The organism is Tardiphaga sp. GW821-FHT12E02 (genome assembly GCF_058807155.1).
The window spans coordinates 5,757,897-5,815,567 of the sequence record NZ_JBXAQK010000001.1; the positions used below are offsets into that span (position 1 = coordinate 5,757,897).

The following is a 57,671-nucleotide window of genomic DNA, read 5'->3' on the forward strand; positions in this document are numbered from 1 at the left end:
CGTGCCGTCCGCAGCGCACGGCGCGTCACCCGCATCGAAGAAGGTGACCGCATATTTAATCACCTTCGGCATCGCGAGAAGGATCGGCGCGTGAATGTCGCGCCGGTGTCGCCTGAAATCGGCCACCGGCATTCCATCCTTTCGCGCGAGAAAGCTTATCCGCTTGATCAGCGTTGCCTCTCACGACGACGCGCACGGGGCAAAGATGTTCTTGCCCTCGACATGCTTGACGACACCGGGACGCCCGATCGAATCCGACACTTCGAGCGCTGCGAACACCGCCGGATCGACGGGCGTATTGGCGACGAAGCGCCGGTTGTCGTTCGCCTGCCGGCCGATAACGATGCCGGCTTCGGCGCCGTTCTTGCCATGCACGACCGTGTAGGTTTCGATGGTCGCCTCGCCGCCGGCTTCGGCGACCAGCGGCACCAGCGGCAAAGCATCGATGGCGCGCTGGGTGGCCCGCGAATCCGACGTGGTCCACGGGGCTTTCGGCTGCGCTGTCGAATAGAGGCCCGCCGCATGTTTAGTCAGCAGACCGCCGTTGGCGGTGATCAGTCCGTAGCTTCCCGGAGCACGCCGCAGCCGCCCCACCATTTCGGCGATCGCATGGGTGACATAATTGTTGCCGGGGCCGCCGAAGAACGGAAGTCCGCCGGTGACCGTGAGCCCGCGCGGATCGGTGGCGCTGATCTTCATCTCGTCGGCAGCGACCTGGATCGCCGAGCCGAAGCAGCTATAGACATCGAAGAAGGCGACGTCCTGCAGGGAGACGTCCGTCGTACGGAAAGCATCCGCCACGACGCCGCGGATCGCCGGCGACGTGCTGAGCGACGCGCGCTCGGAGACGAACCACTGATCATGCGCTTCGCCCGATCCGTGTAGATAGACGCGGCCGACTTCGGGAACGCCGAGCTCATCGGCCTTGGCGGCCGAACAGACAATGAGCGCGGCGGCCTGATCGACATAGACATTGGCCGTCATCAGTTTCGTATAGGGGAAACCGATGACCGGATTCGCCGCCGTCACGGCCGTGATCTGCTCTGCGCTGTAGCCCTCGCGGCGGGTAGCGAACGGGTTCTTCGCCGCCACATCGGCGAACGGCGCGAACAGGTTGCCGAGCGCCGTCCAACGCTGCGCGGCGGTCTGCTTCTTGGCCCCGCGCAATGCCTGCTCGAACAGCGCGTACATCGCGATCGCCGACCGCATGCCGTGCTTCACCTCCTGCTCGGAATAGAGTTCGGACGGGCCACCCAATTCGTTCGGCAATTCCGGCGCGGCTTCGCTCCAGTCGAGCTGCAGGCCTTCGCGGCGCGCCGCGAGCTGGGTGCGCAGCGCTTCGGAACCGACGATCAGCGCAAGCCGGCTGCGTCCCTCGGCGATCTGCTCGCATGCGCGCGCGGTCAATGTCTGGGGCGTATCGCCGCCCTGCGGGGCGTAGATGAATTCCGATGGCGTCGCGGCAATCCGCTTGGCGACCGACCATGGCGCATTTTCGAGCCGCCCGAACGGCGACCGGAACGCCGGCACGGTGTCCGAGAACGACCTGACCACCACCACCGAATCGACATCGCTCAGGAAGCTGCACTTCGCCGCAGCGTTCACTTCGGCCGCACGCGCGGCATCGACCATCAGTTGCAGCGGCGAACGCGCGATGCTCGCCGCCGTGGTGGTGTCCGTGATCTGGCTGACCCCGATGATGACCGGCAGCCGCGATTTATCCAGCATGACCATTGCTTCGCCTCTCCGAAATTCTATGCGTCACGGCTGAACATTGACCGTCGGCTTGACGGCTTGGCCGGTGGCGACATCGGGCGGCCACACGGTAACCAGCGACGAGCCCTGCCACTGCGTCAGCAGCGCCCGGCGGCCTTTGTTGAGGCTGCCCTCGAATTCGACATAGGCGCTCGAGGTAAGGACGCGGTCGCCCGGAATCTTGATGGAGCGAAACGCATCCGCCACCGTATCCGGCTGCGTGCTCTTCGCACGCTCCAGCACTTCGGCGATGATGCGGACGGTCTGATAGCCCTGCATCGCATTGGTGGACATCGGCGACGCGAACTTCTTCTGATAGGCCGCCGTGGTGTCCTTCACCTTGACTAGATCGACCGCGAAGCTGGTGGAGTTGAAGAAGCCGTCGGCGCTCTTGCCGGCCTGGGCGCCAAATTTCGGATCGGCGGTGCCGCCACCGAGCGTCACCACCACCGGGTGGTAGTCATATTGATCGAAGGCGCGGGTCAAACCGAGCGCCTCGCGGAACGCCGCATTGACGACGATCATCTGCGCGCCGGTGCCCTTGATCTTCAGAACGGTCGGCCCGAAGTCCTGCGCACGGGCGCTGTATTCGATGTCGCCGACGACATCGAGATCCTTTTCCGCCTTGATCAGCTCGCGAAACGCGCGCGCGGCCGCCTGTCCGGTTTCGTTGTCGCCATAGACCATGGCGACACGCTTCAAGCCGGGATTCTGGCTATGGGCGATCTTCAGCGCCTCGATGCAGGTGCTGACAAAATCCTTGTCCTGGACGCCCTGCGACCACAGCCATTTGAAGCCGCGATTGGTGACATCCTCCGACTGACCGTTGATGACCAGCATGGGCACGCCCTTGCGTTCGGAAACCACGGTCAAGGGGATCGTCTCCGCCGAGGTGCTGGTGCCGGCGATGACCGAAACGCCGGACTGCGAGATCAGCCGGTCGCCTTCGCTGGCTGCGCTCGCCGGATTGCTGTGGGAATCGGCGAACACCAATTGCAGCGGCGCGCCGCCGAGGCCCTTCAGTCCGCCCGCCTCGTTGATCGCATCGGCGGCCAGCGTCGCGCCGTTCTTGATGTCATTGCCGCCCACGGCGAAAGCGCCGGTGAGCGCGACGACGATCCCGACCTTGACTGGCTCCGCCGCCATGGCCATCTGGCCGAACATCACGAGCGAGCCGAGCGCAGCCGCGGCACACGAACCGAACAGGTTTCTCATTGGTCCCTCCTTTTATAGGCCGAGATAGGCCGCTCTTATTCCTTCGTCGCCGGCCACTGCAGCGGCCGCGCCCTGAAGCGCAACGGCGCCGTGTTCAAGCACATAGGCATAGCTCGCCACTTCCAGCGCCAGGCCGGTGTTCTGCTCCACCACCAGCACCGTGATGCCGCGGTCCTTCAATTCGCCGATGCTCTGGAAAATGCCCTCGACCACCACCGGCGCGAGGCCCAGACTGGTTTCGTCCATCAGCAGCATCTTGGGCGCCGTCATCAACGCCCGCCCGATTGCCACCATCTGCTGCTCGCCACCTGACAAGGTGCCGGCCATCTGCGCCTGGCGCTCGCGCAGCTTCGGAAACAGGTGATAGACGAAATCGAGACTGTCCTTGCTGCGCTGCCGCGCCGCGCGGCTGGTCCCGCCGACCAGCAGGTTTTCGTGGATCGACATACGCGGGAACAGCCGCCGCCCTTCCGGCACATGTGCCAGCCCGCGCTCGACGATGTTCTCGGCGGGCAGCCGATCGATCCGCTCGCCGGCGTAATGAACCTCTCCCGCGCTCGGCTTGATCAGGCCCGAGACCGTGCGCATGAGGGTCGTCTTGCCAGCGCCATTGGCGCCGACCAGGGCGGTCACGCCGCCTTCCTCGACCGCGAGCGAGAGATCGTGCAGCACCGCGCCGTCGCCATAGCCGGCGCTCACATGGCGTATCTCAAGCAACGGCATGGTGGCGGCTTCCCAGATAGGACGAAATGACATTTTCGTTCCGGACTACATCCGCCGGCTCGCCCTCGGCGATCTTGACGCCGTTTGCGAGCACCACGATCCGGTCCGACAGCGACATGATCGCGCGCATCACATGCTCGACGATCAGGATCGTGCTGCCTTCCTTCCGAATGTCGTGCAGCACCGGGATCATCGCTTCGACTTCGGTCGGCGTGAGACCCGCCATCACCTCGTCGAGCAGCAGCAGCTTCGGGCGCGGCGCGAAGGCCCGCGCGAGTTCGAGCCGCTTCTTTTCCGGCAATGTTAGCGTGCCGGCGGGCTTCGATGCGCGGCTGCCGAGGCCGAGATAATCGAGAACCTCGACGGCGACCTTGCGCGCTGCCGATACGCTATGGCCATGCGCCACCAGACCAACCACCACATTGTCGCGCGTCGACAGATGAACGAAAGGCTGCACGATCTGAAAGGTGCGGCCGATGCCCATCAAGGCCCGCTCATGAGGTGGCGCACCGCTGATATCGACGCCGTCGAAGGCCAGCGTCCCCGCAGTCGGCGCGATGAGGCCCGATATCATACCGAAGGCGGTCGTTTTGCCGGCGCCGTTCGGGCCGATGAGGCCGAGAATCTCGCCCTCGTTCACGCCGAAGGACACGTCGTTCACGGCCATCAGACCGCCAAACCGGCGCGACAGCCCATTGATATCGAGGAGCACGCTCATGACACCCCCGTGCCGGCACGATCTTCGCGCGAGCGGAAGACCCTTTCGATCAGCCCCATCGCGCCCAGCGGCGCGAAGCGCATGACCAGAATGATCAGCACGCCATAGATGATCAGATGGAGACCGGCGATCTTGCCGCCCAGCGCGCCAAGAAGCGCATCGAATGTCGGCACCAGCAGCACCGCGCCGATCAGCGGGCCGACGGCCGTGCCGACACCGCCGATAAAGGCATAAACCACCGCATCGATGGTGAAGGAAATTCCGAGCACCGAGTCGGGATCGATGAACAGCACATATTGCGCGTAAAACGTGCCGACCGCCGATGCCAGGCCTGCCGCCAGCGCAGTGGCCGCGACTTTCGACCTTAGAACATTGACGCCCATGGCCGCCGCGGCCTGCTCATTCTCGCGGATGGCGGCCAGCTTGTAGCCGAAGCGCGACCGGCTGATGGCGACCGATATCAGCAGCGTCACCGCCAGCATCCCGATGGCCACATAATAGTAGCGGAACTTGTCGATGAACTGGAATGCCGCGAGGCCCGAGGTGGGAGGAATGATGAGGCCGTTCGCGCCGCCGATCGCCTGCCAGTTCAGCGCGATGAAAAGCCCCATTTCGCCGAGCGCCAAAGTCACCAGCGCGAAATACACGCCGACAAGCCGGCGCTTGAAGATGACGAATCCAGTGACGCCGCCGATCGTGGCCGACAGCAGCATCCCTACCAAGAGGCCGAGCCACGGGCTCAGCCCCGTCCAGAGATAGAGCGCCGTCGATGTATAGGCGCCGATGCCGACGAACAGCGACAGCCCCAGCATCATCTGGCCGCACATGCCGCCGATGATATTCCATGCCAGCGCCAACGTGCCGTACATCGCGGTCATGATCGCCACATGCAGCATCTGGTCGGAGCCGACGCTGCCGAAGCCGATCAGGATCGCAGCGGCCAGCACAAGGCCCAGCCCCTTGAGCATCACTCCGGTCATAGCTGAGCCTTTCCAAAAAGGCCTTGCGGCTTGACCAGCAGGATCAGGACGAACAGACCGAAGGTGAGCGCGAACGGCATCGAGCCGCTGGTGAGATAGCCGCCGATAGATTCGACCAGCCCAATGATCATGCCGCCGACGATCGCACCCTTGAAATTGCCGAGCGTCCCGAGAACGACGATTACGAAGGCGGTCAATGTATAGGAGTGCCCGGTGAGCGGAGAGATATACAGCGTCGGCGCGAGCATCACGGCGACGACGCAGAGCGCAAGAAGGCCGGCACAGAACGCCACGAGATAAACCGAATTGACGTGGACGCCGCACAGCGCAGCCGCATCCTTGTCCTGCGACGTCGCCCTGACCTGCCTGCCGAATGTCGTATAATGCAGGCACCAGCCGAGGAAGCCGCAGAGCAGCAGGCAGACCACCGCACTCAAGGCCACGGGAATGCGCACGAAGATAGGGCCCAGGCGCCATGTCGCACTGGCGATCTCGGACGGAACGGTCTGCATATCGGCGGTGAAAAGCATCAGCGCCGCATTCTGCAGGATCAGGCCGAAAGCCAGGGTGGTGACGATTTGATTGTGCTCGTTCGCTTCCAGCACCGGCTTGATCAGCAGGTAGTAAGTCACCACCGCGAAGACCAGCATGGCGGGGAGCACCACGACGGCCGACTGATAACTCCGATATTCAAGCCAGTGACGGCGAAGAACACGCCGTAGAGGCCGACCATGAGGAATTCGCCGTGGCAGAATGTCACGATGCGCATGACGCCGAAGATCAGCGTGAGCGTCACGCCGATCGCGGCGTAGACAGCGCCCTGGAGCAGGCCGTCGAACAGCGATTGCAGGAATGCTGTAGTCAACATCGATCCCTCGGGCCGCCACAGGTGATGGCGATATGTTTCCTCGTTGCGCTTCTGATTGCGCTTTGTCAGTCACCTTCATTTCCGATGTATGTTGTCTTGTCAACATACTCTGTTGCGATTGGCGCTTTGGTTTTCGAGGCATGCGCGCTTGTTGCCATCACAACACAAGGCGAGATGACGCTCCGGTAAAACGCAATCGCCGCTCAAAACATGGTAACAGCGGGCGAATTGCCTTGCTTAGCGCCGCCACCGTGACCGATATTACAGCTGCGACACTTGACCGGAATGGATTTTCCCCGATGCCTGCCAAAGCTTCCGGCGCAGCGAAGAGCACTGCGCTTCATCTCGAACGATATGTTCCTGGGCTGCTCGCCTGGCTGTCGAACAAGCTTGCAAGGAGCGCATCGCATATCTATCGCAAGCAATACGGCCTCGGCATCGTCGAATGGCGCATCCTCTCCTATCTCGCAGTCTACGATATCGGCACCGGCGCGGAGATCAGTCAGTTCATCGGCATCGACAAGGCGGCATTGAGTCGGGCGGCCGTTTTTCTCGACGAGAAAAAGTACATCAAGATCCAGCAGGGCACCGGGCGGCGCGTGGAATTCCTACTCACCGCAAAAGGCCGCGCCATGCATGATCGCATCATTCATCTTGCCCTGGCGCGCGAGAAGGCGCTTCTGACCGGGCTGACCAAGCAGGAGGTGGATACGCTGATCGGATATCTGCACGTCCTCCTCAAAAACCTTCCCGCCGTCGACGATGTCGACTTTACCAAGTTCTGATCGCAGATCCTCGCCGCTGCATCGATATCAGATCGCGGCCGCGTCGCCGGCATCGCCGAACGCGACCCAGCCGCCATCCACCGACAAGATAGCTCCCGTCACATAGCTGGCGCGAGCCGAGCCGAGATAGAAGATCGCATCCGCAATTTCCTCGGGCCTGGCCAGACGCCCCATGGGAATGCGCCGTGATAGCCTTTTGCCGTCGACGAAACCGTCGGCTTCGAGTTTTTTGACCAGCGTCGTTGCCGTGAATCCAGGCGCCACTGCATTGACACGGATGCCGCTCCCTGCCCATTCGCAGGCGAGCGACCGGGTCATCGCGGCGATGCCGGCCTTGGCGGCGCCATAGGCGTTGCGCTTCGGCAGCCCCGCAAGGCCCGCAATGGAGCTCACATTCACGATCGCGCCGCCTCCGGCATTGGCCATCACGGCATAGGCTTCGCGGCAGAACAGGAACGTTCCCTTCAGGTGAACGTCCAAGATCCGGCCAAAATCGCTGATCTTCTGCTCGATGGTCGGCAGATGGGGGCTGCCGATGCCGGCATTGTTCACCAGGACATCGAGGCGCCCGAAGCTGCTGCCGACCGCCTCACAAACCTTGCGGACATCCGCCTCGCTGGAGACGTCACAGCCGAGGCCCTGATGTCCCTCGCCCAGTTCGGACGCACGCAGCTTGGCACCGGCCTCGTCGAGATCGACCACCGCAACGTTGTAGCCTTCTTCCGCGAAACGCTGGGCCGTCGCCCAACCGATGCCGTCTGCCGCACCGGTGATCACCGCAATCGGTTTCTTGCTGCTCATGCTTCCTCTGGCGCCCTCGGCGGGTCGCGTCCGGCGTCTTTGCAAAGAGGGTAACGGCCGTATTGTTGTGATGTCAACAATGCTTCATTGTGCGATGCGCAAATCGGTATCATTGACCAAGCGGCAAACTCCACTATGTTGCGATCACAACATTTGGAGGAACCCTTGCGTACACAGGTTGTCATTATCGGCGCCGGCCCGGCCGGCCTCATGCTCGGGCACTTGCTCCACCGACACGGCATCGACAACGTCATCCTCGAGCGCAAGAGCGGCGACTATGTGCTGTCCCGCATCCGCGCCGGTGTGCTCGAACAGGGAACGGTCGATCTGCTGCACGAGCTCGGCGTCGCGGATCGCTTGCAGGCAGACGGGCTTCCGCATGCCGGCATCGAGATCTGTTTCGGCGGCAAGCGACATCGCCTCGATATGACCGCCGCGACCGGCAAACACGTCACCATCTATGGGCAGACCGAGGTGACGCGGGATCTGATGGATGCGCGCGCCCGCGCCGGGCTGCAGACCATCTATGATGCCAGCGATGTGAGCCCGGAGCATGTCGACAGCACGGCGCCGTCGGTGACCTTCGTCAAGGAAGGCGTGACGCAGCGGATCAATTGCGACTTCGTCGCCGGCTGTGACGGCTATCACGGCGTCGCCCGCCAATCCATTCCCGCCGCCTCGCTGCGCGAATTCCAGCGCGTCTATCCGTTCGGCTGGCTCGGCCTGCTGTCCGACACGCCTCCCGTCTCCGACGAACTCATCTACACCAATCACGACAAGGGCTTTGCGTTGTGCTCCATGCGCTCGGCGACCCGCAGCCGCTATTACGTGCAATGCAGCCTCGACGACACCGTGGATGCCTGGAGCGACGATCGTTTCTGGGACGAATTGCGCTCGCGCCTCGACGAGGAGGCCGCCGCCACGATCGTGACAGGCCCATCGCTGGAAAAGAGCATCGCTCCGCTGCGCTCCTATGTGGCCGAGCCGATGCAATATGGACGATTGTTCCTGGCGGGCGACGCCGCCCATATCGTGCCGCCCACCGGTGCCAAGGGGCTAAATCTGGCAGTCAGTGACGTTTTCTATCTCTCGCAGGCACTGGCCGAATATTATGGCGAGCGATCCAGCGCAGGGCTGGATGGATATTCGCAGCGCGCGTTGGCCCGGGTCTGGAAGGCGGAGCGGTTCTCCTGGTGGATGACGTCGCAGCTGCACCGCTTCCCGGATATGGATGCCTTCTCGGCGCGCATCCAGCGCACCGAGCTCGACTATCTCATCTCGTCGCGTGCTGCCACGCAGTCCCTGTCCGAGAACTATACCGGCCTGCCGTTCTGACGGCGCGCGTCGTTAAAGCGAAATGCCGCCATCGATGCTGATCTCGGCGCCGGTCATGTACCGGGTCTCGTCAGACAACAGAAAGAGGACGACGTGCGCGACGTCCTCGCAGGTTCCCAGACGTCCGAGAGGGATGGTCTCGGCCCGGCGCAACAGATCCTCGCGCGGCCGGCTGTCGAGCATGGGCGTGTCGATCAATCCGGGATGGACCGAATTCACGCGGATGCGCTGTGGTGCCAGCTCGATCGCCGCAGCCTTGGTCATGCCGCGGACCGCCCATTTGGTACCCACATAAGCAAGCGCATTGGGAATGCCCTGCAGGCCGGCCGTCGATGAAATATTGACGATGACGCCGCCGCCGCGCTGGGCCAGCAGCGGCGACGCGTATTTGATTCCCAGCGCGACACCGAGCTGATTGACTTCGAAATGCCGGCGCAGCGAGGCTTCATCGGTATTCGGGATGTCGCGCGGCCTGTAGATGCCGGCATTGTTGACCAGCCCGTCCAACCCACCACGCCGCCGGCAGGCATCGAGCGCACTCACCCAATTGTCCGGATTCGACACATCCAGATGGACATAGTCGGCGCGTGCGCCGAGCGAGGCGACCAGCGCCGCGCCCTGCTCGTCGGCGACATCGGCCGCGATCACCGTTGCCCCTTCGGCATGCAGGCGCCGCACTTCTTCCGCGCCCTGCCCCTGCGCGCCGCCGGTCACGAGAATGATCTTGTTGTCGAAACGCTGCATATCGCCTTCCAAAGTGTTCGCCGGACCAGGCCGGAGCGCCGCGGCTGCGACGCTCCGTCGGTGGAGGATCAGAGGCTTTCCATGGTGCAGCCGATTTCGTCCTTAGTGCCGAACAGCGCATCGAGCATCTTGGCGTCGGACGAGGGCTTCGACGTCACCTTCAGCGTGTCCCAGTTGTCCTTGGGATTGGCCTGCGCGGTGGCGACGACGGGATGACGGATCAGCTGATGGTCCCAATCCCGGAAGGCGACCTGCTGCGCGCCATCCTTGAAACGCAACGTTTCGAGCGCTTCGACCAGCTTCGCCGCCTCGACCGATTTTGCATTATCGATCGCCGCGAGCAGATATCTCGTCATGAACCATCCGGCCCACACGCGATCGGTCGGCGGCTTGCCGTTGTCCTTGAGATAGGCGGCGGTGAATTCCTTGTCTTCGCTCGAATTGGCCGGATCATTGTAGTACCACATCTTGCCGTAGATCCCGGACAGCGCCTCGCGCGGCACGCTCCACAAATCGGTGTCACTCACCGCGGGGCCGCCGACGGTGATTTTGCCGGTCATTCCGAATTCGTGGAGTTGCTTCAGGATCGGCCCGACATTCGCGAGCCCGCTGATCAGCACGTCGGGTTTTGCCTGCCGCACTTTTAGGATGTAGGAGCTGAGATCCGTCGTCTCGACCGGCACGCGATCGACGCCAGCCACGGTGCCCCCCGCGGCCTTGAGGAAATCGCCGAACGTCGCCAGCACATCGTCACCCATGGCGAAGGAGGCGACCAGGAAGTACCACTTCTTGCCGGCAGCCAGCAGATCAGGCCCCATCGCCCGGGTGTAGACAGGGATCGAGGGCGGCGAGCGGAGCATGAAGCGGTTGCACTGCTTGCCCGTGATCTCGCGCGCTACGCCGTTCAGCGAAATGAACGGCACCCGCGTGCGCTTGGCGACGGCGCCCATGGCGAGCGAGTTGGCGCTCGACGTGCCGCCCAGCACGGCGGCTACCTTCTGCTCCTGAACCAGCTTGGTGATCGACTGAGTCGCGCTCTGCGGATCGGATTCGTCGAGCCATGTAACCTCGATCTTGCGACCCGCAACGGCGTTGTTCGCCTGCTTCAGCGCCATCTGCACGCCGGCCGCAAGGTCCGCGCCTTGCTGCGCGAAGGGCCCTTGCTTGGCCAGCACCATGCCAAGCTTCACCGGCTCGTCGGCCATCGCGCGCCCGATAAAAGGCGAGGCGATCGATGTCATCCCGCCCATGGCGATCGCAGCGCCCGTCGCTTTGAGCAGGTTGCGGCGCGACACATTGTTCGAACTGCCGACGAGCGGCCGCCGGATGTCTTGATCATGCATGAATGCTTCTCCCTCTGTTGTTATGTTATTCAGATCCGGCTGACGGCGAGGCTGTTGTCCGCCTCGACATCGCCGGCATGCGCGATGCCGAGATAGCGCGCCTGGAGATCCGGCCGCCGCGCCAATTCCTCCGCGGCGCCCTCGAAGGCCACCGCGCCATTGACGAGAATGTAGGCACGGTCGGCGATTGACAGGATCGCCTCCGCATCATGCTCCACAATGATCAGGCTCGACCGCGCGCGCAGGCGGACGATGGCATCCATGATGTCATTGACCACCGCGGGCGCGAGCCCCTCGAACGGCTCGTCGAGCAGGATGACGCGGCACGGCGCCATCAGAGCCCGCGCGATCGCCACCATCTGGCGCTCGCCGCCGGACAGATTTTGCGCTTTTGCGTGACGCAGCAGGCCGAGCTTCGGAATCAGCTCATAGGCCTCGGCCAAAGAGGAACCGCCGTCGCGAACGGCGACCCGCAGATTTTCCTCGACCGTGAGATTGGAGAACAGCCGCCGGCCCTGCGGGACGATCGCAACTCCCTTGCGATTGACCTGATGCCCGGCCATGGCCGTGATCGGCGCGCCGTCCAGATAGATCGCTCCCTGGTCGATGGAACAGGCGCCGAGAATGGCGCGCAACGCAGTGGTCTTGCCGACACCGTTGCGGCCGAGCAGCGCGACCACCTCGCCTTCCCTGACCGTCATCGACAACCCGTCGAGCACCCGGCTGCCGTCATAGCCGCCGGTCACCGCGTCGAGCTGCAGGATCGTGCGGGACGTCTCGGAGGGCGCGGCGCTGCGCCGCGTCAAGCGTTGCACGCCGGCCTCTTCGCGCGACTTGCCGAGATAGGCCGAGATGACGTCGGGATCATTCGCAATCGCAGCCGGCGGCCCATCGGCAATCAGCCTGCCCTGGTGCAGAACCGAGATCCGGTCGGACACGGCCAGCACCCGATCGATGTCGTGTTCGACAAGGAAGACCGAATGATCGCGCGACAACCTGACCAGCAGATCGGTAACGACCCGTCGATCCTGCTCGGCCAGGCCGGCCAGCGGCTCGTCGAACAGCAGGACCTTTGCATCGCCGGCGAGTGTCACGGCAATTTCGAGAAGCCGCTGCTCGCCATGAGAGAGATTGATGCACAGGGTTTCGGCGCGGTCCAGCAGCCCGACAGCCGCGAGCAGGCTCCAGGCCCGCGCATTTATGTCAGCCAGACCATAGGCATCGGTGAAAAAGAAATACCGGGCCGGGTGCGATGCCTGGACAGCGATGCGGACATTCTCGAACGCGCAAAGCTTCGGAAACACACGAACGATCTGAAACGAGCGGGCGAGGCCAAGCCGCGCGCGCCGATGCACCGACAGGCCGGTGATCTCCCGTCCGTCGAGAATGATCTGCCCGGCCGATGGTGGCAACACGCCGGACAGCATGTTGAAGAAGGTCGTCTTGCCGGCGCCATTGGGGCCGATCAGGCTGTGCAGTCCGCGGGAGGCGATCTGGAGATCGATATTTTTCGCCGTGATCAATGCCCCGAAATTGCGCGACAGGCCGCGAATCTCTAGAATGGTCCGGCTTGGTCCGCTGCTCGCACTCTCCGGCCGATAGGGCGCGATCGACTGGGGTCGCGGCGGAATGCCCGCGCGGACCAGCGTATCGGCCGGGCGCAACAACAGCCTTTGTACCAGGCCGTGCAGGCCCTGCGGAGAGAATATCGCGAGCACGATCACCAGCGGCGCGAAAACGAGCCACCAGTTCTCGATCGCTCCGCTGAGATAGTCTTGCAGCAGGATGAATGTGACCGCGCCCCAGAGCGGGCCGAGGAAATGATGCACGCCGCCAAGGACATTGGCCAGCACGGCATCGCCCGCATGCTGCCAGTTCAGATTATTGGCATAGGCGCCCTGCACCAGAAATGCCAACAGCCCGCCGGCGGCGCCGATCACCGCTCCTGAGATAGTGAACGACGCCAGCTTCAGCCGATACACGTCATAGCCGAGACTGGCGGCGCGCGCCTCGTTTTCGCGGATCGCCTGAAACGAACGTCCGAGCGGCGAATGGGCGAGACGCCACAGCAGCCAGGCGGCGACCAGCGCGGCCACAATGCAGATCGCATGGAACGCCTCCGCACCGGGAAACAACGCACGCGGCACGTTCTGCAGGCCGTTCTCGCCGCCGGTCACATCGGTCCATTTGAAGGCGATCTCAAACGCGATTTGCGAACATGCCAGCGTGAGCAGCGAGAAATACAGGCCACGGCGAAGCAGCACGATCGCGCCGAGCGCGACACCCAGCAGGCCGGAGAAGACCACCGCCGCCACCAGGGCACCGAGCTCGTTGTCGATCCAGCTGCGGGCGACGATCGCCGCCGCATATGTCCCTGCGCCGAAGAAAACTGATGCGCCGAACGGCACCAGCCCCGTATAGCCCAGCATAAGATTAACGCCGAGGCCATAGAGCGTGTAGATCGCGATCTCGGTTACGGTCGTGATATTGATCCACCCCGCCACGGCGCAGACCGACAATACGGCGAGAACGAGCACGATGGTCAGCACCGGATGCAAACTGATCTTGATCGTATTCATTCAAAGCGCTCCCAGGCTTCGCCAAACAGGCCGCGGGGGCGCAGCAACAGCACGATCGCCATCAGCACATACATGGCAATGCCGGACGCTTCGGGCATGAATTGAACCGTGAGGGCCGTGACCAATCCCACCATCAGCCCAGAGATGATGGCGCCCTTGTAGGAGCCCAAGCCGCCGATGGTGACGATCACGAATGCCGGCATGCTCGCCGCCGAAATCATGCCAGGCGAGACAGTCCAGAGCGGCCCGGCCAGCGCGCCTGCTATACCCGCCAGCAGACAGCCGAGCGCGAACGCGCCCGTCATGACCTTCGGGAAATCGACGCCCAGCCAGCCCAGCATTTCGGCATCACGACTGCCGGCCCTGAGGATGCGGCCATATGGCGTGAGGGCAAAGAACAGCCAGAGCAACACAAGCACGACGATCGTCGTAACCAGGATTGCCAGCCGATAGGTGGTCAGCAGGATCGGGCCGATTTCGATAAGACCGGACAGAGCCGGCGGCACGCTCATGGGGATACCGGCCGCACCCCAGATCGAACGGATGATCGCTTCGAGGAACAATGCGAGCGCGAAGGTGACCACCAGGCTGAGCAGCGCGCCTTCGCTATAGAGCCGCCGAATGAGCACGAGTTCGGCCACGATGCCGACCAGCGCCACGCCGATCGGCGCGAGCACGATACCGGGCCATCCGAGCAGGCCGACCAGGCTCACAGCGAAATAGGCGCCCAGCGCAACGAATGCGCCATGGGCGAAATTCACGATGCCCAATAGGCCAAAGATAATCGAGAGACCCACGGCGATCAGCACGTACAAGAATCCGAGCGCCAGGCCATTGGCGATCTGAGGAAGAATCGCGTCCATCATAACGTCTGGTCGCCCGCTCCGGCCGCCAGCGTTCGCCCCCACGCGCAAGCGTCGGCCCACCCTGATCGCTCGATCATCGTTCCTCCGTCACGGCCCGCCGCATCTTCGTCGGCTGCTTGCTGGAAGCATGTCTGAATGGTGTTGTGAACGCAACATAATTTTTGTCGCTCGGCGATACGGCGGCGCAACATGATATTTATGTTGACTTCACAACAAAGGATCGCCTGATGCAGACAAGCAAACAAAGGGAGAAGCATATGTCGACGTCCATCTGCGAACGGTTGGGGGCTGAAATCCCCGTCTTTGCATTTTCGCACTGCCGCGACGTTGTCGTGGAGGTCACCAGAGCTGGCGGTTTCGGCGTGCTAGGCGCGGTGACATTTTCAGCCGAGCAGCTGGAGCATGAGCTGAACTGGATCGACCGCCATGTGGATGGCCGGGCCTACGGCGTCGATGTCCTTATCCCGGTGAAATACGAAACCCAGGCCGACGATTCCGCATCCAGCATTCAGCAGATGATCCCTGCCGAGCATCGCCGGTTCGTCGACGAATTGCTGTCGCAGGAAGGCGTCCCGGAACTTGCACCGGACGAAAAGATCAAAGCCGATGAAGAGCTTGCGGCGCGCGAGCGCAACACGACGCCCGCCGGCGCTCGGCGCCTCATCGATGTCGCGCTGCGCCACCCGCAAGTTCGGTTGATCGTCAGCGCGCTGGGGCCGCCGCCGCGCGAGATGGTGGATGAATTCCATCAGCGCGGCCTGCTGGTCGGATCGCTATGCGGAAAGCCCGAACATGCCGTCCACCACAAGCGCGCGGGCGTTGACCTTGTCGTCGCGCAAGGCACCGAGGCCGGTGGCCATACCGGAAGCGTATCCACCATGGTGCTCGTTCCCCAGGTGGTCGATATATGCGGCCCGGATATCGCGGTGCTGGCAGCCGGCGGCATCAGCCGTGGCCGCCAGGTCGCGGCCGCACTCGCGCTCGGGGCGCAGGGCGTCTGGTGCGGCACGCTCTGGCTTGGAACCAGGGAGAGCGAACTGGTCCCGATCGAGAAAGAGCTGCTGTTCGGCGCAAAGACCGAGGACGCGGTGCAACGCAAGTGGATGACCGGCAAGTCGGTCCGCATGATCCGGAGCAAGATGTCGGAAGCCTGGGAGCGCCCGGGCGCTCCGAAGCACCTGATGCCGCCGCTGCAGAACGTGCTCTATTATCTGGCCAAAGCGCGGATCGTGCGCGCCAAGCGCGCCGACCTTCTGTCGATACCGGCAGGCCAGGTCGTCGGCACCATGAAGGAAGAAACCAGCGTGCGCTCGGTCATTCAGGATCTGATCAGCGATTATGCAGAGGCGATGGATCGCCTCCGCCCCTTGATAGCGGATTGATGCAGAGTTCGGACTGGTGTCACGCCAGTCCGAACCCCTCATAACCATTGCGGGCCACGCTCTCGATCTTGTCGCGATAGCCCGCAGCGCCGCCGAGGTAGGGCATGAAGATACGCGGCTTGCCCGGAACATTGGCGCCGACATACCAGGAATTGGCCAGCGGCATCATCGTCTTGCCTGCAACTTCATTGACATGCGCGACCCAGCCCTCCTGAGCCTGATTGGACGCCTCGATCTCTGAAGCGCCCTTGCGCTTCATGTAGTCCAAGCAGTTCGCGATCCAGTCGATATGCTGCTCGACCGAGGTCACCATATTGGTGAAGACCGACGGACTTCCCGGACCGGTCACGATGAAGAGATTCGGGAAGCCGGCGATCGCCATGCCGATATAGGTCTTCGGACCGTCCTGCCATTTGTCGCGCAGCTTCACACCGGAACGCCCGGTGATATCGACGCGCAGCAATGCGCCGGTCATCGCGTCGAAGCCGATCGCGAGAATGATGGCATCGAGGTCATACGATTTTTTGCCGGTCTTAATGCCGGATGCCGTGAATGTCTCGATCGGATCTTCCTTGACATCCACCAGCGAGACATTGCCGCGGTTGAAGGTCTGGAAATAATCGGTATCGACGCAGATCCGCTTGCCGCCAATGCCGTAATCCTTAGGGGCGAGCTTGTCTGCGACCTCGGGATCCTTGACGACTTCGGCGATCTTGCGGCGAACAAAATCCGAGGCGTGGGCGTTGACCTCCGGATTGCTGGTCATATCGGTATAGGCATACATGAAGCTGATGCCGCCCAGAACAGACCAGCGGCGCTCGAATTCGCGCTCGCGCTCGTCATAGCTGACCGTCAGCCCGGATACGTTGCCGGCATCGTTCAGCGTGTTGTTCCGCGTCTCTTTGGCGAGCAGGCGCCGCGCGCTATAGTCTCCTTTCCAGCCCGACTCATATTGCGAGTCCATATTGCGGTTGAGGGCTGGGATCGAATAGTTCGGCGTGCGCTGGAACACATAGAGATGATCGGCGCGCTTGGCGAGCAGCGGCGTGGCCTGTATGCCGGACGATCCGGTTCCCACCAGGCCGACGCGCTTGCCGGAGAGATCGACGCCGTCATGCGGCCAGTCCGAGGTGCGGTAGATCGGCCCCTTGAAATCCGCCATTCCGGGAAAGCTCGGCACGATGGGAACGGACAGACAGCCCGTCGCCATCACGCAATAATCGGCAATGAAGGTCTGGCCGCCCTCGGTCTCGATCCGCCACGACTTTGTCGCTTCATCGAAGGTGGCGGCGGATACGCGGGTGTTGAGCTGTATGCCGTCCCGGAGCTTGAGCTTGTCGGCCACGAAATTGATGTAGCGCAGGATTTCCGGCTGCGGCGCATAGACCTCCGACCACTGCCATTCCTGCTGGATCTCTTCCGAAAACGAATACGAATACTGCATGCTCTCCACGTCGCATCGCGCGCCGGGATATCGATTCCAGTACCATGTGCCGCCGATCGAATCCGCGGCTTCCAGAACGCGGACGGAATAGCCCGCCTTCCTGAAGCGATGCAGGGCATAGACCCCCGCAAAGCCGGCGCCCACGACGATGACGTCAAACTTCGAACTAGGCTGATCCACCAAGTGACCGTCTCCTCACGACTGTTATCGAGCGCGCTCGCGCCGCTTCTATAGTCCTAGGCTATACAGACGCTATGTTGACATCACAACATTAAAGTTGGTCGCGCGCCGCGCCGCCGCATGTTGACATCACAACAGTCAAGGCTGACAGTCGGCGGTGCCGTGTCGTAACGCGCCGGCGTCGCAAGAGCGGACTTGTCCGCCGTAGACGGGAGAAGCCATGGGGAGCGAGATCGCCGCGGTCACCGGTATTGGAGAAACCGCGTTCACGCGGGGCGGAGTTCCGCCTCTAACCGCGCTCGACCTGCAACTGGAAGCCTCGCTGCTGGCCGTGCGGGATGCCGGCCTCGATCCCGGCGACATCGACGGCGTCATTGTCCCCATCGGCGTCAGCCCTGTGGTGGCGGAGGACTTCATCGCCAATTTCGGCATCCGGGATCTGAAACTGTCGGCGGTATCGCCCATGGGCGGCGCCAGTTGCGTCGCTGCATTGCAACTTGCTGTCGGCGCCATTGCGATCGGCGCATGCCAGCACATTCTCATCCCGATCGGGCGAACCGGCTTCTCCGGCAGCAGGATCGGCAAGCGGCTTTACGAGCTGCCACAATTTCGCACCGTCGGCGAGTTCGAGCTTCCGCTCGGTGCCGTCGCACCGGCGACCTTGTATGCGCCGATGGCGCGGCGGCACATGGAGACATACGGCACGACCAGCCGACATTTTGCCGAGATCGCCATGACCATGCGCAGGCACGCCGCGCTGAACGACAGGGCGATCATGCGGGCGCCGATGACACTGGACGACCATCAGGCCTCGCGCATGATTTCCGATCCGTTCAGGCTGCTGGATTGCAGCCTCGAGAGCGACGGCGGCGCCGCCATCATCGTCAGTTCGGCGGACGCTGCCGAGTCGATGGCGCAGCCGCGCGTACTGATCGCCGGCGTCGAGGAAGGACACCCGGACAGTCCGAGCACGATCACCCAGCGCGACGACATGCTGACCTTGGGCGTGGCTAAGGCGGCGGCGCGGCTGTTTGCAAAGAGCGGCCTTTCTCCGGCCGATATCGACGTCGCCGAGCTCTATGACTGCTTCACCTATGTGGTGTTGCGGCAGATCGAGGATCTCGGCTTCTGCCATAAGGGCGACGGCGGCGAGTTCGTCTCGGACGGCAATATCGGTCTCGGCGGCAGACTGCCGGTGAACACACATGGCGGCCTGCTGTCGCAGGCGCATCTCGCCGGCATGGGACATGTGACCGAGCTGGTCAAGCAATTGCGAGGAACGGCGGGACGCGCGCAGGTTCGGGACGCCGAGATCGGCCTCGTCACCGGCTATGGCGATCTTGGCGACGGCGCGGTCGCCATCATGCGAAGAGGTTGACATGAGCGAAACGATGGCCCCGCGCCCCCTCCCTATTCCATCGCTGCACTCCGCCCCGTTCTGGGAAGGCCTCAAGCGCGGAGAATTTCTGGTTCAGCACTGCGACGATTGCGGCAAGCCCCGCGCCTACGCCCGGCCGATGTGCGCCCAATGCCATTCCGTGGAGTCGTCATGGCGCCCGGCATCGGGGAGTGCCGCAGTTCATAGCTGGACCGTTGTGTATCACGCCTATCATCCGGCCTTTGCGCCGGACCTGCCCTATGCGCTTGTCACCGTCGATCTGCCCGAAGGCATTCGCGCACTCGCGCCGCTGATCGATGCGGCATCCGTCGCATTGAAGATCGGCCTTCCGCTGCGCATCGACTTTCACCGTATCGACGAGACGACAACGCTGCCGGTGCTACGCGCCGTCACGTCAATCGCTGCTCCAGCTCGTGCCGGATGATCTTGCCGGTGGTGCTGCGGGGCAGATCAGCTTCGGCGATGAAGTGCACCTCCTTCGGTAGCTTGTATTTTGCGATCTGCCCACGGCACATATCGACAACAGCCTCCGCGTCGAGCGTTGCATCGGCGCGCGCAACAAAGGCGACCGGGATTTCGCCCCAACGCGAATCGGGCTTCCGCACCACCACGGCATCCGCCATGCGCGGCGACGCCAGCAGGCAGCGCTCGATCTCTGCGGGATAGATGTTTTCGCCGCCCGACTTGATCAGGTATTTCACGCGATCGACGAAATCTAATGTGCGATCCGGGTTGCGGACGAACATATCGCCCATATGGAACCAGCCACCGCGGAAATCCCGCGCCGTCGCCTCGGGATTATTCCAATAGCCGCTGAAGAGCGTCGCCGAGCGCAGCGTCATTTCCCCGGGCGTGCCGTCCGGTACCTCGTTGTCATCGGGATCGACCAGCCGCACATCGCAAAACGAACTCTGCTGTTTCGACATCCGATCGGGCACGCGGCCGATCGGGATCAATCCCCGGCACGGCACCGGCCCGGTCTCGGTCGCGCCGAACGTATTGCGATAACGCGCCTGCAGCAGCGTCGTGACCTCAATAAGCTGCTGATGCGGCACGAGATCCGCCATGCAGCCCACGACCTTGATCGCTTTCGGCACTCGCCCGTCGGCTCGGACTGCCTGCATGAACTTATCGATGGTGGCCGGCATCAGCATCAGATTGCCGATCTCCTCGGTCATGATGATCTCGACGATCCGGTCGAGATCGAAACCATCGACGATATTGATCCGGCCGCCGCTGATCAGCATTCCGATTGCCGGATCCGAGGCCGCCATATGGAATAGCGGCGTCCAGATGATGGTCGCGCCCTCCGGGAATAGCCCGCCGTCGAGCCGCGATGTCATCGTCCGCGCGATCACAGCGCGATGGCTGAGCAAGGCGCCTTTCGGCAAACCCGTGGTGCCGCTCGTATACAGGATCAGCAGGCCGTCCTCGGGCATCGATACATCGGCCGGCTCGCTTGTGCCGGCGGCGGCGCAAAATGCCTCATAGTCCGCCCCGAAGGCGACGACCGACCGACCGGCGACGACACGCGCGGCAACATCGGCATAGCGCTCGGACGCGAAGATCAACACCGGCCCGCTCAGTTCGACGCAATGCCGGAGTTCGGCATCGGACTGCCTCCAGTTCTGATTGGCAACGATCACGCCGAGCTTTGCCGCAGCCAGAATAACCTCGATATATTCGAACCTGTTCTCTGACAGGATGGCCACGCGATCGCCATGCCGGACGCCCCGGCTGGCCATCGCATTAGCGGCACGGTTCACCCGCTGAAGGAGTTCGGCAAAGGTCAGCGCCGTACTGCCTTGCCTGATGGCGATTTCGGATCCCCTCGCCGCAGCCTGACTGTTGAAGAGGCGCCCGACGGTCGGTCCTTGGCCGGCGCGCTCGGATTCCGCGCCTGTGACTGTTGTGGCCTGTTCCATCCCTACCGCCCTTTGACTGACGGACCGTTTGTGCCGATCCAATCGCCTTGTTGAGGCGGGACAGCCGGCGCAACCCGACCTTCTTTGGCATCGACAGTAGACCGAGATGTTGTGATGTCAACATTGTTGTCTATACCTCGCGACCGGCGCCGGCGCATTGATTTGACATTTTCGGAGGCCACTTCCGTGCTTTGGCGCGAGGCGTTGGTGATGGAGCAAAGGTGAGACTTAATTAGACTCGCGATGCCGAATGGTGCCAATCCGCGAGAGCTTTGCGCCGTTTGGGCATCCTCCCTCGACGGCCTATAAATGGATCGCGCGTGATCAGAGTGGCGGACAATTAGCCGAGCTGTCGCGCTCCCCGCATGAGCCAGCGGCGAACCTAGGCGGACTTGGATCAGCGCATCATCACGTCCTGCGACGCCCATCCCGCCTGGAGCGCCCGCAAAATAGCGACCCGTCTCATCCGTACCGGTGAACAGCCGCCGGTGCCGTCGACGATCCATACTGTTCTGTAGCAGTCCGGGCGCTTCACGCCTGCCGTGGGCGACGCACCCGCCAGCGATCGCTTCGAGATGGCGGCGCCGAATCTGCTCTGGCAGATGGACTTCAAAGGCTGTGTCCGGGTCGGCAACGATGTTCGCTGCCTTCGGCTGACCATTCCGGACGATCACTCACCTATGATCCGTGCCTGTAGGCTTGCGTCGATCAGCGTGGTGAGATGGTGCCGGACAGGCTCGAAACCACGGTCTGCCACTATGGGTTACCAATGCGGTGTTAGTCGATAGCGGCTCGCCATGGTGGCCGAACGGGCAACAGAGACGATCTCAAGGCTAAGGGTTTCCAGCACATTTAACGGCCTTCCAAGCCGATCGATTGGAAGGAGATGTTTGCAATCTGCAGTGCTAACTCATTGAATTTATTAATGGGGTATTGGGGAGTTAATGTGTACGTACTGCCAGTAATGTTCACATCAACTCCCCAATCGTCGTTGTCGTCCGAAATGAAAAGAGAAAGCCCGGTGCTATCCGGCGCGCTTGCAATTGCGCCGCCATGTTCTCCGCCAGCGCCTCACGCGCGTGGCTTTGCAAGCCTTGCCACAGCGGCGCGGGCGCCCAACGACGCTTTGTGATAGTGGGCTTTGGCTCCCGTCGCCTTCATCAAATTTCGCCTTCATCATTTGAGATCATAAAAGTGGATTTTTATGATCTCATTTTGATGAACGCGATTTTGATGACGGCTTCTGCTCCTGGCCTTCACCGAGCTCGCGACTATCAAGATTTAGCGGCAACCCTTTAAGGTCTGGCCGCGCTGGCGCGGATTTTAAATCGAAAGTGTGGGCCTGGTATTGAAGCAAGCCTACTCCACTTCTGCTCACGCGGTTCAGTTCATTTAATCTGCTGACCATTTCAGCCGTCGAGAACGGCATCACAAGATAGAATTTATCAAAAAATCTGCTTGAAAACGATGCATCAATGAACGCTTGCTCGAAGCCAATAATGCTCGTGGCGGCCGATGCAAAATATCCCGCCGCTCCCTCGCCGGCCCCTACATAGACCCAGTGAGCTCTGAGGAACGATGGTCCGGAAATTTTACCGAATTTACCGCCGGGCTGCAGGGATCGAAGGTAGGTTCCAAGATCCTTTTCGATGGTGTTCAGCTCCTTCATACGGGACGAAATAGCCTGCCCTCGCCTCGAAGTGATCGATGCAGGATTTTTCGATCGCTCATCTTCGAGCGCGTCTTCTAAGTCCCGGGTAGTCACCTTTCCGCTTCGGAGCAAATTCAAGAGCTTTTCAGCCTCTGAAGGATTCATTTTTTCGACGCGGGAGATCTTTTCCAGACCGCTAAAGTTCGAGCGAACGAATGCAAGTTCGTCTTCCGCAGGCTTAGTGCTATCGCTTAAGATCTTCCTATCCACAAACTCCAAGAGAGCTAAATAGCGGCGCAGGGTATTGACGCCCGCGCCTGTAATCGCTGCAGCCTCGGGGATGACTGCGCCGACGTAGGTGACGCCGTAGCGCTCGGCAATCGTACGCGAAGTGATCTGCAGATCTCGCGCACAATCATACCACGGCGCTCGCTCTACCGTTTTGACGAGTCTCTTGACGTCTTGCAGAGCCCGCTCATCGCGGTCAAAGCGATTGTCTTTATCGATCATTAACCATCTCTCCTCTTTGCGGAGTTTAGCGCTCCTGAATTAACGACTTCTCAGCACCGAGTGCGGTAATAGACTTCGCATGAAGAGCCGCGAACTCACAGCCTTGATCCTTCCTCTTTCGGGTGACTCGATCCCGAAGAACCTTCACGGTTGCCCGTTCATCGCTAGATCGGGCGATGAATACGATCTCGCCAACGCCTGCTTAGAAGACGTCTTCCTCGGCGCCTTCTCGCTGCCGTTGCTTCAGACTTCTCTCGCGACACTACTGTCCGATTCTGAGCATTGCGCAGAACAACCTGCGACCAGCTCCGTGTTTCAGTACGCATATGCTTGCGCAGATATCATCGCCTGGGGGGCGTCATTTGGTTACCAACTCTGCAACAGCATCCTGAATTACGACGAAGATACTCTCATCGAATATGAACGAATGATGAGTAGTGGTGAGTGGTCAACGGATGGGAAACCGCTCAGCCGATCGATGATCGAAACTCGTCTGACGATGGCGATATCCATGGCCGAATGGGCCCACCTAAACGGACTTCGTACCTCGCCGAACTTCACTCGTACTGCAAAAGGTGACGGGGAATATCGCTATTCGCTACTGAAGCCGCAGCGAGCGTTTCGCGTTCGCGAACTTCCCTCATCGACAAATATGAACAAGCTGCTCAGAGCTGCGGCGAGTGATCGCACATATTGCCTAAGCGCGTCGACAATTTCACTCACCGGTTTGCGTATTTCCGAGCTTTGTTCTCTGGATGTCGGCGACATTCCGATCGACCGTCTGGTGGATCTTGATTGGAAGGTGGTTGCCGTCGAGATTCTCGGCAAGGGAAATGTATTGCGCGACGTGACGTTTGATCGTCGTCTCGTGCGTCATATCGCGAGCTATGTCGAGCAAAGCCGCCCGGCCTTGCTTGAAAAGTGCGCACGCAACTTCGGAACGGCAAGCAAAATCTACAAGGATGCCGAAAAGGCGCTCCTGCTCAACCAGCAAGGACGGCGACTTGCTTCTCGGTCGACCTGGGCTGCATTCAAACGATTCGGTCGTCTGGCGGGACTGGACGGCATTCACCCTCATTTGCTTCGCCACTGGTACGCCGCAAGCAGACTGCGTCAAGCACATGAGAAACTGCTCAAAAAGAAGTCTGACATCTCAGACTATGGGCTTCGCAGAGATCTGGAGCTTGTTATCGGGAAGATTCAACGTGAACTGGGGCACGCCAGCGCCGACACAACAATGATCTACCTCCATTCCTATTTCGATGAACTGGCACAGGCAGATAAGGAAGAGCTTTCAGACAAGCTCTGGGAAGCGATGGCAGCATGAACTCCTTGAACGATGAGCTCGTCTTCAACGTCAAGCCGCGCATCGATAGCAGTTCGCACGGTGCTGTGAACTATACCGTCAATCTTACGACGCTCCGCGACGGACATAAAGGCAGAGCCAACGTGATTGGATTCGAGGGATCCAGCACCTTTGGACTTCGTCTTGGCTTGGCCATCAAGAAGAGGCTGCAGGAACGCCGCTTGAGCGAGTCCGATGCCAGAGAACATAAAAGCGCCGCGAATGAGTTTATGCGTTTTTTTGATCGAGAAGCGCTAAGTCAGGACATCACAATCGATAATAAGCTTCTGTCGAGGTATGCCGACAGCCTTCAGAGCTATTACGGCGAATCGATTCCAGGCGGTATTCCGCGGATTTATCGATGCATATGCGCTGTTTGCCGGGTTATGAACCCGGCGATCCGAGTGCAGCGAACTCGCTTCATCACAGAGGCCGTCAAGTCCACCAAGGCAGAGCGCTTGGGATCGACGAACTATGTTGCGGCTTTTACGGCGCTGACAGACTTTAAGCGCGTCGATGAGCGTATCGCATTGGGAAGGGCGGAATCCCGGAGCTCAGGAGAGAGCCTCATCGAGCTTGTTGAACGAGACGAGAATGTGAACGCAAAAGACTGCACTCGCTCACATACCCTACGACTACTAAACAAGCAGCTCGGTCTTCGCCCAATCACTGCAGCTCAATTCCACGAGCGGTTTGGTCTTCGCGCCGACCAATGGTTAACCGTGCCCGCACCAGGTCGACCGGCCACGCCAGGCGCGTCCTCAATGAAAACGGGACTGGCTGCTGCATTCCGTTATGTTCTTCCGACAGCGACGGACCTGATGGGACCGTTCGTTCTTATGCTTGAATGCACCGGCTGGAACCAAGCAACGATCCTGAATATGAAGTCTTCGATGATCACGAATGCTGTTGCAACGGCGGTGAATGGTAAGTCGAAGATCGAGAGCTGGAAGGGACGGGCGAAGCGCCCTGAAACAGCACCAGTCAGAACGGACAAGGGATTGCTACTCGACATCTTACAATCGGTCCAAGAATGGACGTCTCCGCTCAGACATTCCCTAGTCGATCAAGTCGCGGGGCTGGATCGCGCGGTTTTGCTCGAATCCGACCCGGCGGTTCGCTTTGACCTCATACGGCGGCGTGACGAGCTGAAGAACATGGAGGATCGGTTGTGGCTGTGTATGACTACGGCCACAGTCGGCATCAGTCGTCTAGGGCCGAATGACGTTTCTGCGGCATGCTTTCGCGCTATGTTCGTCGACAACGAGGCTGATCTCGACGCCATCGGCGACTACAACTGCCATGAAGCACGCTTGAATTACATGGCCCGCATCGATCGCGGTCACGGGCTCGATATCGAGCTCCTACGCGCGCACGCGCGCCACGCTCAAACGACGACAACTTCGCAACACTACGCCGAGAAGCTTCCTGTCGCTATCCGGCGAGATCGGTCCATCGCCAAATTCAACGCCACCTTGTTCTCTGCTAAGACTTCGGCGAGTTCGTGATGAAGAGAATGCGATCAAAAGCGACTGTTGCTGTGGTGAAGCCGTTTGCGGAGTGGGCCAGCAAGCTAGAACCAGAGGCTGCCGCCGAGCCAGACTTTCTGACATCGGTCATCTCTCCGCTTGGCAGCAAGGCAGGCGATTCAGCTTGGCATTTTCCGAACGAATGGCTGAGCCGCGGATCCAATGCCAGTACCACCCTGCCATTCGACCTCATCGACGGTATCGGAGCTGCATCCGAGACTACTTTGATGGCGCGTCAGTATCCCGTGATGCTCGCTGTGTATAACCACAGCATCGGAAGTATCGCGACGCTTCGCAACCGGGTGATGCTCAACAATCGCCTCATCCAGGCGTGCGTTAGTGTTGTGGGGGACGGAGTTCGTATGTCGTCATTGACAAACAACGACCTCGCGAAGGCTTGTGACCTGCTAAAGCTGGATTGGACAGCAAACAATTCCGATGGATCGCTTCTTCGAAAAATTCTCGAAGAAGTTTCGGATTTCAAGGCCCGCGGCTTGTTAGCCGATGGCTATACCGGTGGCGGTCTCACGCTTCGTTTGCGTGATCTCGCACCGACCACGCTCAACGCGACGTTAGACGCGCTGCGTACGGGCCGGCGCAAGCTTCCGCGAAAAGATGAAGCCTCACCGAGTACGCTTCCTCTCGAACGTCGTTACGTGAATGCCGTGATGGAGATATCACGGTTCTATGTCACCGAGCTCTCGGAGGGTATCATTAAGCACTTTGAAACTCTGCATATGTTGTGCAATGAGATTTCAGAGGCAAAGAAGAATTGCGTACCGAAGGTAGTAGGGCGGGCGATTGCCCGAGCATATGCGGAATTTGCCGGAAGCGAGGCGAAAACCGGCGCATGGCAAAGAAACGATGAATCAGCATTTGGGCGCCTTCCCTTCGAAACCGCTCCCTCTCACGTTTTTCCGCCTCGACGAATTCACGATCTGCTCGCGCTCGTCGCGTCGCTGCAGATGGCTTGCTTTCACATCATCGCGCTTGCCTCCGCTGCTCGTCCTGCAGAACTACATACCGTTAATTCGGACGGAATCTCGACCATTGACGGCGATGAGCCTATCTATCTGTTGAACGGGCTGATCTTTAAGGGCGGCGGTGACATTGGCTATAAGCATCACAGCTGGGTTATTACCCGCGATGCCGTTGAGGCAATCAATGTGCAAGAACGGCTCTTCAAGCGTTGGAAGTCTGGTGCTCCCCATCTCTGGTGCCAGACCAAGCTTGGCTCGATCGGAAAGCAGATGCGGAGCTCCGAAGGTATGCACCTGGGTGCATTTGCTCAGCGCCACAGGCTCGCGGATCTCGCAAAAGGAAATGTTTCTGCGCGCCGCTTCAGAAAGACTTGGGCGGAGCTTGCGATGATATCCCATCTGCACGTGGAGCTGATCCGTCAACAGCTTGGCCACGCGCTGTCGGATTCTGGCACTTCCGAGCAAACGTACGGCTACATGTTTGCTGGCAAAGCCGCCGCAACCCGACTGGAAGCCTCTGATCTTGAGACTTTTGGAGCGCCTGAAGATATTCTGAGCACTATGGAGAAGGTATTTTCCAATGAATGACAATCAGCGTCGCATCACTGGGCGTGCGGCAAAGCAAGCGTTCGTCAATGACGTTAACGCCGTTCTCGACCGGATTGAGGCTGAGATCGATGCGCAAGGCAGAGCTGAATTGCCAGTTCGTGTGAAGGTTACGTTAGGTCTTGTAGCTGAAGCCGCGGGTCATCATCGCACCACTTTCAAGAATCACGAAACCTTGGTGACACGCATCAAAGATCTTAAGAAGCGCGCCAGCGATCCTAAGAGGGCTCACATTCCCACTGCAATGGCGGCAGAAGCAAACGACCGATCTTCGGCTAAGGTCGTTCGGTTCTCGCCTCGCAACAGGTTGATCGAGGATGAGAACATCAGATTGAAGACACGTCTTCGGGAGGTAGAGCGTGAGTTGTTTTTGTTGAAGTACCCTTCGGTTGGTACTTCCAAGCGCTGAAGTTCGACGACGCTGTCGTCGCAATTGAATGTTTATCAACGAAACCTGGCTGCTCTTCGCATCAGCCTTGCATCGGTCGACGACATAGCAGTTGCTTCTGATCTGACCGCGTTTGATGCGTGTTGACTGAGTCTGGCTCGGTCAACGGAAGACACTTGACCACATACGCTTGTTCGCCAAGATCGCAGATAAACATACTTTTGCGCGTCGGCCCGGCATCGATGTTATGATACGTCTTGGCCCGGTAACACCGGTTATTGTCTAAGCCAGGTCCGTCTGAACGACCAATCGTTGGGTCTAAGACTTAGTACCGGTCTATTCACGCTGCACTTTATTTCCGTAAACTTCTAGCGATCTCCTCAAGTGCCTCTAAGCCGTATTTTCTCTCTTAGCTCGACTTCTTCCAATCGATGCGGTAGTAGACTCCGCAGCAGCACGGCAACTACGCAAGTGCAAATGGAGCTCTAGACGATGACTACGTTTACGCAGACGTTAGCGATGCAGAACTACCGCAAGCATTCGGCCGCTTTCGAGACCAGCCCCGCCTTGATCACGTCGGAGATTGCGCGATTTGCCTGTCCGGCCGGCCGCTCCGAGCCGATGCGGGTTCCGGTCGAGCCGCGGTTGGGCGCTCAGGAAGGCTGGTGCTTCCGTAACGTCCTCGAAGCACACCGTGAGATGGCCGGCTTGCCGATGTACGGCTGGGTGGTCTGGGTGGGCCCGTACTTTATGACCCGCGAGTATCACGCCGTACTGATGACGCCGGATCGCGGCGCGATCGACATCACCCCCAAGTCCGATGGCGAAGATTTCGTTCTGTTTGGCCTCGATCCGGATGCCGGCAACGGCTTCGACTACCTGAAGCGTCCCGCCGCTGTCCGGATGCGCACCTACAAAGGCCGTTCGCAGCTGGAGCGGGCCGGGGACTTCATTTCCTGTCTGTCCGACAAGCAGATGAAGTCGATGCGGGTCAAAGCCCAGGGGGCTGGCATGTCGCTGCAGGATTTCGTCGTCGATCGCACGCCGGCGCGTGACTCTCTGGAGACCACCATCGACGCCCTGCTCGATTGCTCCGACCAGATCGAGGCCATGCTCACGCCCACGCCCGATGGCCTCCATACCGCAGACGTGGAGCGTTACGAGCGCTTGATGGAGAAGAAACTGCGTCTGCTGAAACGCCTCGACGGCGCGGCGGCTGCACACAAGCGGCTCGGTGCCATCAACGCGGGAGCGGGTCAATGACGCCCGCTTCGGCAACGATCCGCATCGACCGCCGCCTGCCCAAAGGCTGCCACACAATCAGGCCGCCCCCCAGCGGGGCGAGCCGTCCTCTTCGGCCCGAAAGACACCGCACGCAGCAGAGAGGCACCCGTATGTCCAAGAATGTCATCCACCTCGAACGGTCAATATCTGGGCCGCCGCCCGCGATCGACTACCGCCCGCCCAAAGGCCGTCACACGATCAGGCCGCCCCCCGGAATGCGAAACGTCCTCTTCGTCCCCTAACTTGATCCCATAAGAAGGCCGCATGTTATGTCCGACAACGTCATCTATCTCGAACTGTTGAAACCCGCGCGACGCTCCGCCATCGAACGCCTCGCGTTGCCGATCAAGCAGCCGTCCGCCGTTGCCGGAGATGCGCGCAAGCGCGCCGCGGCAGACGTTGCGTCCGGCGAAACCAGCGCCGCGACGTCGGCGACTGCCGAGAAGCCGCCAATCGTCCACCCGTTCGCGCCGCTCGAAATCATTGAACTGTGCAGCGACGAACTGCGCTGTTCGCCGGCCCGATATGTGTACATCGACGCAGACGAGGACGCTCAACCATACGATCCCTGGAGCAACGTCATGCGCCGAGCTGCGGAGGAAGGAGGCCGCCCGCTTTTTGGCCGCAAGTTCCTTTGCAGCGAGCTGGTGACAGCCGTGAAATTCCACGTGGTGCTGGAACGTGATGACGGCAGCCTCATCGATCCCACCCCGGCTCCTGGCTGTGGCAATTTCTCTGCCTTCGCCCCTGACGGATCCATCCCGACAGACTTTCCCTGGGAAGACAGACCGTCCGACTACCGTTTCGCAAACCACGTGCTTCCCAGCAGAGCGACGTATGTTGCCGACGGATTGGCGGAGATGTCCGAAGCCGAACGATCGCGGCTGCGCGCTTCGGCAACAACGGCGGGCATCACGGAAGAAGACTATGCTGCGTTCGAATTCCCGGTTGATCCGTTGGCAACCGCGATCGACCGCTACATCGATGCGGCCGATGCGTTCGATGCTGCAGAAGCCTGCATTGCGACCGAATGCGTGGAGGTCGATGAGCTTTACCTCCCGACTCTCAAGGAGCGGGTCACGAAGCTGAAAAAACTCATGGGAGACCTGTGGGTCGCTCGCAAGGCCAGAATCTAGGCCGCCCTCCGCCAGAGCGCGAACTTCGGAGACAAAGATGCCCGCTGCACGGCATGTTATCGACGAGAAGGAAACCGTAGCGTGAGCGATTACGAGATGACACCGCTCATGCTAGACGTGATGCAGGACTTGGAAGATCCCAGCCTCAAGATCTGGCGCAACACGCCCGAAGGCATGATTGAAGTCGGCGTCGATGAGATGACCAGAGACGAGCTGACCGCAGTGGTGACGCTGCTGGCAAAGTTGAGAACGGAGAAGATGAGCTGATGGTCACACTCCGCAGATCCAGAGACCCGCTGGGCTACGACACCCACTCATCGGATTGTCTGAACCAGATGGCTCGAGACGCGCTCACTGGCCGATACGAAGTTGCGGTAAATGAGGAGCTGACAGCGGTCCGGAAGGCTTTCGGCACGCCGTCCAAGACGTGACCGCGCTGGTACCGACTGAAGCGCTGGATCTCGCACCGCGTCTGGCGTCTGCGCTATTGGTGTGAGGATCTTGGATGGTGACGCTTCGCAAACCCGGCTAGACGGATCTGAGTACATGCGCCGCATGGTTTTGGAGCGCACGCATGGAAGCTTATCGGAAATTGCGCGGCTTGAGCCGAAGACTGTCAATGTGCAGATCGGGTATGTAGATGTCGCGCGTGCGAAGTCCCTTCGGCGGAAGGCTCCGCGCATCGGGAGAGCCGCCATGATGGAATTCGTCGCCGCGACCATGCGGTAGGGGGAAGTTCTCGTCACGGTCGCCGACGCCGGCGAGATCCACCGACAGGTCCTTCAACTGCCGCGCCACCAGATGGACGACGTCGCCCTCGCGCTGGATGCTTCCCTGAACGGCCACCATCGATGCGCCGAGGATGATCCGGCGCTGACGTTCGTACAGCGAAGGCCAGATCACCAGATTTGCGACGCCCGTCTCGTCCTCGATGGTGATGAACATGACGCCCTTCGCCGAACCGGGCTTCTGCCTGACCAGGACGATGCCCGCAGCAGTCAGGAACCTGCCGTCGCGAGCCGACATTGCATCGGCGCACGTGACGATGCGCTTGGCCGTCAGTTCCTCCCGCATGAAGGCGACGGGGTGAGCACGCAGCGTCAAGCCTACATGTCGATAGTCCTCGACGACTTCGCTTCCGGCCGTCATCGGACGCAACGCGACCTCCGGCTCCCCGATCTCCGCTATCGTGCGCCGCTCGCGTTCCGCGGCTGCGGCGAACAATTCCAGCGGTTCGTCGCGCAACGCCTTGATGGCCCACAGGGCGTCCCGCCGGGCGAGCCCCAGGCTCTCGCGCATGCCGTCAGCCTCCGCTATCCCGACGAGGGACGAGACCGGAGCGCCTGTCCGGCGCCACAGATCGTCAATCGACGTGAACGGCTCGTCCGTCCGGGCGGTGACGATCAAGGCGGCATCCTTGTTTGCTAATCCGCGAACCATGCGTAGCCCAAGGCGGACCGCGAGAAACCCTTCTTCATCGACAGGCTCAAGAGTGCAGTCCCACCGTGACGCGTTGATGCAGACAGGCCGGATCTCGACCCCGTGCTCGCGGGCGTCGCGGACGATCTGCGCCGGCGCATAGAAGCCCATCGGCTGCGCATTCAGGAGAGACGCGCAGAACACGTCCGGATGCCAGCATTTCATCCAGGAAGAAGCGTAGGCGATCAGCGCGAAGGACGCCGCGTGGCTCTCCGGGAAACCGTAGCTGCCGAAACCCTCGAGCTGACCGAAGGTGCGCTCCGCGAATTCCCTGTCGTAGCCCCGGTCTACCATGCCGTCGATCAGCTTGTCCTTGAACTTGGAGACGCCGCCGGTGAATTTGAACGTCGCCATGGCGCGGCGGAGCTGATCGGCTTCTCCCGGAGTGAACCCCGCGCACTCGATCGCGACGCGCATCGCCTGCTCCTGGAAAAGCGGAACGCCGAGCGTCTTTCCGAGCACCTTTTCCAGTTCTGGCTTCGGATAGACCACGGCTTCCTTGCCCTCGCGACGGCGGAGATAGGGATGGACCATGTCGCCCTGGATCGGCCCCGGCCGCACGATGGCGACCTCGATGACGAGGTCGTAGAAGGTCCGCGGCTTCATCCGCGGCAACATCGACATCTGCGCGCGGCTTTCGATCTGGAACGTGCCGAGCGTGTCGGCTTTCCGGATCATCGCGTAGGTTCGCGGATCCTCGGAAGGAATGGTCGCGAGATCCAATTCGATTCCTTTCCCGATCTTGAGGAATTCGAACGCCCGCTTCATGCAGGTCAGCATGCCCAGCGCGAGGCAATCGACCTTCATGAACTTCAGCGCGTCGATGTCGTCCTTGTCCCATTCGATGACCTGCCGATCGGCCATCGCGGCGGGCTCGATCGGAACGAGTTCGTCGAGCCGGTCGTGGGTCAGCACGAAGCCGCCCGGATGCTGTGAAAGATGCCGAGGAGTTCCGATCAGTTCGCGGGCAAGTTCAAGCGCGAGGCGGAGGCGGCGATCCGCGAGATTGAGGTTGAGTTCTTCGGCATGCTTCGGCTCGACGCCCTCCTCGGACCAGCCCCAGACCTGCGACGACAGCATCTTGATCAGGTCTTCCGTCAAACCAAGAGCCTTGCCGACATCGCGCAGCGCTCCCTTGGCCCGATATCGGATGACGGTCGAACACAGCGCCGCGTGATCGCGCCCGTAGGTCTCGAAGACCCACTGCATGACGATCTCGCGGCGTTCATGCTCGAAATCGACGTCTATGTCCGGGGGCTCGCGACGTTCCTCCGACACGAAGCGCTCGAACAGAAGGTCGTTGCGTCCAGGATCGATGGAAGTGATGCCAAGGACGTAGCATACGGCAGAATTGGCGGCGGAGCCGCGTCCCTGGCACAGAATGTCCCGGCTTCGCGCGAAGCGGACGATCGAATTCACCGTGAGGAAGTACGGCGCGTATTCGAGGCGCTCGATCAGACGCAATTCATGTTCGAGCTTGCCGATCACCTCCTCGGGCAGGCCTTCCGGATATCGCTCGGTCGCCCCCTCCCAGGTCAGCTTCTCCAACGCCTGCTGCGGCGTCAGCCCGGGCATCGTACGCTCCTCCGGATATTGGTAGGCGAGCTCGTCCAGACTGAACCGACAGCGGCCGGCGATCTCGACCGAGCGCGCCACCGCCTCCGGATAACGCGCAAAGAGGCGTGCTATCTCTTCGGGCGGCTTCAGATAGCGATCGGCATGACGTTCGCGCCGGAAACCGGCCTCGTCGATCGTGACGCCGTGACGGATGCAGGTGACGACGTCCTGAAGGATTCGCCTCGTCGGATCGTGGAACAGGACGTCGTTGGTCACGACCGTGAGCACCCGGAAGCGCAGCGCGAGCGCTGCCAGCTCGTGCAGCCGCAGTTGATCGTTGGGTCTTCTACGCAGGGTCAGCGCGAGGTAGCCGCGATCTCCGAAGACGTCCCGCACCTTCCGGAGCCGCATCACGCAGAGATCATCCGCCTGTTCCGGGATCAGGATGGCGACAAGTCCCTCGTTCCAGTCGGCCACGTCCGCCCACTGCAGAACGCACTTCGCCTTCCCTCCGCGCTTCTTGCCGACGGAAAGAAGACGGCAAAGGCGAGAATAGGCGTTCCGGTCCGTCGGATAGACGAGCAACGACGTCCCGTCGTCGAGATCGAGGCGGCAGCCGACGACCAGCCTTACGCCCGTCGCTTTAGCCGCTTCGTGCGCGCGGACGATGCCGGCTAGACTATTCCGATCGGCGACCGCCAACGCATCCAGGCCGAGCAGAGCGGCTTGCGCGAACAGCTCTTCGGCGGAACTCGCACCGCGCAGGAAAGAGAAATGCGACGTGCATTGCAGTTCGACATAGCGCGCGCTCACGCGAAGATTCCGTGCAGGAACCAGTGATGGGATCCCGTCGCGGCATCTTCGCCATCGCCGGCGCGGAAGATCCAGAAGCGCTCGCCCGCCTCGTCTTCGACACGGAAGTAGTCGCGCACGGCGACCAGTTCGGCGTCCCTCTTCCACCATTCGCCGAAGATCCGCTCGGGACCGTCCGCACGCTTCACTCGCCGGCGCACGCCGCGCCAGGTGAAGCTCACCGGCGGATGATCGGGAAGCAGGGCCACGGTCTCGATCTTTTCAGGTGCGGGAAGCAGGCGCGATGGCCGCGGCCACCCGACCGGCCAGCCGGCTCGGCCCGCAGGCGCGGTCGCGGCGACCCGCACGAAGGACCGTTCCGGAACATCGCTTTGCGCCGGCGCCAACCGATAGAGCGATCGTTCGCCCAGCCTGTTGGCGAGGACATCCACGAGATCGGTGACGTCGGCGGAGGCCGTTTCGATCAACGACGACACCTTCTGCGTCGCTTCGATCGGCTGCGCGAGCGTCGCCGCCAGCCGCAGGGTCTCGATGCCGAAGCCGGGATCGATCGTCTCGATCTTGTCGCACAGAAGCCGCGTCAAACGCCCGGCGTGACGCAGCGGCTTCGCGGTACCCACCCTGACGGCTTGGATGCGGTTATCGACGAGATGGCAGACGAGATCGGAACGGAGAACGCCCAAGCCTTTCTCTTCGAGACGTTCGCACAAGTGCGCCGCGAGTTTGCCGACGTATCGGGCGATCGTCTCGGCGGCTCCGATCGGCTCGACGAAGGTGCGCCTGACCTCGATCATCTCCGCGGGGCGCAGCGGATCGATCGGCTCGGCGGCGGCGCCGAAAGCCTGGTCGATGAGGCGCCCAACGACCGGTCCGAAGCGCAGCGCCAGCGGAGCGCGCGGCGCCGCGCGCAGATCGGAAATCCGCTCGAACCCGAGACGGCGTAGATCCCCGACGATGTCGGCCGGAAGCCGGAGCGCAGCGATGGGGAGCTGTCCGATGACCTTCTCCGCTTCTCCAGGAGGGACGATTGTCGTCTCGTCGGCAGCGAAGCGCGCCAAAGCGTGCGACGCACCCCACGTGTCCGAGATCGCTACCCTAGCTCTGATACCTGACCGACGAAGCCGGCTGCCGACGTCAGAGGCCATGGCCTCTTCGCCGCCGTGCAGATGGTCGGCTCCGAAGGTATCGAGAATGATCCCGTCCGGATCATCGACCGCGACCACCGGCGAATAACGCAGCGCCCAGACCGCGAGCCGGTCGAGCGCCTTGGCGTCGGCCTCCGGATCGGCATCCATCACGACGAGGTCCGGCACCAATGCCTGCGCCTTGGTGGCCGGCATGCCCGGACGCAGCCCGAGTGCGATGGCGACGACGTTGGCCGCGGTCACGACACGCTGGCGGCCGTGCTGACCGACGAGGACAAGCGGTTTCCCACCGTCAGGCGCGCCGGCGCCCATCGCGCGCATGACGCGATCGATCGGCCAGGTCGGAAGATAGACGGAGACGACCCTCGCCATCGCAAGCATCCACTACGAAATCCGCGCTTTCGCCGGCGCGGCATCGGATCAGTTCGAGCAGCCACCGCGCACGGCCGACGCCAGGAACCGGCAGCGGGACGGATGGCAGCGCCGAGACGCGCCAGCGCGTCGTCGATGCCGTCGGTTGTCCGAAATCGGCGGCTTCGGTCTGCCGGCGCCATCGCCTGATGGCGATCGCCATGGTTCCGGAAGCCTCGGCAGCGAGATGGAGACGCCGGGATGCGGTCATCGAAAATCTGGACACCTCCGCCACGACCGCCCCGAGGCATCCATGGCGCGCGCCTTCCTCGAAGCTCGCGAGCAGGGACTTCTCGTCGCCGGCCTCCAGGTAGATCACGCGGTCCGGGCCGAGGCCCGCTTGCTCATGCGTTCCACCTTCGTGCGGGGCTCATTGTGGATCGTCCAAATCATCCTTTCCTGATCGTCGTGGGCCATGCTCGCGATACCGGGGCATTTCCTGGTCACGCGATCGCGCGCCTTACGACAGGGCGGAAAATTTATCGGCCAGCTGATGCGGGCTACGGTCGGATTTAACTTCCACAGTTCGTCCCGCCCAAGACCCAAAAAGACGCTCAATCGCTTTATGAGCATTTCGTAGTCAGCGCTGGGAAGGTTTTCGCTACGAACCCACTTTCGCAGTCTGGCGTACTTGATGCCAAATTTGTCAGCGAGCTCCTTGATCGACACACCATGCCGCTCCATCGCCGTGGAGAGCAGTTGCGCGAAAGGCCCGAGCTCCTTCAATTTGCTGGTATGGTGCGTCAACCGCTTGACGGTCCTGTTCCCGTTACGGTCGAATTGAGCGAGGTGCTGGAGTGCGCGGTTGAGCTCTGCGCGAGGCTTGCGATTGTTCGGAAGCGCATTCGCCAGAATTAGAGCAGCATTGATGGCGGTCTTGGCACAGACATCCCAACCGCCATACCGCTTAGCGACAGAAGTGAACGCAGCGCTCTTATATTGGGCGATCTTATTGCGATCCTTCGCTTCACGACCTTCTTCGTGAATTGTAGCGTTGCCCGTCTGATGGTCTGGCTTTCCGACGGCATCGAGTTGGTGCTGGTATCGGATCAGCGCAAACTCGCAAAGCTCTCCCAGTGAGATCGAGCCGGCAGCAGTCGAGAGCCCCCCTGCTTCGGCAGCAGGAACCAGTTCAATCCCTTCCGCTTCGACGGTTTGGAGATCGTTGAGAACGATACTCATCGTCACACACTCTCTACCTGGATCTCACAACTCCACCGAGAGGCTTGCGATTTGCAAATTGCGAGATATCATCAACGTGTGTAAAAATTACTCTCGGTGCATATAATTAGCAAGCGTGCAACCCGTGTTCGCGGTTCGCTTTTGGGAGCATGGTTAATGGGCGGTGAAGATTTCCGACAGCAGCTGCACAGGGTGTCCAAGATGGACGAACCGTGGTTCGTGGTGGCCGCGACAGTCCTGGATGCGTTTCGAGACATGACTTTGGAAGACAGGAGGAAGGAGGCGGCGGCGACCTCGCTTCTTTCCCCGAATATGCTGAGCCGATATCTCTCAGTGCTCGGCCGGCTCAGAGAGATTTCGGAGCGTCACAACTTGCCGCTCGACCGCCTTATGACACCCGTTTTCAGTGCGACTGAGATCGCGGTGAGAATTTACGACAGGGATCCGGATGCTGGGCTGATCGCTCTGCAGATGTTGAAGGAGCGTCGAACGACGTTGACGAAGCTCCGGCTGCAGTTGTCCGATATTGAGCGGCGACGAGCCGTCGATAAGATCACGCGCGGAAAGCAGATCGACGCCTGCGAACGAGGTCTCGAGCGCTATGTTCAGAAAGACTTTCCGCGCGGAACTTCTCTCGTGCGCCGTCCCGCGTTGGCACCGTTCTCGAAAATCGGGTGGCTTGTTCTAGATAAGAGCGGGCGTCCGATCTGTGGCATCGACTATTTCGAAGCGGAGGGACAGATGCTCGAAGCGAAATTGGCGCCCGCCGTTTTGCTATCGACCTTCTTCAAACGCTTCTTTATTTTGTTTCATGGTGACAATGGCCCCGAGTTCGCATCGAGTGCCGGCGAGACGTTGGAATTCTTCGACGCGAAGTCGTTCGGAACTCTCTATTTGGACGCTGAAGGTCTGGTGGTGCCTGTACGCCAAGCGGTTGATGGACCGACACCCGACCGGAGCACGGACTACGCCGCCCTAGAGGCAAAGTTTGCCTTCGGCCGCGGCCCGCGTATCTCTGGCTTGGATTAAAGGCCAAAGACCAACGACGTGTAAAAGCGCTTCAAAGCCCTTTTACACGCCCCTCAGCGAGCAGGAACAGCTCCATCGTAGTGAAATAGAAAACACAATGAGAGCAACGCCTTAGAGCGTGTAATTCCGGATGCCCATTTTGGGTGGACCTCTCTCTACCCTAAATCGAAACCGGGGAAAGACTTACACATTGGCGCTCTGATGAAGTCTTTCAGTCCTCATCAGACGACGAGCGATTGCAGCTATCGAATCCATACGCAGTCTGAAATTTCGCGTGCAAACCACATGGACCCATCCACGCTGACGAGAAAGCTTCAGGTCATGATCGATGCGGGATGGGTTGAGGAGATCCTTTCTTAGCTTTGACCCAACGTTTCATTGACCGCGCACTCGATCTAGCTTTTGGCACCTCTTCGCTTTGGACCCTTCCCTGGGGCATTTGTTAGATGCTGCCGAGCGGCCAACAACCGATCCCGAAGACTGTCATAGCAATGATCGGCAGGAAGGTCGTTCGCTTGTGGCACCTTTTCTATTTCGAACCCGTCGCTTGTCAGCCTGGCGAGGCCTATCTGCGGCTGAGAGAAGATCTCTAACGCCTTAGTCGCGCGCCCGATAACCTTCGGGTCTGAATCACGGGAGAAAATCAAATAGAAGGTGGGAAAGTATCGCGCCAACAGCAGCGTTGCTGGCAGCACGGCCTCGAATTGATCTGCCTTTACAGCGGCATCCATCGCGAACAGATCAGCTCCTCCCACCAGACGACCCTCGATCCGCGCTTCCACACCGAGCGAACGGAAGAACACGAGAGGTGGGCGGCGTACGACCTTGGCTCTCTCCCCGAACAGCCTGTAGCGCTCTCGTTCGTCGTGAAGCGCTTCCTCCAACAACTGAATTTCCGTCGCCCGCTTGCGAAGAAGCAGACTCTTTGCGACCACCGCTCCGTCCGCTGCGCCCGCCTTTGCGGATTCGAGCGACTGTCGAACGGATGCCAAGGTCTGGTGACCATGATGCAGGTCGACAAGAGCCTTCAGGCCATCCTCGCGGTTGCGGTCGTACAGTCGCACCGCGATCTCTACCGGGGCGAAGCTGTTCGAAACCAAATTCTCGACTGTCGTCGCCTCCTTGATCGATATATCGCCCAGCCGCTTATGTACCGAGAGATAGCGGACCAGCAGCCCCCATGACAGGCCGCTTGCATCCTCTGCGATAGTTCTGATCTGGGCATCAGCCTGAAGCCCATGACGCTGTGCGGTGGACATCAGCAGATCGAACGCAGCGGCTATCTCAAACCAGCGTTTTGGACGCGCGTCATCCCGCCGAAGCGATCCGGCCAACTGATCAAATTGTCTGGATGACGTTAGTCGCTGGTTTTCCATGATTCAGATCGCACCTATCTCGCCCCAAGACGGGGAGGGTTCCTTAATCTAAGTTGCAGTCACTAACCACATCAGTCGCCAACGTTGTAAGCAACGTAACTACCAAGAGGCCGCCATGTCCAACCTTTCGCACGAGATTCGCAAGCACGACCTCCGGAGCCAGTTCCTGAGTTTCCCGCCGATGTCGGCCAGTGCAGCTGCGCCATCGTTCGATGCTGTCGTTGCTGTCACCAGCGCGAGCATCCAAATCCCGTCACCCCGCTTTTCCGTCCCACGACAGTCGACAACCCTCCGCGCATTCCTTCCGCACTTCGGCGGCGTGGACCGCTTGAACTGGAAGGATCAACTTGCCGTCGCGATGGCCCGCGAAGCGCGCGACCGTGCGGACATGGAAGACCGGCGCTCCTGGCTGAATGCGGAAGACTTCGTGAGGGTGTTGGCGCGCTGCACGAGCTTCAACCGCTATCGCAAGGAGATGGCGCAAGGCTTCTGCGGCGCATTCCAGCAGCACGCCTCGACCGAAGCCGGCTTCCCTCTCCGCTTCGAGTTCCGGAAATTCCACAAGTCTGGAACGAAGAATAACTTCGAGACCGACCGGATCGAAGTCCGCATCACTGTCGACAGCGTCCGCAAGCTGTTCACCATCAGCGAGAGGCAGAACCACCAGCGCCTGCGCGCCGCGGTCGCCGAGGCATGCGCACCGGAAGCCTCGCTCGCGGATAACTACAGCGATGACCTCGACGTGTGGCTCCGCAAGCCCGTCGTCGAATGGGACGGCAATGAAATCTGCATCCTGATCACCGCAGCAGTCGATGCATACATCGGCCAGACGATCGTCGAAGAGCTCGATGACGACCTCGTGCGGGACGCTTTCGAATCCGCCGTCGACTGGGACGATGTCGGCCGCGGCATCGCCAAACTGCGCAACGAGAGGCCGTACACCCGCCACTAACGCGTTGCCGCACTCAATCCTGAGGAAGCCATGTCCACCTTCACGGACCTGATCAGCCGCGGAGACCACCGCCTGTCCGCGGCCTTCGAGACCACTCCGCCCGTGGTGACGCCGGCCGTCCGAGCACTCGCGCTCGTTGACGGCGGATGCGATCCGGAACGCGTTCCGGTCCGGCCGGCTCCGGGCGCGACGACCGGCTGGTGCTATCGCAACGTTGCTGAGGTGGTGAAGACGAACGGCGGCACGCCAGTGTTCGGCCGGATCATTTGGGCAGGCTGCTACTTCATGACGGCCGAGTATCACTCTGTCTGGCGGACGCCTGCCGGTGATCTCGTCGACGTGACGCCCAAGCCGGACGGAGAACGCGGTATCTGTTTTTCGCGAGATCCGACAGTCGATGAGAGCTTCGATTTCATGAAGCGTCCTGCCAACCGTCGCATCCGTACCTATGTCGGGCGGAGCAGGGCGGACCGGGCGCGCGACGCCATCGCCTGCTTCTCGCTCAAGGAGAAGAAGTCCAAGCTCAAACGCGCGCGAGCAATGGGCATGTCGCTGGAGGAGTGGGTGGCATCGAGACTTCCGGACGATGAATTGGAGGTCGCCATCGATCGCTTTCTCGCGTGCTCCGACCGTGTCGAGAGTCTTCTGACGCCGACTCCTCAAGGTCAGGTGTGCAACGACATGGACGCTTACGATTCACTCAACCTGGAGAAGGCACGTTTGTTGCGCCGGCTTGATGCCATCGTCGAAAGCCGCCGCGCGGGGGGCATCTTCGACACCATGGTGACCTCCGCTCTTTGAACACACCGTTCGCAAGGAAGAACCATCCATGTCCAACGTCATCAATTTCCACTCGCAGCAGCCGATCACGACCGTTCTCCGCGCTCCCATGGTCGCCCCTGCATCTTGCGGGCAGCCCGCTCCGAAGCGGACGTCTTCGCGCAGCAAATCGAAGGCAACCGTCGAGATCAGTCCGCTCATATGGCCACACGTGCCGTACGACGTGCAGAAGGTGTGCACCAACGAACTCGGCTGCCCGGACGTGAAGATGGTGCAGGTGGTCCCGGTCGAAGACGCCGAGGCTGGTCAGTGCATGGTCAATGTCGCAAAGGCAATGGTCGAGGACGGCGGCCGACCGGTCTTCGGATGGGTGATACGCACGACGCCATTATTCGTCTCGGCGGAGTTCTACGCGATGCACGAGCGCGATGACGGCAAGCTCTTCGACGTGACACCAAACGATCCGGACGTGGCCGTCGTAGTGTTCGCTCCGGATTACTCGGTGTCGGACGATTTCGACTTCACACACCGTCCCACGAACTGCCGTTTCAGCACATTCGCGCCTCTGCGGCAGGAGCGGGTCGCATCCAGGCTCGCCAAGATCCGTGAAGACGAACTTTCGCGCTTGCGCAACCGTGCGGTCCTTACGGGTCTCGCCGTCGAGGACATCGTCGCGATGGAGATCGGAGAAGATCCGCTGCAGGTGAAGCTCGAACTCTATCTCGATTGTGCCGACAAGTTCGACGCTCTCCGCATGCGAGCGGTCCTCGGCCTCGAAGCGATCGACATCGCCCAATTCGAATCCGTCCTCGACCGCAAGATCGCGCTTGTCGGTGCCGACAAGCTGCGCGGCAGCGTCGCCATGTGAGGGCCCTCTCCCTGGAGAAGGTCCGCACAAAGCAAGCGTGGCGGATGGCCAGCGATTGGCCGTACGCCACGCCGCGTATCACACGAACACGGCGCACCTGACGGGCACTCAAACCCTAAGCCGCGTCAACCGCGGTGACACACCGCCGGCTCCCGCTTCCAGATTCGACCCATTCCAACGTGTGGTTGAGATGCACCTGATGGAACGTGCGTTCGGCCAGATTTACGACCTACAGCGCCGCCTTGAGATAGCGGGCGGTGAGACTGCCTTCCGCTTCCGCAACGACGCCAGGGACGCCGCTGGCAACGATACGGCCCCCGTCTTCCCCGGCCCCCGGTCCCAGGTCGATAATCCAGTCCGCCTGTGTGATGGCGCGCATGTCATGTTCGACGACTACGACGGTATTGCCGGCGTCTACGAGTCCCTGCAGGTGTTGCATCAGCCGGTCGCCATCGGAGGGGTGAAGCCCCGAAGTTGGCTCGTCGAGGATGTAGATCGTGTTGCCGCGTTGAGCGCGTTGCAGTTCAGTCGCCAGCTTGATGCGCTGCGCCTCCCCGCCAGACAGCTCGGTCGCCGGCTGACCGAGCCTCAGATAGCCAAGACCGATCTCCCGCAACACGGCGAGGGAGCGCATCACAGATGCCTCGCCAACGAAGAAATCGCACGCATCGTCGACCGTCAGTTCGAGCACCTGGGCGATATTGCGCCCTTTCCATTCGACTTCGAGCGTTTGCGGGTTGTAGCGAGAGCCATGACAGGTCGAGCACGGGGCAAAAACGCTCGGCAGGAACAGCAGCTCCACCATGACGTATCCCTCGCCCTCGCACACAGGGCAGCGGCCTTGCGCGACGTTGAACGAGAACCTTCCCGGGCTGTAGTGTCGCCGGCGGGCGAGCGGCGTATCAGCGAAGATCCGTCGCACATGGTCGAACATGCCGCTGTAGGTAGATAGGTTCGAGCGCGGCGTGCGGCCGATCGGTTTCTGATCGACCCGCACCAGCCTGCGAACATGCTCCATGCCTGCGACAATGCGTCCTTCAGTGTCGTTCTGCGCAACATCGAGCAGCGGATCGATATCCTCCTCCTCGGCCACGGGGGCGCCGCCGAGGTGTTCCGTGACGAGCTCGGGCAGCGCCTGACTGACAAGACTGGATTTGCCCGATCCCGAAACGCCGGTGACAGCGGTGAAGCAGCCGATGGGAAACTCGACGTCGAGACCATGGAGATTGTTCCGCCTGATCCCTTCCAGGCGTAGCCACGCCTTGGGATCGCGCGGTGTGCGCTCACTGCGGAGCGGCTCTGCGAACAGGTAGCGGCGGGTGATCGAAGTCTCGACGTCGGCAAGCCCCTCTATCGGCCCGCTGTAGAGGACTTCACCGCCCTTTTCCCCGGCTCCTGGGCCGACATCGACGAGCCATTCCGCGCGGCGGATCACGTCGAGATCATGTTCGACGACGAACAGGGAGTTGCCCGCCGCCTTGAGACGCTCGAGGATGGTGAGCAAGGCTTCGCCATCTGCCGGGTGCAACCCTGCCGAAGGCTCGTCAAGCACATAGACCACGCCGAAAAGCTGTGACGACAATTGCGTGGCAAGCCGCAAGCGCTGTAGCTCTCCGGAGGAGAGCGTCGGCGTGCTGCGGTCGAGCGAAATGTAGCCAAGGCCAAGATCGATCAGCGGCTCTAGCCGCTCGATCAATTCGCAGGCAAGGCGTTGGGCGGCGATCCGCTTCTCGTCGGAGAGATTGGGCGTGCGGCGTACGTCGGGCGCGCTCTTGTGCGCAGAGCCGCCCGCCGCAACCCGTTGCTCGACCGCTGCATCGCGGGCCGCTTTTTCCAGAACATGGCCCTTTGAGGGGGCAGAGACCGCCCCATACGCGCCATGCGCGACGGGCATCAGCAAGTCCTTCAGCTTTAGCACCGTCAGGTCGCCGAACTCGGCAATGTCGAGGCCGGCGAATTTAACCGACAGGGCTTCGCGCTTCAGGCGCTTGCCGTCGCAGGTCGGGCAATCGCGGCCGATGATATATTGCGAGACGCGCTTCTTCATCAGCGCGCTTTTAGTGTTGGCGAAGGTTTCCAGCACATAGCGGCGCGCGCCGGTGAAGGTGCCCTGGTAGCTCGGCTCCATGCGGTGCTTGAGCGCCGTCCGGGTCTGTTCGGGCGTCAGGCCCGCATAGACCGGCACCGTCGGCGCCTCTTCAGTGAAGAGGATCCAGTCGCGATCCTTTTTCCGCAGGTCGCGCCACGGCGTATCGACGTCATAGCCGAGCGAAACGAGGATATCGCGCAGGTTCTGGCCATGCCAGGCGGCCGGCCAGGCGGCGATCGCTCGATCGCGAATGGTGAGGCTGTCGTCAGGAACCATCGTCTCTTCGGTCGCGTCATATACGCGGCCGATGCCGTGGCAGGTCGCGCAGGCCCCCGCTACCGTGTTGGGGGAGAAATCCTCCGCATAGAGCATGGGTTGATGGCGCGGATATTCGCCGACGCGCGAATAGAGCATCCGCACCAGGCTGGAGAGCGTCGTCACGCTGCCGACCGAGGATCGCGCGTTGGCCGAGCCGCGCTGCTGCTGCAACGCGACCGCAGGCGGCAAACCGTCGATCGCGTCGACCTCCGGCACGCCGGCCTGGTCGATCAGGCGACGGGCATAGGGCGCAACCGATTCCAGATAACGCCGCTGGGCTTCGGCATAAAGGGTGCCGAACGCGAGCGATGACTTGCCCGAGCCCGATATGCCGGTGAACACCACGAAGGCGTCGCGCGGTACATCGACGTCAATATTTTTGAGGTTATTCTGGCGCGCGCCGCGAACCTGCACGCAAGCGGGCGGCCCCGTATGCCCATGATCGGTGGCCGGCGTCGTCGCGTGAATATCCTTGCTCTTCAATTCAGTCTTCCCGCCCTATACGCCCGTGCGGCCCGTGGTTCATCACAGTCGGGTAACAGATGAATGCATTTCCGACTCAATACATCCAACGGCCAGGCTGGCCCGATGTTCGGCACCTTTGAAATACTTTTCCAGCATTAGACAAAGGTTACGACAAAACCATTTTCCCGTTGGGTCGCGACGAGGCCACACACACTCCGCTGGTAAGCGCCTGGGCCAGGCGGCCCTGGTCCGTGCCCGCTATCGGCATGTAACGACCGCACTTCGGCGCTTGTTACCGCATCGCGACGCGTTGCCCATTTGCCAGAGCGCGCTTCATCATGGCCAGGGTCGGGCCATGATGACGGCCGAGTTGTCGATCCGAGCGCCTCGCGCCGCTTCGGATCGGCGGGTCAGTAGTGAATGACCGTGCGGATCGACTTGCCTTCGTGCATCAGTGCGAAGGCCTCGTTGATCTCCTCCAAACCCATCGTGTGGGTTACGAATGGGGCCAGATCGATATCGCCTCTCATCGCGTCCTCGACCATGCCGGGGAGCTGTGTCCGTCCCTTGACGCCACCGAAAGCGGACCCCTTCCATACGCGGCCCGTGACGAGCTGGAATGGGCGGGCGGAGATTTCCTCGCCCGCGCCGGCAACGCCAATCACGATCGACTGACCCCAGCCACGGTGCGCTGATTCAAGCGCGGCGCGCATGACGTGGACGTTGCCGATGCACTCGAAGGTATGATCGATGCCCCAGCCCGTCATCTCGATCAGCACTTGCTGGATGGGCTTGTCATGGTCCTTGGGGTTGATGCACTCGGTCGCACCGAACTGGCGTGCCAGCTCGAACTTGGACGGATTGGTGTCGATGGCGATGATGCGACCCGCCTTCGCCTGGCGCGCACCCTGAATCGCCGCGAGGCCGATGCCGCCGAGGCCGAACACGGCGACCGAGTCTCCGGGCTGGACCTTGGCGGTATTGTGGACTGCGCCGATGCCGGTCGTGACGCCGCAGCCGAGCAGGCAGACATGTTCGGGGTTTGCCTCGGGATTGATCTTGGCGAGCGAGACTTCGGCGACGACAGTATATTCACTGAAGGTTGAACAGCCCATGTAATGATAGAGGGGCTGACCATTGTACGAAAAGCGGGTGGTCCCATCGGGCATCAAGCCCTTGCCCTGCGTTTCGCGGACAGCGACGCACAGGTTGGTCTTGCCCGACAGGCAGAAGTCGCACTTGCCGCACTCGGCGGTGTAGAGCGGAATCACGTGATCGCCCGGCCCGACGCTGGTGACGCCTTCACCGACCTCGACAACGATGCCCGCGCCCTCGTGGCCCAGAACCGCCGGGAAAACACCCTCCGGATCACTCCCCGCCAGCGTGTACGCGTCGGTGTGGCACACACCGGTGTGCGTCACCCGTATGAGGACTTCGCCTTTCCGGGGTGGGGCGACATCGATCTCGACAATTTCGAGTGGCTTGCCCGCCTCGAAGGCTACAGCGGCGCGAGATTTCATGTTGGGATACCCTCGTTGAGTTAAACCGATTGCTGGTGCGAGGCCGTTGCGTCAGCGCAAATTCGTCGACATTCCCATACTGGCAGGGAGTATCTTTATCATACTCCCTAGCAGTATACAAGAGGTGTCCTAACGAGGATCTCAAACCAGAGAAGACAGCAGGGGCTGGCTTCTAAGTGCGGGAGAACACGGGCAAGAAAATGAGCCTGAAATTGTCATTTAAGATATGTACGCAGAATCTTCATTACGCCCTCCACGCCGTCATCGTGATCGCCACCTGCGCCTCCGACGGCCCGATCTGCGCCCGCACCGAATGTTTCCCTGAGATGACTCTGCATCACTTCTGCCATCAGTCCATTTGTCGCACCACGCATGGCGACAATTTGCTGCAGCAGGGGAGCGCAATCGGCCCCCGCTTCGATCGCGCGTTCCAGAGCGTCCGCCTGACCCTTGATACGCCGCAAGCGTGTGATGGCTCGCTTCTTGTCCTCTGATGAATGTGGCATCGCGTTTTCCCGAGAAATCGCTCCAACATACTATACAGGGGGGGAGTTTCAATCCTGCACAGAGTCGGGCGTTTTTCTAATCGGGCGAGGTTCCGGTCATGTTCTCAAGCCTGCGCCACGAGCAGCCTTGGCATGGGCGCCGAGGGTCCGATCCTCTGTCGGGTAAGGGGGGAGCGATCGCTCACTCCCCCCGGTATGCCGGTCAGACCGTAACGACGACCTTGCCGATCTGGTCGTTCGATTCGAGGAAGCGGTGAGCGTCCTGGATGGCGTCGAGCGGGAAAGTGCGCGCGATCCGCGGCTTGAGCGCGCCCGATTCCAGACCCGCCACGATGAACGTCTTGGCGCGATCGAGGGCGGCATCGTCCGAGACGATCTCGCTGTAGAGATACCCCTTGAGCGTGAGGCTCTTGCCCAGCACGGAAAACAACGGGAACGGCGTCGGTTCGCCGCTGAGCGCGCCATATTCGAGCAGGATGCCGCCGCGTGCCATGCTCTCGGTCAGCGGCCCGAACGACGGGCCTCCGACCGGATCGAGCACCACGCGCGCACCCTGACCATCGGTTATCTCCATCACCCTCGCTACCAGATCCTCTTCCCCGGTCGCGACGACATGATGTGCACCGGCTTCGATCAGGGCCTGGCGCTTGGCGCCGGTACGCGTCGTCGCGATTACCGTCGCGCCGACCATCCGCGCAATCTGGAAGGCAGCAAGGCCGACGCTGCTGGAAGCAGCAGTGACGATGACGAAATCGCCTTCGCCGAGTTTTGCCTGTTCCACCAGCGCACCCCAAGCGGTGACATACTGCATCCACACGGCCGCGGCTTCCTCGAACGACAGCGCCGCCGGATGCTTGACGACGAGGCGGGCGGGCACGTTGGCGACCTCGCCATAAGTGCCCCAGCGCGCGATATCGAGCGGGGGGATGACGCTGACGGCTTCGCCTTGCGCAAACCCGGTCACGTCCGCGCCGACCGTCACGACAGTGCCGGCAGCCTCATAGCCAAGGCGGCTCGGGAACTCGGCTTCCTGAAGGTAGGCATGGTTGCGGAACATCACCTCGGCGCGGTTTATGCCTATCGCCTTCACCGCGATCTGCACTTCGTCGGCCGCGGGCGCGGGGACTGCCACATCTTCAATCCTGAGGACGCTGGCGTCGCCATATTCGTGGATACGGACGATGCGGCTCATTGGAGACTCCTTGATTATTGAATGATCGTTCTGTAAAGAAGTGGACCACCAGTTTCAAGATATTATTTATCGATTGTTCCATATCGTGCACCAGAGATGACAGAGACGAAAGCCCGTCGCCGCGCAGGTCGCCCTCGTGTGTTCGACACTGACGCTGCGCTCGACAAGGCGGTGCGGCTGTTCTGGCAGCGCGGCTACGAGGCGACATCGATGGCCGATCTGGTGGCGGAGACTGGCGTCGCCGCCGCCAGTCTCTATGCAGCGTTTGACAACAAGGCGGGGCTGTTTGCGGCGGTGATCGAGCGCTACGCCGCGACGTTCAGCGTCCACCTCTATGCACCCATCAACGATCCGGCGTTGTCCACCTACGAGGCCGTCAAAGGCCTGCTGGAACGAGCGGCGTCATCATTCTCGGAACCTGGAACGCCGGCCGGCTGCTTCATGTATTCGGCAGCGGCAGCCGTTTCGCCGGCGTCCGCCGCCATCGAATGCCTGCTGCGCGACAAGCGTATCGCGGCGGAGGCCTTCCTGATCGAGCGTCTGCAACGCGGCGCCGCGCAGGGCGAGCTTGCGGCCAACACCGATCCCGCCGTGCTAGGCAAATTCATCAATACGGTCATGGAAGGCATGTCCGTTCAGGCGCGCGACGGCGCTACGATCAACGAACTGCTCTCCATCGCCAAAATGGCACTCGATCGATGGCCAGCCGCGATATGATCGTTACATGGTGGTCATCTGCCAATCCGCCTCCCGCGACCGAACAGTCGAACTCATCTCATAGGACGAAAGCAGATGAAACACGTGACATTGCCCGGCGGGGAAGTGGTTCCTTCAATGGGTCAAGGCACCTGGAAGATGGGCGAACGTGCCGAGCGCCGATCCGATGAGATCGCCGCGCTACGCGCCGGTGTCGAACTGGGCATGACGTTCATCGATACCGCCGAAATGTATGGCGATGGTGCGGCGGAAACGCTGATATGCAAGGCGCTGGGCAGCGTTCGCGACCAGTTGTACCTCGTCAGCAAGGCATATCCGCAGAACGCAGCGCGCTCCCGCCTTGCCGGTGCGTGCGAGGCGAGCCTGAAGCGGCTCGGCACCGACCGGCTGGACCTCTACCTTCTCCATTGGCGGGGATCGGTGCCGCTCGCTGAGACAGTGGAGGCATTGGAGGCGCTCAAATCGGCAGGAAAGATCCGACACTGGGGTGTCAGCAATCTCGATACCGACGATATGGAAGAGCTTGTCGCTGCGGGCGGGGATGGCTGCGTGACCGATCAGATCCTCTACAATCTGGTCCGGCGAGGCCCCGAATTGGACCTGCTGCCGTGGCTCGCCGAGCATAACATACCGGTTATGGCGTATAGTCCAGTCGAGCAGGGACGACTTTCTATCCACCCCGCTCTCGACAAAATTGCAGCCGAGGTTGGCGCAACCCCTGTGCAGGTCGCACTTTCGTGGACGTTGCGGCAAGATGGTCTCATCGCCATCCCGAAAGCGAGCTCAGTCGCTCATGTGCGGGAGAACCGCGCGGCCGCCGATATCGTTCTTTCCGACGCTCAGCTTGCGACACTCGACGCGGCATTTCCCCGGCCAGCGGGCCGTCGCCCACTCGAAATGCTGTAGCGTCAAATGGCGATATCCTCTCTTAAAGCAACCGAACGCAAATCGGATCGCCTCGAGGCGTTCATGGACGCGGTGCTGGCAATTGCCATCACCCTCCCGGTGACCGAACTACACGCACCAGAGCCGACTGACGGCGACCTAGCAGCGGCATACCTAAAGCTGGCACCGGAATATGCGGCCTACGCCCTTAGCGTGATCCTGATCGGCCTTTACTGGGCTTCCAGCCACTTAACCGGCAAGCTTCTGCAAAAAACCGATCATGGCTACAATCTGCTGAGCATCGGCTTTCTCGCCGCTGTCAGCATCACGCCATTTCCTGCGCGGCCGCTCATCGAGCATCTCGGCGGTGACGCGGAAAGCAAGACCGCGTTTTGGCCTATCTAGGCGTGGCAGCGGCGCCGGCGACGTGGTGGTTCGTGCGTTGGGTCTATGCAACCGCGAGGGGGCTTCCAGACCCGCGCCTGACGGACGCCTACCTCAGGCGGACAACTCTCAAATTCGCCGTCACTGCCGGAGCCTATTGGGCAGCGTTCGTCTTGGCATTCTGGAATTGGCGTGCTGGACTGATCGTCGCGGGGATCGTTACGTTGAGCTATATCGTTCCGCCAGCAAAGCCCAGCTACAAGCCTGGCCAAAAACCGGAGAATGGCTGAGACCGGCTATAGACCCGGCACGGCGGATGCTCACATCGGCTAATCAATCCAGGATCTTATCGATCGTGATCGGCAGGGACCGCACCCGCTTACCGGTCGCGTGATAGATCGCGTTAGCAATCGCGGCAGCGGTGCCGACGATGCCTATTTCGCCAAGGCCTTTGACCCCGAGCGGGGTCACTTCGGAATCGGGTTCATCGACGAAGATCACCTGGGTATCGTGAATGTCGGCGTGCACGGGCACATGGTATTCGCCGAAGTTGTGGTTCATCCAGCGACCTAGCCGGTGGTCGGAAAAGGTTTCCTCGTGGAGCGCCATACCCATGCCCATCACCACGCCGCCAATGATTTGGCTGCGCGCGGTTTTCGGGTTGATGATGCGGCCAGCGGCCACCGCATCGACGATGCGAGTGACGCGTATCACGCCCAATTCCTCGTCGACCTTTACTTCTGCGAAGATGGCGCTGTGGGTGTTCTTGGACTTGTGCAGACCCTTCCACATGTCGCCGAACCCGGGCGCAGCGGTTGCTTCCTCTTCGATGGCCGTCAAGTCAGCGGCACGCATCGCATCGCCGAACGGCACCCGGACCGTCGGCGTGTCCTTCAGCACCATGCAGCCGTCCTCGAACAGCACGTCGTCTATCTTCGCTCCGCTCAGCGGTTCACCGGCAATCTTGCCGGCCGCCTTCAAAAGCTTCTTGCCGAGCGCCTGGCAAGCGAGCTGTACCGCCGCACCGGTCGATGCCGCCCCCCACGATCCACCTTCGACCGGGGCGGTCGGCAGGTCTGAGTCGCCCAGCTTGGCGGTGATCTGCTCGGGCGGCAGGCCGAGCGTCTCTGCGGCGACCAAGGTCATCACCGTGTAGCTGCCGGTGCCGATGTCCGACGTCGCGCACGCTACTTCCAAATGTCCGTTGGCCGTGAGCTTCGCGCTCGCAGACGTCTTGGAGAATTGCGCGTCCCACATGCCGGTCGCGCAGCCCCAGCCGACCAGCTCCTTGCCATCGCGCATCGAACGCGGCTCGGCCGAGCGCTCGCTCCATCCGAACGCCTCGGCCCCTTCGCGAAACGCCTCTCGCAACGCCTTGCTGGTGTAGGGCGTGCCATTCATCGCATCGATGGGCGAGTAGTTCACGAGCCGGAACTCGAGCGGATCGACCTTGGCCTCATAGGCCATCTCGTCGATCGCCATCTCGAACAGCGTCATGCCGGTCGCCGCCCCCGGTGCGCGCATGTCCGCCGAGGTCGCGGTATCGACCTGCGCGACGGTATATTCTGCGTCGGCATTCGGGCAGTCGTAGTTCATCAGCCCCCAGGTGACGACGTTCTCCATATTGTCTTCGTAGCGCGAGGTGGAGGTGGTCGCCTCGTTGCGGATCGCGGTGAGCTTACCGGTCGTCTCCGCGCCCAGCGCGATGCTCTGAATCGCTTGGGGGCGATAGGCGTGGCTGAACATCTGATTGCGGGTCATCGTCACTCGGACCGAGCGTTCCAGCATCTTGGCGGCGAGTACCGCCAGAAACACCTGATGCTGGGGCCGCAGGCCCGACCCGAATCCGCCGCCGACATACGGGTTGAGGACGCGCACCTTCTTCTTGGAGAAGCCGAAAACGCTGGAGAGATAGGCCTGCACGACCTAAGACCCCTGCGTCTTGTCGTGGACGGTGATGCTGCCGTCACCGTGCCACTCGACGGTGGATGCGAACATCTCCATCGGATTGTGGTGCTCCGGCGCGAGCCGGTAGTCGCCGGACACCTTCAGCGGAGCGTCCGCGAACGCCTGCGCCGCGTCTCCGCGGTTTTTCGGCGCCATGTAGCCGCTGCGCTTTTTCTTCGGCACGTACTTATCGCCGACCGCAACCTCGAAGTCGGTATTGTGCGCCTCTGCCTCGTAGGCGACCTCGACCACGCTGGCGGCGTAGCGCGCTGCCTCGAACGTCTCGGCCATCACCAGCGCGATGGGCTGCTGGCTGAACTGGATGCGATCATCGTAAAGCGGACGAAACGGCGAACCAGGGATTTTCAGCTCGTCCTGGTAGCTGTGGTCGGTCCAGGCGACGTGCGGCCGGTTGAGGTGGGTGATAACCTCGACGACGCCGGGCACGGCGCGCGCGGCTTCCTCATCGATACTGACGATCCGCCCTTTGGCGATCGCGGCCTCGACGATGTAGCCAGACAGCAGGTTCTCCACCGGATGCTCGGCGGCGTAGCGCGCCGTGCCGGTGACCTTCTCGACCCCGTCGACGCGGTTGATCGCGCTGCCGATTCCGATTTTCGCTGCGGTAGCCATGATGTCTGTTCCTTACGCGACGCGCTTGTCGGTCTGCGATTGCGGGGTGGCCTCGGCGGCCTGCTTCAGCGCACGGATGATCCCCTTGCGCGCGAGCAGGATCTTGAAGTCGTTCTCGCCCTGACCGACCGCCCCGGCGAGCAGGGCGTCCGCGAAGGCGCCGAACGCCTGCGGCGACGGCTGCTGGCCCTTCAGCAGTTTCTCAGCTTCCGTGCTGCGCCATGGCTTGTGCGCAACGCCGCCGAGCGCCACCCGCGCTTCAGCGATCGTGCCGTCTTCGACCCGCATCACGACGGCTATCGACACCAGCGCGAAGGCATAGGACAGACGATCGCGCAGCTTCAGGTAGGTGTAGTTCTTGGTGAAATCCTCGGCCGGCAGGTCGATGCCCGTCACCAATTCGCCTGGCTTCAGCGTGTTGTCGCGCCACGGCTCGTCGCCGGGTAGCCGATGATAATCGGCAATCGGGATTGCGCGGTCTCCTTCCGGACCGGTCACCTGGACGGTCGCATCGAGCACCACCAGCGCGACGCACATGTCCGAAGGGTGCGTGGCGATGCACTGGTCGCTCGCGCCCAGGATCGCGTGGATGCGATTGACACCGCCGATCGCGCCGCAGCCGGAGCCCGGCTCGCGCTTGTTGCAGGGCGTGGCGACGTCGTAGAAATAGTAGCAGCGTGTGCGCTGGTTGAGGTTGCCGCCATTGGTCGCGGCGTTGCGCAACTGTGGACTCGCCCCCGCCAGGATCGCTGAGGACAGCAACGGATACCGCTGCTCGACGCGCGCGTCCCACGCCGTATCGGCGTTCGGCACAAGCGCGCCCAGCCGCAGCCCGCCGCCGTCCAGCTCCTCAATCGCGTCCAGCGGCAGGCGGTTGATGTCGATTACCGTCGTCGGTTGATCGACGTTCTCCTTCATGAGATCGATCAGGTTCGTTCCACCTGCGAGGTAGCGGACCTGCTCGCCGGCACCCGCCTGCACCGCTTCGGCGACGCTGGTCGGGCGGGCATAGTCGAAGCGGTTCATGCCTTTTCTCCGATCACGTCGAGCACCGCATCGACGATGTTCGAATAGGCGCCGCACCGGCACAGATTGCCGCTCATCAGCTCGCGGACCTCCTCGCGGGTTTTAGCCTTGCCTTCATTGATGAGGCCCTGCGCCGAGCAAATCTGGCCAGGCGTGCAATAACCGCACTGGAACGCGTCGTGGTCGCAGAAGGCGGATTGCAGCGGATGGAGGTCGCCCGGCTGGCCTAGCCCCTCGATCGTCGTGATGTCCGCCCCGTCCAGCGTCACCGCCAGCTTGAGGCACGAATTAATGCGTCGCCCGTCGAACAGCACGGTGCATGCGCCGCACTGACCGTGGTCGCAGCCCTTCTTGGTGCCGATCAGATCTTCGCCTTCTCGCAGCAGGTCGAGCAACGTCGTCCAGGGCTCGATCGCGCGGGTGCGCGTCTCACCGTTAATCGTCAGCGTGGTTGGCACCGTGCCGATCGGCACGGCGGCGTATGTGGCGGAGTTGACGGCTGTCGGCATGATCGGCGCCTTCATGTTTTGCGTTAGGCCGGGATGGCGGCGATGTCGGCGGTGTTTTCCTCGGCGACCCCGTTCTCGCGGTGGCGAAAGGCGGACAGCGCACGATACACCTGCAGCCGCGCCCTCATCACCGATCCGAGCGGCCGATGCGCGGCCAGGCTATGCGCGGGACGAAAGGTCATCACCTCGTCGAAGTAGCGCACGCGCGCCGGGCTGTACGCCTCCTGCGCAGGGATGCGGACCGTGGCGACGGTGCGGTACTGGCTGTCTTGTGAAGGCCACTCGACCGAGGCGTCCTCGATCGGCTGCGTCTCCGCGTTCGCCCAGAGCTGCACCTTCAGCTCAAACACCGCCTCATGGTCGCGGAAGTAATCGGTCGCGGCATGGCGGAAGCCGTCCTCGTCTTCATGCGGATCGAGCTGCCACTGGCGGAGCGCGTCCTGCGCCTGCGACGCTGGCACGGCACCGAGCTTCGCGACATAGTCGCCATAACGCACCGGTGCCTGACTGAAGTAGTCGTCGCCGATCGGGTGGCTAAACGGGTGGCCGAAGAAGTCCGCCTTGGCATAAGCGGTGTTGAACAGGCCCAGCACGTTGTTGAAGTTGCGCGCCATCGACGACACCGCGCTCTTTACGCCCTCGGGCATCGGCGTCGCCGCCCCGATCTTCTTGGCGTCGCTGAGAAAGCCGGACGCGCGGTGGGGGACAGCTGGCTCATGCGCGGGCTCCCATATCCAGTCTGCGTTCGAGGGCATGTCGCCACAAGACAATGATCTCCCGGCTTGGGACCGCGACCATTTCTTTCATCCGTCCACCCATATGGGGATGCACGCTCGCGGCGAGTCGCCCGCACGCACGATCACCACCGGAGAAGGTGTCTTCGTGATCGACGACAAGGGACGCCGCAGTCTCGACGCCTTTGCCGAACTCTATTGCGTCAATGTCGGTTATGGCCGCGAAAAGGGAAGTCCGGAATGCTGCGGAATTTGCTGACTTGGTGATTCTGGCGGTACCCTTCGCCGAGATCGACACAGCGCTGTCCCATCTCGGCAGCGGCCTGGATGGCAAGATCGTTATCGACGCGACCAACGCACTGACACCTGAATACAGCCTTGCTGTCGGCTTCAACACCAGTGGTGCAGAATTGCTGCAGGCAAAGATCCCGGCGGCAAACGTGATCAAGGCGTTTAACACGACCTTCGCGAACACCATGGCAAACGGCGAAGCAAACGGTCAGCAATTGTCCGGACTGGTGGCCGGCGATGACGCCGCGGCAAAACGGACAGTGCTCGATCTTGTGGCTGCGATCGGCTTCGATCCGGTCGATGTCGGCCCACTCGAATTTGCGCGACTGCTGGAGCCTTTTTCGCTTCTGACGATCAAGCTCGGTCTCGTTCAGGGACACGGTCCTGACATTGGCTTTCGATTGGTTCATTAATAAGGAATGTGTGTCGGCTCCATATCATGGGGCCGACCTGCCGGGCGCAATGGCAGACGATCGATCAGATTGAGCTGACGTCAAAGAATGATCTAGCGATTGATCGATGCGAGGATTGAGGCCTTACTTAATCGTTCCTGGAGAGCTTTGAGCCCATCAAGCAAATCATCGGTGGCACTGGCCCCGAGGCCATCTTGCAAAAAATGGTGTAGGCGACCTAAATTTTGTAACGCAGACATCAAGCGTTTCTTGCCCTCCTGGGTCAATGAGATAACGACCACACGGCGATCGGTAGCTAGAGTTTCTCTGATTATCAATCCGTCATGTTCCAGAAGTCGCGCCTGTGCTGACACAAACGACGAGTCAACTCTCAGAAGTGCGGCGATCTCCTTTATAGAGAGACCTCGCCCGGACATTGATCTTTCAAGTATTAGAAGGATCATGCACTGGGGCGTGCTGACATTTGCCTGCTCGGCGAGGGTTCCCAAGATCTGCGACATGTACGAATTTATGGCGGTAACACGCCACAGCAACTGATCGTGGCGATCGAAGTCTAACTCATTCCCCATCGGTCCTTCCATTCACCCTCTGCAATTTTGGTCGGTGTGCTCACTACAAAACATGCAGCTTACTTGAGACCAATAATAGTGAGCGTTTGAGCGGATCGCGACGTTGCATTGGTGGAACTATTCATCGTCCGCGCGGCAAAAGGAAGCCGCGCTAGAAAACCTGTGTTGCTCTTCACACGTATTTCAGACGTTAGGACACCATAAGAAGATGAATGATCGAGTATCGCGCCGATGAACCTCCGCGAGCGCGAAATTTACGATTGAACAATTCAGGAAGGTCTCAATGCGCGATAAACGTCGGAAATGATACCATTCTGGTAAGAGAGCGGGTCACCCCGCCAAAGATCATTTCACCGGTCCTGCTGTGACTGTATGCGCCTATCACGATAAGATCGATATTTCGGCCGAGCGCGTGCGCGATAAGTGTGTCTTCAATCGAGCCCTGAGATGCGATCTGATCGACCGTAATCTCAATGCCATGGCGTACAAGGTGTCGAGCGAGATCTGCACCTGGTTCCTCACCGTGTCGGTCATTCTTCTGCCCATCAACAACAACGAGAGCGACAGAGGTTGCAGCTTTTAGCAGAGGTATCGCGTCAGATACGGCACGCCGCGATGGCGGACTCGCGTTCCAGCCGACCATAACGTTGCGAGCAATCCGATCAGCGCTCCAGTTTTCAGGAATGATCAGAATGGGAATGCCCGTGGCCAGCAGCGCTTCCGTAGATACTTCAACCGATAGCCCGCCAGCAGAAGCGGCCATAACGATGACCAGATCAAAGTGTAGTGAGCTTAAGAGCACCTCCTGACGAGAGTTCTGTTGTTTTATGATGCGAAAATCGCTTCTGAGGTCTTGGGTCGCTGTCGCAACGCCGAATGCATGGAGCCCAGCTTTGATCGCGATTTGCTCGTCCGCCCTGGCTCAATCACGCCTTGAATGGCGCTCCGCCCTCGGACAAATGAGTCCGCCGGATGGCCATCCGTCCACGGACGGCACAACGTACAATCCCGTCAGGTGAGCCGAGTGGCGGAATGCAAGATTTACGGCGTAAAGTAGCGAAGCGTCGGGAACAGGTTTAGATCTGACAAAGACTGCGATGGATTTCCAAGCCATAGAGCGGCCAATCTTCTCGTTGTGCTGAACAAAATTCATCTTGGTAGCTGACCGTTTCAGCGTGCGATTTCAACTGTCTGGTCTGCCGTCCAATAGTGAACGGCCGTAGCCAGCGATAGCCACGCCGTGAAAGAGAAGGTCGACTGCGACGATCGAGGGCGGCTGGACAGGGAGCTCAAGAAGACTTCCGATGAACAGGAAGCCGGCGCCAATCATCGCAACATAGCCGGAGCATCGCAGCCAGCGGCCCGATGTCTCAGGAATCGTAAGGCCTATCCAAACACGTGACACGCCGG

50 protein-coding genes and 3 pseudogenes (2 of these 53 cut by a window edge) are annotated in these 57,671 nt (G+C 61.2%); 21 read left to right on the plus strand and 32 right to left on the minus strand.

The features are described from left to right. The 8 genes in view from AC1RQ5_RS27060 to AC1RQ5_RS27095 are tightly spaced (at most 33 nt apart) and all read right to left on the minus strand, a layout consistent with a single transcriptional unit that may run on beyond the window. A protein-coding gene (locus tag AC1RQ5_RS27060; protein WP_493203592.1) for an EthD family reductase crosses the window boundary here: on the minus strand, positions 1-171 show its start. Its footprint begins 174 nt before the window's first position; only the first 171 of its 345 coding nucleotides appear in the window; it begins with the start codon at positions 169-171; its stop codon lies beyond the left edge, outside the window. A gap of 9 nt (positions 172-180) precedes the next feature. Beyond that, positions 181-1,728: an acetyl-CoA acetyltransferase gene (locus tag AC1RQ5_RS27065; protein WP_493203138.1), complete on the minus strand. Its 1,548-nt coding sequence runs from the start codon at positions 1,726-1,728 to the stop codon at positions 181-183. A gap of 33 nt (positions 1,729-1,761) precedes the next feature. After that, positions 1,762-2,970 (minus strand): ABC transporter substrate-binding protein, encoded by a 1,209-nt coding sequence (locus tag AC1RQ5_RS27070; protein ID WP_493203140.1) that lies wholly within the window; start codon positions 2,968-2,970, stop codon positions 1,762-1,764. 12 nt (positions 2,971-2,982) lie between these two features. After that, entirely contained in the window at positions 2,983-3,726 is a 744-nt protein-coding gene (locus AC1RQ5_RS27075; protein ID WP_493203142.1) for an ABC transporter ATP-binding protein, read from the minus strand. Next, complete coding sequence (locus AC1RQ5_RS27080) at positions 3,680-4,411, minus strand: ABC transporter ATP-binding protein (RefSeq protein WP_493203144.1); 732 nt, start codon at positions 4,409-4,411, stop codon at positions 3,680-3,682. Before AC1RQ5_RS27080 ends, AC1RQ5_RS27075 begins: the two co-directional genes overlap by 47 nt. Beyond that, complete coding sequence (locus AC1RQ5_RS27085; protein WP_493203146.1) at positions 4,408-5,391, minus strand: branched-chain amino acid ABC transporter permease; 984 nt, start codon at positions 5,389-5,391, stop codon at positions 4,408-4,410. Before AC1RQ5_RS27085 ends, AC1RQ5_RS27080 begins: the two co-directional genes overlap by 4 nt. After that, the gene (locus tag AC1RQ5_RS27090) at positions 5,388-6,041 is read right to left on the minus strand and encodes a branched-chain amino acid ABC transporter permease (RefSeq protein WP_493203148.1); all 654 of its coding nucleotides are present in this window, start codon (positions 6,039-6,041) and stop codon (positions 5,388-5,390) included. The genes AC1RQ5_RS27085 and AC1RQ5_RS27090 overlap by 4 nt, the downstream gene beginning before the upstream one ends. Then, positions 6,020-6,259 (minus strand): ABC transporter permease subunit, encoded by a 240-nt coding sequence (locus AC1RQ5_RS27095; RefSeq protein ID WP_493203150.1) that lies wholly within the window; start codon positions 6,257-6,259, stop codon positions 6,020-6,022. The genes AC1RQ5_RS27090 and AC1RQ5_RS27095 overlap by 22 nt, the downstream gene beginning before the upstream one ends. A 233-nt stretch (positions 6,260-6,492) precedes the next feature. On the opposite strand from AC1RQ5_RS27095, the gene AC1RQ5_RS27100 reads away from it, so the two are divergent. Beyond that, entirely contained in the window at positions 6,493-7,044 is a 552-nt protein-coding gene (locus AC1RQ5_RS27100; protein ID WP_493203152.1) for a MarR family winged helix-turn-helix transcriptional regulator, read from the plus strand. A gap of 27 nt (positions 7,045-7,071) precedes the next feature. Here AC1RQ5_RS27100 and AC1RQ5_RS27105 read toward each other — a convergent pair whose 3' ends face one another. Further along, complete coding sequence (locus tag AC1RQ5_RS27105) at positions 7,072-7,845, minus strand: glucose 1-dehydrogenase (protein WP_493203154.1); 774 nt, start codon at positions 7,843-7,845, stop codon at positions 7,072-7,074. 165 nt (positions 7,846-8,010) lie between these two features. Between AC1RQ5_RS27105 and pobA the strand changes: the two genes are divergently transcribed. Continuing rightward, on the plus strand, positions 8,011-9,180 hold the full coding sequence (pobA, locus tag AC1RQ5_RS27110) for a 4-hydroxybenzoate 3-monooxygenase (protein ID WP_493203156.1): 1,170 nt from the start codon (positions 8,011-8,013) through the stop codon (positions 9,178-9,180). A 12-nt stretch (positions 9,181-9,192) separates the two neighbouring features. Here the strand turns inward: pobA and AC1RQ5_RS27115 are convergent, their stop codons facing one another. The 4 genes from AC1RQ5_RS27115 to AC1RQ5_RS27130 all read right to left on the minus strand — a co-directional run bounded on the left by AC1RQ5_RS27115 (position 9,193) and on the right by AC1RQ5_RS27130 (position 14,709). After that, on the minus strand, positions 9,193-9,924 hold the full coding sequence (locus AC1RQ5_RS27115; RefSeq protein ID WP_493203157.1) for an SDR family NAD(P)-dependent oxidoreductase: 732 nt from the start codon (positions 9,922-9,924) through the stop codon (positions 9,193-9,195). A 68-nt stretch (positions 9,925-9,992) separates the two neighbouring features. Further along, the gene (locus AC1RQ5_RS27120; protein WP_493203159.1) at positions 9,993-11,267 is read right to left on the minus strand and encodes an ABC transporter substrate-binding protein; all 1,275 of its coding nucleotides are present in this window, start codon (positions 11,265-11,267) and stop codon (positions 9,993-9,995) included. 29 nt (positions 11,268-11,296) lie between these two features. Further along, complete coding sequence (locus AC1RQ5_RS27125; protein ID WP_493203160.1) at positions 11,297-13,846, minus strand: branched-chain amino acid ABC transporter ATP-binding protein/permease; 2,550 nt, start codon at positions 13,844-13,846, stop codon at positions 11,297-11,299. Beyond that, positions 13,843-14,709: a branched-chain amino acid ABC transporter permease gene (locus AC1RQ5_RS27130; protein WP_493203162.1), complete on the minus strand. Its 867-nt coding sequence runs from the start codon at positions 14,707-14,709 to the stop codon at positions 13,843-13,845. Before AC1RQ5_RS27130 ends, AC1RQ5_RS27125 begins: the two co-directional genes overlap by 4 nt. A 260-nt stretch (positions 14,710-14,969) precedes the next feature. Between AC1RQ5_RS27130 and AC1RQ5_RS27135 the strand changes: the two genes are divergently transcribed. After that, a complete protein-coding gene (locus AC1RQ5_RS27135) occupies positions 14,970-16,094 on the plus strand; it encodes a nitronate monooxygenase (protein WP_493203163.1) in 1,125 nt (374 codons plus the stop codon). 19 nt (positions 16,095-16,113) lie between these two features. Here AC1RQ5_RS27135 and AC1RQ5_RS27140 read toward each other — a convergent pair whose 3' ends face one another. Further along, positions 16,114-17,718, minus strand: coding sequence for a flavin-containing monooxygenase (locus AC1RQ5_RS27140; RefSeq protein WP_493203165.1), 1,605 nt, complete (start codon positions 17,716-17,718; stop codon positions 16,114-16,116). Between the two features lie 220 nt (positions 17,719-17,938). Here AC1RQ5_RS27140 and AC1RQ5_RS27145 point away from each other — a divergent pair, with 220 nt between their 5' ends. Next, the gene (locus tag AC1RQ5_RS27145) at positions 17,939-19,096 is read left to right on the plus strand and encodes a thiolase family protein (RefSeq protein WP_493203167.1); all 1,158 of its coding nucleotides are present in this window, start codon (positions 17,939-17,941) and stop codon (positions 19,094-19,096) included. A gap of 1 nt (position 19,097) precedes the next feature. Further along, on the plus strand, positions 19,098-19,541 hold the full coding sequence (locus tag AC1RQ5_RS27150; protein WP_493203169.1) for a Zn-ribbon domain-containing OB-fold protein: 444 nt from the start codon (positions 19,098-19,100) through the stop codon (positions 19,539-19,541). Here AC1RQ5_RS27150 and AC1RQ5_RS27155 read toward each other — a convergent pair. Next, complete coding sequence (locus AC1RQ5_RS27155) at positions 19,507-21,042, minus strand: class I adenylate-forming enzyme family protein (protein ID WP_493203170.1); 1,536 nt, start codon at positions 21,040-21,042, stop codon at positions 19,507-19,509. The two genes, AC1RQ5_RS27150 and AC1RQ5_RS27155, sit on opposite strands and share 35 nt — an antisense overlap. Before the next feature lie 1,210 nt (positions 21,043-22,252). Beyond that, a complete protein-coding gene (locus AC1RQ5_RS27160) occupies positions 22,253-23,203 on the minus strand; it encodes a hypothetical protein (protein WP_493203172.1) in 951 nt (316 codons plus the stop codon). Positions 23,204-23,282: 79 nt separating this feature from the next. On the opposite strand from AC1RQ5_RS27160, the gene AC1RQ5_RS27165 reads away from it, so the two are divergent. From AC1RQ5_RS27165 to AC1RQ5_RS27195, 7 genes are all read left to right on the plus strand, one after another. Then, positions 23,283-24,530, plus strand: a complete 1,248-nt coding sequence (locus AC1RQ5_RS27165) for a tyrosine-type recombinase/integrase (protein ID WP_493203174.1) — start codon at positions 23,283-23,285, stop codon at positions 24,528-24,530. Beyond that, on the plus strand, positions 24,527-26,056 hold the full coding sequence (locus tag AC1RQ5_RS27170) for a hypothetical protein (RefSeq protein WP_493203176.1): 1,530 nt from the start codon (positions 24,527-24,529) through the stop codon (positions 26,054-26,056). Before AC1RQ5_RS27165 ends, AC1RQ5_RS27170 begins: the two co-directional genes overlap by 4 nt. Continuing rightward, positions 26,056-27,645 (plus strand): hypothetical protein, encoded by a 1,590-nt coding sequence (locus tag AC1RQ5_RS27175; RefSeq protein ID WP_493203177.1) that lies wholly within the window; start codon positions 26,056-26,058, stop codon positions 27,643-27,645. Before AC1RQ5_RS27170 ends, AC1RQ5_RS27175 begins: the two co-directional genes overlap by 1 nt. Further along, on the plus strand, positions 27,638-28,072 hold the full coding sequence (locus AC1RQ5_RS27180; protein ID WP_493203179.1) for a hypothetical protein: 435 nt from the start codon (positions 27,638-27,640) through the stop codon (positions 28,070-28,072). Before AC1RQ5_RS27175 ends, AC1RQ5_RS27180 begins: the two co-directional genes overlap by 8 nt. A 471-nt stretch (positions 28,073-28,543) precedes the next feature. Beyond that, positions 28,544-29,314, plus strand: coding sequence for a hypothetical protein (locus AC1RQ5_RS27185; RefSeq protein ID WP_493203181.1), 771 nt, complete (start codon positions 28,544-28,546; stop codon positions 29,312-29,314). Positions 29,315-29,604: 290 nt separating this feature from the next. Continuing rightward, on the plus strand, positions 29,605-30,471 hold the full coding sequence (locus tag AC1RQ5_RS27190) for a hypothetical protein (protein ID WP_493203182.1): 867 nt from the start codon (positions 29,605-29,607) through the stop codon (positions 30,469-30,471). Positions 30,472-30,552: 81 nt separating this feature from the next. Further along, positions 30,553-30,738: a hypothetical protein gene (locus AC1RQ5_RS27195; RefSeq protein WP_493203184.1), complete on the plus strand. Its 186-nt coding sequence runs from the start codon at positions 30,553-30,555 to the stop codon at positions 30,736-30,738. Positions 30,739-31,053: 315 nt separating this feature from the next. On the opposite strand, the gene AC1RQ5_RS27200 is transcribed toward AC1RQ5_RS27195, so the two are convergent. The 4 genes and pseudogenes from AC1RQ5_RS27200 to AC1RQ5_RS27215 form a co-directional block, all read right to left on the minus strand. Then, entirely contained in the window at positions 31,054-34,320 is a 3,267-nt protein-coding gene (locus AC1RQ5_RS27200) for an error-prone DNA polymerase (protein WP_493203186.1), read from the minus strand. Beyond that, the gene (locus AC1RQ5_RS27205) at positions 34,317-35,837 is read right to left on the minus strand and encodes a DUF6504 family protein (RefSeq protein ID WP_493203187.1); all 1,521 of its coding nucleotides are present in this window, start codon (positions 35,835-35,837) and stop codon (positions 34,317-34,319) included. The genes AC1RQ5_RS27200 and AC1RQ5_RS27205 overlap by 4 nt, the downstream gene beginning before the upstream one ends. Beyond that, positions 35,758-36,219: pseudogene (locus AC1RQ5_RS27210) on the minus strand (ImuA family protein); the annotation flags it as partial. The gene AC1RQ5_RS27205 and the pseudogene AC1RQ5_RS27210, both read right to left, overlap by 80 nt. Continuing rightward, complete coding sequence (locus tag AC1RQ5_RS27215; RefSeq protein WP_493203189.1) at positions 36,192-37,058, minus strand: helix-turn-helix domain-containing protein; 867 nt, start codon at positions 37,056-37,058, stop codon at positions 36,192-36,194. The pseudogene AC1RQ5_RS27210 and the gene AC1RQ5_RS27215, both read right to left, overlap by 28 nt. A gap of 156 nt (positions 37,059-37,214) precedes the next feature. Here AC1RQ5_RS27215 and AC1RQ5_RS27220 point away from each other — a divergent pair, with 156 nt between their 5' ends. Continuing rightward, a complete protein-coding gene (locus tag AC1RQ5_RS27220; protein ID WP_493203190.1) occupies positions 37,215-38,087 on the plus strand; it encodes a hypothetical protein in 873 nt (290 codons plus the stop codon). A gap of 395 nt (positions 38,088-38,482) precedes the next feature. Here the strand turns inward: AC1RQ5_RS27220 and AC1RQ5_RS27225 are convergent, their stop codons facing one another. Continuing rightward, complete coding sequence (locus tag AC1RQ5_RS27225) at positions 38,483-39,463, minus strand: hypothetical protein (RefSeq protein ID WP_493203192.1); 981 nt, start codon at positions 39,461-39,463, stop codon at positions 38,483-38,485. A gap of 115 nt (positions 39,464-39,578) precedes the next feature. On the opposite strand from AC1RQ5_RS27225, the gene AC1RQ5_RS27230 reads away from it, so the two are divergent. The 3 genes from AC1RQ5_RS27230 to AC1RQ5_RS27240 are packed head-to-tail and all read left to right on the plus strand — an operon-like array spanning position 39,579 to position 42,063. Beyond that, the gene (locus AC1RQ5_RS27230) at positions 39,579-40,415 is read left to right on the plus strand and encodes a hypothetical protein (protein WP_493203194.1); all 837 of its coding nucleotides are present in this window, start codon (positions 39,579-39,581) and stop codon (positions 40,413-40,415) included. A 30-nt stretch (positions 40,416-40,445) separates the two neighbouring features. Continuing rightward, positions 40,446-41,216 (plus strand): hypothetical protein, encoded by a 771-nt coding sequence (locus tag AC1RQ5_RS27235; RefSeq protein ID WP_493203195.1) that lies wholly within the window; start codon positions 40,446-40,448, stop codon positions 41,214-41,216. Positions 41,217-41,244: 28 nt separating this feature from the next. Beyond that, entirely contained in the window at positions 41,245-42,063 is an 819-nt protein-coding gene (locus tag AC1RQ5_RS27240; RefSeq protein ID WP_493203196.1) for a hypothetical protein, read from the plus strand. Between the two features lie 229 nt (positions 42,064-42,292). Here AC1RQ5_RS27240 and AC1RQ5_RS27245 read toward each other — a convergent pair whose 3' ends face one another. The 4 genes from AC1RQ5_RS27245 to AC1RQ5_RS27260 form a co-directional block, all read right to left on the minus strand. Continuing rightward, on the minus strand, positions 42,293-44,953 hold the full coding sequence (locus AC1RQ5_RS27245) for an excinuclease ABC subunit UvrA (protein WP_493203198.1): 2,661 nt from the start codon (positions 44,951-44,953) through the stop codon (positions 42,293-42,295). A gap of 392 nt (positions 44,954-45,345) precedes the next feature. Next, positions 45,346-46,455, minus strand: coding sequence for an S-(hydroxymethyl)glutathione dehydrogenase/class III alcohol dehydrogenase (locus tag AC1RQ5_RS27250; RefSeq protein ID WP_493203200.1), 1,110 nt, complete (start codon positions 46,453-46,455; stop codon positions 45,346-45,348). A gap of 215 nt (positions 46,456-46,670) precedes the next feature. Continuing rightward, positions 46,671-46,961, minus strand: a complete 291-nt coding sequence (locus AC1RQ5_RS27255; protein WP_109462186.1) for a metal/formaldehyde-sensitive transcriptional repressor — start codon at positions 46,959-46,961, stop codon at positions 46,671-46,673. A gap of 202 nt (positions 46,962-47,163) precedes the next feature. Beyond that, positions 47,164-48,153 (minus strand): zinc-dependent alcohol dehydrogenase family protein, encoded by a 990-nt coding sequence (locus AC1RQ5_RS27260; RefSeq protein ID WP_493203201.1) that lies wholly within the window; start codon positions 48,151-48,153, stop codon positions 47,164-47,166. A 138-nt stretch (positions 48,154-48,291) separates the two neighbouring features. Between AC1RQ5_RS27260 and AC1RQ5_RS27265 the strand changes: the two genes are divergently transcribed. The 3 genes from AC1RQ5_RS27265 to AC1RQ5_RS27275 all read left to right on the plus strand — a co-directional run bounded on the left by AC1RQ5_RS27265 (position 48,292) and on the right by AC1RQ5_RS27275 (position 50,160). Beyond that, on the plus strand, positions 48,292-48,870 hold the full coding sequence (locus AC1RQ5_RS27265) for a TetR/AcrR family transcriptional regulator (protein ID WP_493203203.1): 579 nt from the start codon (positions 48,292-48,294) through the stop codon (positions 48,868-48,870). 75 nt (positions 48,871-48,945) lie between these two features. Then, positions 48,946-49,776: an aldo/keto reductase gene (locus AC1RQ5_RS27270; protein WP_493203204.1), complete on the plus strand. Its 831-nt coding sequence runs from the start codon at positions 48,946-48,948 to the stop codon at positions 49,774-49,776. A gap of 6 nt (positions 49,777-49,782) precedes the next feature. Beyond that, positions 49,783-50,160: a TMEM175 family protein gene (locus AC1RQ5_RS27275; protein ID WP_493203206.1), complete on the plus strand. Its 378-nt coding sequence runs from the start codon at positions 49,783-49,785 to the stop codon at positions 50,158-50,160. Positions 50,161-50,472: 312 nt separating this feature from the next. On the opposite strand, the pseudogene AC1RQ5_RS27280 reads toward AC1RQ5_RS27275, so the two are convergent. From AC1RQ5_RS27280 to AC1RQ5_RS27295, 4 genes and pseudogenes are all read right to left on the minus strand, one after another. Continuing rightward, positions 50,473-52,719 (minus strand): annotated as a pseudogene (locus AC1RQ5_RS27280) (xanthine dehydrogenase family protein molybdopterin-binding subunit). Positions 52,720-52,731: 12 nt separating this feature from the next. After that, positions 52,732-53,745: an FAD binding domain-containing protein gene (locus AC1RQ5_RS27285; protein ID WP_493190143.1), complete on the minus strand. Its 1,014-nt coding sequence runs from the start codon at positions 53,743-53,745 to the stop codon at positions 52,732-52,734. Next, positions 53,742-54,254 (minus strand): (2Fe-2S)-binding protein, encoded by a 513-nt coding sequence (locus tag AC1RQ5_RS27290; protein ID WP_493203208.1) that lies wholly within the window; start codon positions 54,252-54,254, stop codon positions 53,742-53,744. Before AC1RQ5_RS27290 ends, AC1RQ5_RS27285 begins: the two co-directional genes overlap by 4 nt. A gap of 23 nt (positions 54,255-54,277) precedes the next feature. After that, on the minus strand, positions 54,278-54,868 hold the full coding sequence (locus tag AC1RQ5_RS27295; protein WP_493203209.1) for a catalase family protein: 591 nt from the start codon (positions 54,866-54,868) through the stop codon (positions 54,278-54,280). Between the two features lie 139 nt (positions 54,869-55,007). Between AC1RQ5_RS27295 and AC1RQ5_RS27300 the strand changes: the two are divergent. Next, positions 55,008-55,217 (plus strand): annotated as a pseudogene (locus tag AC1RQ5_RS27300) (aspartate aminotransferase family protein); the annotation flags it as partial. Positions 55,218-55,251: 34 nt separating this feature from the next. Then, positions 55,252-55,692, plus strand: a complete 441-nt coding sequence (locus AC1RQ5_RS27305; RefSeq protein WP_493203593.1) for an NADPH-dependent F420 reductase — start codon at positions 55,252-55,254, stop codon at positions 55,690-55,692. Between the two features lie 92 nt (positions 55,693-55,784). Here the strand turns inward: AC1RQ5_RS27305 and AC1RQ5_RS27310 are convergent, their stop codons facing one another. From AC1RQ5_RS27310 to AC1RQ5_RS27320, 3 genes are all read right to left on the minus strand, one after another. Further along, positions 55,785-56,273, minus strand: a complete 489-nt coding sequence (locus AC1RQ5_RS27310) for a MarR family winged helix-turn-helix transcriptional regulator (protein WP_493203210.1) — start codon at positions 56,271-56,273, stop codon at positions 55,785-55,787. A gap of 268 nt (positions 56,274-56,541) precedes the next feature. Next, positions 56,542-57,024, minus strand: a complete 483-nt coding sequence (locus tag AC1RQ5_RS27315) for a universal stress protein (RefSeq protein WP_493203212.1) — start codon at positions 57,022-57,024, stop codon at positions 56,542-56,544. A gap of 420 nt (positions 57,025-57,444) precedes the next feature. Then, positions 57,445-57,671 carry the 3' portion of a hypothetical protein gene (locus tag AC1RQ5_RS27320; protein ID WP_493203214.1) on the minus strand. It continues 349 nt past the right edge of the window, so the window shows 227 of its 576 coding nt (coding positions 350-576); its start codon lies off the right edge, out of view; its stop codon occupies positions 57,445-57,447.

Bases quoted from the DNA above. Each gene is read 5' to 3' on its own strand.
- AC1RQ5_RS27065 (WP_493203138.1), bottom strand. From the start codon at position 1,728: ATGCTGGATAAATCGCGGCTGCCGGTCATCATCGGGGTCAGCCAGATC.
- AC1RQ5_RS27070 (WP_493203140.1), bottom strand. From the start codon at position 2,970: ATGAGAAACCTGTTCGGTTCGTGTGCCGCGGCTGCGCTCGGCTCGCTC.
- AC1RQ5_RS27075 (WP_493203142.1), bottom strand. From the start codon at position 3,726: ATGTCATTTCGTCCTATCTGGGAAGCCGCCACCATGCCGTTGCTTGAG.
- AC1RQ5_RS27080 (WP_493203144.1), bottom strand. From the start codon at position 4,411: ATGAGCGTGCTCCTCGATATCAATGGGCTGTCGCGCCGGTTTGGCGGT.
- AC1RQ5_RS27085 (WP_493203146.1), bottom strand. From the start codon at position 5,391: ATGACCGGAGTGATGCTCAAGGGGCTGGGCCTTGTGCTGGCCGCTGCG.
- AC1RQ5_RS27090 (WP_493203148.1), bottom strand. From the start codon at position 6,041: ATGCTGGTCTTCGCGGTGGTGACTTACTACCTGCTGATCAAGCCGGTG.
- AC1RQ5_RS27095 (WP_493203150.1), bottom strand. From the start codon at position 6,259: ATGTTGACTACAGCATTCCTGCAATCGCTGTTCGACGGCCTGCTCCAG.
- AC1RQ5_RS27105 (WP_493203154.1), bottom strand. From the start codon at position 7,845: ATGAGCAGCAAGAAACCGATTGCGGTGATCACCGGTGCGGCAGACGGC.
- AC1RQ5_RS27115 (WP_493203157.1), bottom strand. From the start codon at position 9,924: ATGCAGCGTTTCGACAACAAGATCATTCTCGTGACCGGCGGCGCGCAG.
- AC1RQ5_RS27120 (WP_493203159.1), bottom strand. From the start codon at position 11,267: ATGCATGATCAAGACATCCGGCGGCCGCTCGTCGGCAGTTCGAACAAT.
- AC1RQ5_RS27125 (WP_493203160.1), bottom strand. From the start codon at position 13,846: ATGAATACGATCAAGATCAGTTTGCATCCGGTGCTGACCATCGTGCTC.
- AC1RQ5_RS27130 (WP_493203162.1), bottom strand. From the start codon at position 14,709: ATGGACGCGATTCTTCCTCAGATCGCCAATGGCCTGGCGCTCGGATTC.
- AC1RQ5_RS27135 (WP_493203163.1), top strand. From the start codon at position 14,970: ATGTCGACGTCCATCTGCGAACGGTTGGGGGCTGAAATCCCCGTCTTT.
- AC1RQ5_RS27145 (WP_493203167.1), top strand. From the start codon at position 17,939: ATGGGGAGCGAGATCGCCGCGGTCACCGGTATTGGAGAAACCGCGTTC.
- AC1RQ5_RS27150 (WP_493203169.1), top strand. From the start codon at position 19,098: ATGAGCGAAACGATGGCCCCGCGCCCCCTCCCTATTCCATCGCTGCAC.
- AC1RQ5_RS27155 (WP_493203170.1), bottom strand. From the start codon at position 21,042: ATGGAACAGGCCACAACAGTCACAGGCGCGGAATCCGAGCGCGCCGGC.
- AC1RQ5_RS27160 (WP_493203172.1), bottom strand. From the start codon at position 23,203: ATGATCGATAAAGACAATCGCTTTGACCGCGATGAGCGGGCTCTGCAA.
- AC1RQ5_RS27165 (WP_493203174.1), top strand. From the start codon at position 23,283: ATGAAGAGCCGCGAACTCACAGCCTTGATCCTTCCTCTTTCGGGTGAC.
- AC1RQ5_RS27170 (WP_493203176.1), top strand. From the start codon at position 24,527: ATGAACTCCTTGAACGATGAGCTCGTCTTCAACGTCAAGCCGCGCATC.
- AC1RQ5_RS27175 (WP_493203177.1), top strand. From the start codon at position 26,056: ATGAAGAGAATGCGATCAAAAGCGACTGTTGCTGTGGTGAAGCCGTTT.
- AC1RQ5_RS27180 (WP_493203179.1), top strand. From the start codon at position 27,638: ATGAATGACAATCAGCGTCGCATCACTGGGCGTGCGGCAAAGCAAGCG.
- AC1RQ5_RS27185 (WP_493203181.1), top strand. From the start codon at position 28,544: ATGACTACGTTTACGCAGACGTTAGCGATGCAGAACTACCGCAAGCAT.
- AC1RQ5_RS27190 (WP_493203182.1), top strand. From the start codon at position 29,605: ATGTCCGACAACGTCATCTATCTCGAACTGTTGAAACCCGCGCGACGC.
- AC1RQ5_RS27205 (WP_493203187.1), bottom strand. From the start codon at position 35,837: ATGGCGAGGGTCGTCTCCGTCTATCTTCCGACCTGGCCGATCGATCGC.
- AC1RQ5_RS27215 (WP_493203189.1), bottom strand. From the start codon at position 37,058: ATGAGTATCGTTCTCAACGATCTCCAAACCGTCGAAGCGGAAGGGATT.
- AC1RQ5_RS27220 (WP_493203190.1), top strand. From the start codon at position 37,215: ATGGGCGGTGAAGATTTCCGACAGCAGCTGCACAGGGTGTCCAAGATG.
- AC1RQ5_RS27225 (WP_493203192.1), bottom strand. From the start codon at position 39,463: ATGGAAAACCAGCGACTAACGTCATCCAGACAATTTGATCAGTTGGCC.
- AC1RQ5_RS27230 (WP_493203194.1), top strand. From the start codon at position 39,579: ATGTCCAACCTTTCGCACGAGATTCGCAAGCACGACCTCCGGAGCCAG.
- AC1RQ5_RS27235 (WP_493203195.1), top strand. From the start codon at position 40,446: ATGTCCACCTTCACGGACCTGATCAGCCGCGGAGACCACCGCCTGTCC.
- AC1RQ5_RS27240 (WP_493203196.1), top strand. From the start codon at position 41,245: ATGTCCAACGTCATCAATTTCCACTCGCAGCAGCCGATCACGACCGTT.
- AC1RQ5_RS27250 (WP_493203200.1), bottom strand. From the start codon at position 46,455: ATGAAATCTCGCGCCGCTGTAGCCTTCGAGGCGGGCAAGCCACTCGAA.
- AC1RQ5_RS27255 (WP_109462186.1), bottom strand. From the start codon at position 46,961: ATGCCACATTCATCAGAGGACAAGAAGCGAGCCATCACACGCTTGCGG.
- AC1RQ5_RS27260 (WP_493203201.1), bottom strand. From the start codon at position 48,153: ATGAGCCGCATCGTCCGTATCCACGAATATGGCGACGCCAGCGTCCTC.
- AC1RQ5_RS27270 (WP_493203204.1), top strand. From the start codon at position 48,946: ATGAAACACGTGACATTGCCCGGCGGGGAAGTGGTTCCTTCAATGGGT.
- AC1RQ5_RS27275 (WP_493203206.1), top strand. From the start codon at position 49,783: ATGGCGATATCCTCTCTTAAAGCAACCGAACGCAAATCGGATCGCCTC.
- AC1RQ5_RS27285 (WP_493190143.1), bottom strand. From the start codon at position 53,745: ATGAACCGCTTCGACTATGCCCGCCCGACCAGCGTCGCCGAAGCGGTG.
- AC1RQ5_RS27290 (WP_493203208.1), bottom strand. From the start codon at position 54,254: ATGCCGACAGCCGTCAACTCCGCCACATACGCCGCCGTGCCGATCGGC.
- AC1RQ5_RS27295 (WP_493203209.1), bottom strand. From the start codon at position 54,868: ATGGCGCGCAACTTCAACAACGTGCTGGGCCTGTTCAACACCGCTTAT.
- AC1RQ5_RS27310 (WP_493203210.1), bottom strand. From the start codon at position 56,273: ATGGAAGGACCGATGGGGAATGAGTTAGACTTCGATCGCCACGATCAG.
- AC1RQ5_RS27315 (WP_493203212.1), bottom strand. From the start codon at position 57,024: ATGGCCGCTTCTGCTGGCGGGCTATCGGTTGAAGTATCTACGGAAGCG.